At 67.4% G+C, this 57,671-nt stretch carries 46 protein-coding genes and 1 pseudogene (1 of these 47 running past the window's edge); 26 read left to right on the forward strand and 21 right to left on the reverse strand.

The window, feature by feature from the left end; translation table 11 throughout:
* Positions 1 to 1,079 precede the first annotated feature (1,079 nt).
* Complete coding sequence (locus ACTWPT_RS48835) at positions 1,080 to 2,255, forward strand: helix-turn-helix domain-containing protein (protein ID WP_443184394.1); 1,176 nt, start codon at positions 1,080 to 1,082, stop codon at positions 2,253 to 2,255.
* A 205-nt stretch (positions 2,256 to 2,460) separates the two neighbouring features.
* Here the strand turns inward: ACTWPT_RS48835 and ACTWPT_RS48840 are convergent, their stop codons facing one another.
* Positions 2,461 to 2,910, reverse strand: a complete 450-nt coding sequence (locus ACTWPT_RS48840; RefSeq protein ID WP_443184395.1) for a PP2C family protein-serine/threonine phosphatase — start codon at positions 2,908 to 2,910, stop codon at positions 2,461 to 2,463.
* A gap of 156 nt (positions 2,911 to 3,066) precedes the next feature.
* On the opposite strand from ACTWPT_RS48840, the gene ACTWPT_RS48845 reads away from it, so the two are divergent.
* The 8 genes from ACTWPT_RS48845 (at position 3,067) to ACTWPT_RS48880 (ending at position 13,235) form a co-directional block, all read left to right on the forward strand.
* Entirely contained in the window at positions 3,067 to 3,330 is a 264-nt protein-coding gene (locus tag ACTWPT_RS48845; RefSeq protein ID WP_443184396.1) for a hypothetical protein, read from the forward strand.
* Positions 3,331 to 4,239: 909 nt separating this feature from the next.
* Complete coding sequence (locus ACTWPT_RS48850) at positions 4,240 to 4,953, forward strand: TetR/AcrR family transcriptional regulator C-terminal domain-containing protein (RefSeq protein ID WP_443184397.1); 714 nt, start codon at positions 4,240 to 4,242, stop codon at positions 4,951 to 4,953.
* 165 nt (positions 4,954 to 5,118) lie between these two features.
* Positions 5,119 to 7,104 carry an acetoacetate--CoA ligase gene (locus ACTWPT_RS48855; RefSeq protein WP_443184398.1) on the forward strand — a complete coding sequence of 662 codons (1,986 nt, stop codon included), beginning with the start codon at positions 5,119 to 5,121 and terminating at the stop codon, positions 7,102 to 7,104.
* An 88-nt stretch (positions 7,105 to 7,192) separates the two neighbouring features.
* Entirely contained in the window at positions 7,193 to 8,539 is a 1,347-nt protein-coding gene (locus ACTWPT_RS48860) for an MFS transporter (protein ID WP_443184399.1), read from the forward strand.
* Between the two features lie 26 nt (positions 8,540 to 8,565).
* Positions 8,566 to 9,576 carry a phosphotriesterase family protein gene (locus ACTWPT_RS48865; RefSeq protein ID WP_171075289.1) on the forward strand — a complete coding sequence of 337 codons (1,011 nt, stop codon included), beginning with the start codon at positions 8,566 to 8,568 and terminating at the stop codon, positions 9,574 to 9,576.
* A 7-nt stretch (positions 9,577 to 9,583) separates the two neighbouring features.
* Positions 9,584 to 10,555, forward strand: coding sequence for a phosphotriesterase family protein (locus tag ACTWPT_RS48870; RefSeq protein ID WP_443184400.1), 972 nt, complete (start codon positions 9,584 to 9,586; stop codon positions 10,553 to 10,555).
* A 28-nt stretch (positions 10,556 to 10,583) separates the two neighbouring features.
* Positions 10,584 to 11,945, forward strand: a complete 1,362-nt coding sequence (locus tag ACTWPT_RS48875) for an aminotransferase class III-fold pyridoxal phosphate-dependent enzyme (protein ID WP_443184401.1) — start codon at positions 10,584 to 10,586, stop codon at positions 11,943 to 11,945.
* 36 nt (positions 11,946 to 11,981) lie between these two features.
* Positions 11,982 to 13,235 (forward strand): aspartate aminotransferase family protein, encoded by a 1,254-nt coding sequence (locus ACTWPT_RS48880; protein ID WP_443184402.1) that lies wholly within the window; start codon positions 11,982 to 11,984, stop codon positions 13,233 to 13,235.
* A gap of 495 nt (positions 13,236 to 13,730) precedes the next feature.
* Here ACTWPT_RS48880 and ACTWPT_RS48885 read toward each other — a convergent pair whose 3' ends face one another.
* The 3 genes from ACTWPT_RS48885 to ACTWPT_RS48895 form a co-directional block, all read right to left on the reverse strand.
* Positions 13,731 to 13,895, reverse strand: coding sequence for a hypothetical protein (locus ACTWPT_RS48885; RefSeq protein WP_443184403.1), 165 nt, complete (start codon positions 13,893 to 13,895; stop codon positions 13,731 to 13,733).
* A 105-nt stretch (positions 13,896 to 14,000) separates the two neighbouring features.
* Complete coding sequence (locus tag ACTWPT_RS48890; RefSeq protein ID WP_443184404.1) at positions 14,001 to 14,309, reverse strand: hypothetical protein; 309 nt, start codon at positions 14,307 to 14,309, stop codon at positions 14,001 to 14,003.
* An 896-nt stretch (positions 14,310 to 15,205) separates the two neighbouring features.
* Positions 15,206 to 16,696, reverse strand: coding sequence for a helix-turn-helix domain-containing protein (locus tag ACTWPT_RS48895; protein ID WP_443184405.1), 1,491 nt, complete (start codon positions 16,694 to 16,696; stop codon positions 15,206 to 15,208).
* 182 nt (positions 16,697 to 16,878) lie between these two features.
* Between ACTWPT_RS48895 and ACTWPT_RS48900 the strand changes: the two are divergent.
* From ACTWPT_RS48900 to ACTWPT_RS48945, 10 genes and pseudogenes are all read left to right on the forward strand, one after another.
* A pseudogene (locus ACTWPT_RS48900) lies at positions 16,879 to 17,514 on the forward strand (IS1634 family transposase); the annotation flags it as partial.
* A gap of 156 nt (positions 17,515 to 17,670) precedes the next feature.
* On the forward strand, positions 17,671 to 18,012 hold the full coding sequence (locus ACTWPT_RS48905; RefSeq protein WP_443184406.1) for a hypothetical protein: 342 nt from the start codon (positions 17,671 to 17,673) through the stop codon (positions 18,010 to 18,012).
* A gap of 523 nt (positions 18,013 to 18,535) precedes the next feature.
* Positions 18,536 to 18,625, forward strand: coding sequence for a K(+)-transporting ATPase subunit F (kdpF, locus tag ACTWPT_RS48910; protein ID WP_397119452.1), 90 nt, complete (start codon positions 18,536 to 18,538; stop codon positions 18,623 to 18,625).
* Positions 18,625 to 20,286, forward strand: coding sequence for a potassium-transporting ATPase subunit KdpA (gene kdpA / locus ACTWPT_RS48915; protein ID WP_443184407.1), 1,662 nt, complete (start codon positions 18,625 to 18,627; stop codon positions 20,284 to 20,286). The genes kdpF and kdpA overlap by 1 nt, the downstream gene beginning before the upstream one ends.
* 2 nt (positions 20,287 to 20,288) lie before the next feature.
* Positions 20,289 to 22,415, forward strand: coding sequence for a potassium-transporting ATPase subunit KdpB (kdpB, locus tag ACTWPT_RS48920; protein WP_443184408.1), 2,127 nt, complete (start codon positions 20,289 to 20,291; stop codon positions 22,413 to 22,415).
* Positions 22,416 to 23,234 (forward strand): potassium-transporting ATPase subunit C, encoded by an 819-nt coding sequence (locus ACTWPT_RS48925; protein ID WP_443184409.1) that lies wholly within the window; start codon positions 22,416 to 22,418, stop codon positions 23,232 to 23,234.
* The gene (locus tag ACTWPT_RS48930; protein ID WP_443184410.1) at positions 23,231 to 25,771 is read left to right on the forward strand and encodes an ATP-binding protein; all 2,541 of its coding nucleotides are present in this window, start codon (positions 23,231 to 23,233) and stop codon (positions 25,769 to 25,771) included. The genes ACTWPT_RS48925 and ACTWPT_RS48930 overlap by 4 nt, the downstream gene beginning before the upstream one ends.
* Complete coding sequence (locus ACTWPT_RS48935; RefSeq protein ID WP_443184411.1) at positions 25,768 to 26,436, forward strand: response regulator; 669 nt, start codon at positions 25,768 to 25,770, stop codon at positions 26,434 to 26,436. Before ACTWPT_RS48930 ends, ACTWPT_RS48935 begins: the two co-directional genes overlap by 4 nt.
* Before the next feature lie 285 nt (positions 26,437 to 26,721).
* Positions 26,722 to 28,623, forward strand: coding sequence for an amino acid transporter (locus ACTWPT_RS48940; protein ID WP_443184412.1), 1,902 nt, complete (start codon positions 26,722 to 26,724; stop codon positions 28,621 to 28,623).
* 724 nt (positions 28,624 to 29,347) lie between these two features.
* Positions 29,348 to 29,755: a hypothetical protein gene (locus ACTWPT_RS48945; RefSeq protein WP_443184413.1), complete on the forward strand. Its 408-nt coding sequence runs from the start codon at positions 29,348 to 29,350 to the stop codon at positions 29,753 to 29,755.
* Between the two features lie 405 nt (positions 29,756 to 30,160).
* Here the strand turns inward: ACTWPT_RS48945 and ACTWPT_RS48950 are convergent, their stop codons facing one another.
* Complete coding sequence (locus tag ACTWPT_RS48950) at positions 30,161 to 30,715, reverse strand: hypothetical protein (RefSeq protein WP_443184414.1); 555 nt, start codon at positions 30,713 to 30,715, stop codon at positions 30,161 to 30,163.
* A 153-nt stretch (positions 30,716 to 30,868) separates the two neighbouring features.
* Between ACTWPT_RS48950 and ACTWPT_RS48955 the strand changes: the two genes are divergently transcribed.
* The 3 genes from ACTWPT_RS48955 (at position 30,869) to ACTWPT_RS48965 (ending at position 33,017) form a co-directional block, all read left to right on the forward strand.
* Entirely contained in the window at positions 30,869 to 31,249 is a 381-nt protein-coding gene (locus ACTWPT_RS48955; protein WP_443184415.1) for a hypothetical protein, read from the forward strand.
* A 232-nt stretch (positions 31,250 to 31,481) separates the two neighbouring features.
* The gene (locus ACTWPT_RS48960; RefSeq protein ID WP_443184416.1) at positions 31,482 to 32,081 is read left to right on the forward strand and encodes a hypothetical protein; all 600 of its coding nucleotides are present in this window, start codon (positions 31,482 to 31,484) and stop codon (positions 32,079 to 32,081) included.
* Positions 32,082 to 32,714: 633 nt separating this feature from the next.
* Complete coding sequence (locus ACTWPT_RS48965) at positions 32,715 to 33,017, forward strand: hypothetical protein (RefSeq protein WP_443184417.1); 303 nt, start codon at positions 32,715 to 32,717, stop codon at positions 33,015 to 33,017.
* A 346-nt stretch (positions 33,018 to 33,363) separates the two neighbouring features.
* Here the strand turns inward: ACTWPT_RS48965 and ACTWPT_RS48970 are convergent, their stop codons facing one another.
* The 13 genes from ACTWPT_RS48970 to ACTWPT_RS49030 form a co-directional block, all read right to left on the reverse strand.
* Positions 33,364 to 34,383 carry an IS630 family transposase gene (locus ACTWPT_RS48970; protein ID WP_443184418.1) on the reverse strand — a complete coding sequence of 340 codons (1,020 nt, stop codon included), beginning with the start codon at positions 34,381 to 34,383 and terminating at the stop codon, positions 33,364 to 33,366.
* A gap of 304 nt (positions 34,384 to 34,687) precedes the next feature.
* Positions 34,688 to 35,296, reverse strand: a complete 609-nt coding sequence (locus ACTWPT_RS48975) for a hypothetical protein (protein WP_443184419.1) — start codon at positions 35,294 to 35,296, stop codon at positions 34,688 to 34,690.
* Between the two features lie 372 nt (positions 35,297 to 35,668).
* On the reverse strand, positions 35,669 to 36,517 hold the full coding sequence (locus ACTWPT_RS48980) for a carbohydrate ABC transporter permease (protein WP_443184420.1): 849 nt from the start codon (positions 36,515 to 36,517) through the stop codon (positions 35,669 to 35,671).
* A 2-nt stretch (positions 36,518 to 36,519) separates the two neighbouring features.
* Positions 36,520 to 37,488 (reverse strand): carbohydrate ABC transporter permease, encoded by a 969-nt coding sequence (locus ACTWPT_RS48985; protein ID WP_443184421.1) that lies wholly within the window; start codon positions 37,486 to 37,488, stop codon positions 36,520 to 36,522.
* A gap of 159 nt (positions 37,489 to 37,647) precedes the next feature.
* Complete coding sequence (locus ACTWPT_RS48990) at positions 37,648 to 38,928, reverse strand: sugar ABC transporter substrate-binding protein (protein ID WP_443184422.1); 1,281 nt, start codon at positions 38,926 to 38,928, stop codon at positions 37,648 to 37,650.
* A gap of 93 nt (positions 38,929 to 39,021) precedes the next feature.
* Positions 39,022 to 40,044: a LacI family DNA-binding transcriptional regulator gene (locus ACTWPT_RS48995; RefSeq protein ID WP_443184423.1), complete on the reverse strand. Its 1,023-nt coding sequence runs from the start codon at positions 40,042 to 40,044 to the stop codon at positions 39,022 to 39,024.
* 168 nt (positions 40,045 to 40,212) lie between these two features.
* Positions 40,213 to 41,541, reverse strand: a complete 1,329-nt coding sequence (locus tag ACTWPT_RS49000) for a NosD domain-containing protein (RefSeq protein WP_443184424.1) — start codon at positions 41,539 to 41,541, stop codon at positions 40,213 to 40,215.
* A gap of 208 nt (positions 41,542 to 41,749) precedes the next feature.
* Entirely contained in the window at positions 41,750 to 42,709 is a 960-nt protein-coding gene (locus ACTWPT_RS49005) for a hypothetical protein (RefSeq protein WP_443184425.1), read from the reverse strand.
* A 34-nt stretch (positions 42,710 to 42,743) separates the two neighbouring features.
* On the reverse strand, positions 42,744 to 43,781 hold the full coding sequence (locus tag ACTWPT_RS49010; RefSeq protein ID WP_443184426.1) for a LacI family DNA-binding transcriptional regulator: 1,038 nt from the start codon (positions 43,779 to 43,781) through the stop codon (positions 42,744 to 42,746).
* Positions 43,782 to 43,841: 60 nt separating this feature from the next.
* Positions 43,842 to 44,963, reverse strand: a complete 1,122-nt coding sequence (locus ACTWPT_RS49015) for a glycoside hydrolase family 172 protein (RefSeq protein ID WP_443184427.1) — start codon at positions 44,961 to 44,963, stop codon at positions 43,842 to 43,844.
* 25 nt (positions 44,964 to 44,988) lie between these two features.
* On the reverse strand, positions 44,989 to 45,816 hold the full coding sequence (locus ACTWPT_RS49020) for a carbohydrate ABC transporter permease (RefSeq protein WP_443184428.1): 828 nt from the start codon (positions 45,814 to 45,816) through the stop codon (positions 44,989 to 44,991).
* Positions 45,813 to 46,811 (reverse strand): carbohydrate ABC transporter permease, encoded by a 999-nt coding sequence (locus tag ACTWPT_RS49025; protein ID WP_443184429.1) that lies wholly within the window; start codon positions 46,809 to 46,811, stop codon positions 45,813 to 45,815. The genes ACTWPT_RS49020 and ACTWPT_RS49025 overlap by 4 nt, the downstream gene beginning before the upstream one ends.
* Positions 46,801 to 48,105, reverse strand: coding sequence for an extracellular solute-binding protein (locus tag ACTWPT_RS49030; RefSeq protein ID WP_443184430.1), 1,305 nt, complete (start codon positions 48,103 to 48,105; stop codon positions 46,801 to 46,803). The genes ACTWPT_RS49025 and ACTWPT_RS49030 overlap by 11 nt, the downstream gene beginning before the upstream one ends.
* Before the next feature lie 206 nt (positions 48,106 to 48,311).
* Here ACTWPT_RS49030 and ACTWPT_RS49035 point away from each other — a divergent pair, with 206 nt between their 5' ends.
* A complete protein-coding gene (locus ACTWPT_RS49035; RefSeq protein WP_443184431.1) occupies positions 48,312 to 49,220 on the forward strand; it encodes a carbohydrate kinase family protein in 909 nt (302 codons plus the stop codon).
* A gap of 91 nt (positions 49,221 to 49,311) precedes the next feature.
* Here ACTWPT_RS49035 and ACTWPT_RS49040 read toward each other — a convergent pair whose 3' ends face one another.
* The 3 genes from ACTWPT_RS49040 to ACTWPT_RS49050 all read right to left on the reverse strand — a co-directional run bounded on the left by ACTWPT_RS49040 (position 49,312) and on the right by ACTWPT_RS49050 (position 54,058).
* Positions 49,312 to 52,092: a GH32 C-terminal domain-containing protein gene (locus ACTWPT_RS49040; RefSeq protein WP_443184432.1), complete on the reverse strand. Its 2,781-nt coding sequence runs from the start codon at positions 52,090 to 52,092 to the stop codon at positions 49,312 to 49,314.
* A gap of 441 nt (positions 52,093 to 52,533) precedes the next feature.
* Complete coding sequence (locus ACTWPT_RS49045) at positions 52,534 to 52,875, reverse strand: hypothetical protein (RefSeq protein WP_443184433.1); 342 nt, start codon at positions 52,873 to 52,875, stop codon at positions 52,534 to 52,536.
* A 181-nt stretch (positions 52,876 to 53,056) separates the two neighbouring features.
* Positions 53,057 to 54,058 (reverse strand): LacI family DNA-binding transcriptional regulator, encoded by a 1,002-nt coding sequence (locus ACTWPT_RS49050; protein ID WP_443184434.1) that lies wholly within the window; start codon positions 54,056 to 54,058, stop codon positions 53,057 to 53,059.
* A gap of 35 nt (positions 54,059 to 54,093) precedes the next feature.
* Here ACTWPT_RS49050 and ACTWPT_RS49055 point away from each other — a divergent pair, with 35 nt between their 5' ends.
* From ACTWPT_RS49055 to ACTWPT_RS49065, 3 genes are all read left to right on the forward strand, one after another.
* Entirely contained in the window at positions 54,094 to 54,240 is a 147-nt protein-coding gene (locus ACTWPT_RS49055; protein ID WP_443184435.1) for a hypothetical protein, read from the forward strand.
* A 332-nt stretch (positions 54,241 to 54,572) separates the two neighbouring features.
* The gene (locus ACTWPT_RS49060; RefSeq protein ID WP_443184436.1) at positions 54,573 to 56,063 is read left to right on the forward strand and encodes a class I adenylate-forming enzyme family protein; all 1,491 of its coding nucleotides are present in this window, start codon (positions 54,573 to 54,575) and stop codon (positions 56,061 to 56,063) included.
* Positions 56,064 to 56,099: 36 nt separating this feature from the next.
* On the forward strand, positions 56,100 to 57,671 hold the 5' end (the start) of the coding sequence (locus ACTWPT_RS49065) for an amino acid adenylation domain-containing protein (RefSeq protein ID WP_443184437.1). 4,758 nt of this gene lie beyond the right edge of the window; 1,572 of the gene's 6,330 nt are visible here — the first part of the coding sequence; it begins with the start codon at positions 56,100 to 56,102; its stop codon lies off the right edge, out of view.

Raw genomic sequence — 57,671 nt, forward strand, 5'->3', positions numbered from 1 at the left:
GTAGACGGCGGGATGCCCGGGGGCCTCGGTCGGGAACCGAACATTCTGACCGGCGTGCTCGAAGGCAACAGTGCGTGACCCATCAGGGTCGGGCCCCGGCGCCAGACTGTTAGACGGGCTCATGCGGGCCCAGAAGAAGCTCCGGCGTCGGCGGGCAACCCACCCCCATTTTCACGCCTGTGTGGCGTCACCGGAAGGGAGAGGGGGACTGTTAGCGAGTGGGGCACCACCTCCTCCAGCGCAGAGGCTCGTACTCGGCGCATGAATGCTGTGAGGCCAGGACCTCCCATACATGGGCGGCACGTCCGAACCGGCCTCTGGCGGTCTCCTCGTGGCCGTCCCCGGCCGGACGCAGGACGAAGTACTCGCCACCCTCAGAACACAGCTCGTACTCGCCGCAGCAGGACGTGGCAACGACCCGCATGCGCGGGCTGCGTTGGATGTATGGACCCCATTGATCCAGGTCAGGGCCGCGCGACCAGCCTCGGGATTGTGGAACCCTTGGCCCGCCGCCTGCCGCACCTGCAACCGGCGGGCCGGGGGAGTTCGTGCGGTTCATGTGGAGTCCCTGACGCTGTGGAGTAGGGCCGATTGCCAGGCCAGGGTGGACGCGAGCGCGATCGCGTCCTCACGCCGAATGGGGCTCATGACCCGGGCTGCCACCAAGGCCGCGGTGAGGGGCGTTAGCAACTTGGCAGTCCACCACAGCCACTCGGAGGCATCGCGCTCATTGGTGATGTCCCATGCGGGCTAGGTGTTACGCAGTACGGAAAGCTGACGACCCCGCACGTCCTGCAAGACCGCCGCCTGCGCTACGACTTGGCGAACGCTCTGGTCGGTGGCCTGTAGGAGCGTATGCAACTCCGGGTCCGCCATGGTTACCTTGTTCGCCGCACCTGGACGTCTCAGGGAGCTCAATGGGGCCACACCTCCGACGTGAGTCTGAAGACTCCACGGGTCTGTGTTTCGTCACCTGTCGCTGGCTGCGGTTGTGCAGCTACCGTGAAGCATGTTCCTCCGACGTCCTGGCAGACGAGAGGTTGCCTGGACGGGGCAACAGGCAACCGGGAGAGGCAACCGTGGGTTTTGGTGAGCAACTGCGACACTGGCGCGAGCGACGCCAGGTGTCACTGACGGGGCTCGCCCAAGCAACTCACTACTCCAAGAGCTATCTCAGCCGCGTTGAGCGGCGGCAACGCAGTCCCGAACGACTCCTTGCCGAGCTGGCTGACGACGCCCTCAGCGCTGACGGGCGCCTCGTCGAGGCGTGGGTGAGGGAATACGGCTCCGAGCCTATGCTTGGGACTAGCGCAGGAGGTGAGGCAACGAAACGGCGCACGTTCCTCAAGAGCGCGAGCACGGCACTCGTCACTCCCGCCCTGGGCATGCCAGATGGGAACGCCGATGCGGTCGCGCGGCTGCGCGATGCCCTCGTTCCGGACACACCAGCGCAGTCCAGCGACATGCCATTGCAGATGTTCAGCCGCGCCGTCACCCGAGCCCGCCGCGACTTCACCGCGGCTCGCTACGTCGGCCTGGCCGACGACCTGGCCGAACTGATCCCCGTTGCCCGCTCCACCTCCAGCGCAGCCGGCCAGTCGTTCGCCGCGCAGGTTTATCACCTGACCGCGCGAACACTGATCAAGCTGTCCGCTCCGCCGTACGCCTGGGTGGCGGCACATCAGGGCGAGCAGGCGGCCACCGCGAGCGGCGACCTGCGCGCGCTGGCCGAGGCCCGCCGCGACCTGGTCTCGCTGTTCCACCGAGCCGCCGACTACGGCAAGGCGCGTGATCTGACCGCCCGCGCTGCCGACCTGATGCGCCCGCAGCTGCCCGGCGCGGCGCCGGCCGTGTGGGGCGCGTACGGGGCGCTCATGTCCACCGGCGCGATCGCCGCCGCTCGGATGGAGGATCGGCACAGCGCGCTGGCCATGCTGGAGGAGGCCGCCGAGGCATCTCAGCAAGCGCCCAAACTGGTCTTCTCTGCTGGGCATGTGGTGACGTACCGGATCGGCGTGTCCATCATCCTGGGCGACGCGGGTACAGCCATAGAGCACGCTCGTGGGGATCTCTCCCGACGACATCCCCACGGTCGAGCGGCGGGCCAGCTACTACACGGGCATCGCCGAGGTGTACACACTCTGGGGGAAGACCGATCGGGCGATCCGCGCGCTGCTCATCGCGGAGAAGCTCGCGCCCGCCGAGGTACGCCGGTCGAACTCGCGGCGCGTCATCGAGGATCTGTTGCATCGTGATCCGCACAGCACTCTGTCGGGACTACGGGCGCTCGCACGACGCGTATCCGTGACGCTGTAGGTCAGTAGCGGCAAGTATCCACACTTCGAGGTAGAGCGCATGGCCTCTTTCTGCGGAATATTGCGGTGATCCGCGGTAACGGCCGACGATGAGCAGAGCGTGATGCTATAGGCCGGTGACCTGCGGCTACCCTGCTCGCCTCCATTATGCGGATTGTGCGGCTTTGGCGGCAGATCCGCCGCGGATCACCACGGGCGGGAGATGGCCGCGGTTGACCCAGCTGAGCTCGCCGGTGGTCAGGTCCAGGTCGGCCAGGATGGCGGTGACGAAGCGGGTGGCCCGGCCGAACTCCTCGATCAGCACCCGTTCGATCATCGTGCTGTTGGTGATCAGGTCGGCGCCCTGGCGGCGGTGGTTGCGGCAGGCGGCCATCGCGAGGTTGGCCGTCAGCCCCGCGGAGACGTCGTGGCCCATGGCGTCGAAGATGGCCAGGTGCGCGACGTCGTCGGCCACGGAGTAGTCGAAGGCGTCCCCGCCGATCTCGTAAGCCGGCTCGAGCACCGCGCCGATCACGATCTGTGGTGTGGCGCAGGCCAGCGGCGGCATCAGGTTCCACTGCATCTCCGCGGCCACGTTCATCGGCCGGGTGCGCACCAGCCGGGGATAGGAGTCGTCGCATGGTGATCTACTGGGGCCTGGGCGGCACCGTCACGCGGGCGCCGTGCAGGCGTTCCAGCGCGCGGCAGGTCTCCAGCACGGCCGAGTGGCCGGTGGCCTGGATGATCATGTGGGCGCGGACGGCCGGAAGCGATGACCGCGCCGCGCACGGCGAGCAGGTCGGCCTCCCAGCCGGAGGGGGTGAAGACGATCTTGGAGGGCGCCGATCAGGGCGGCGACCTGACGCCGGGCATACGCGAGGGTGAAGACGACGTCGAGCTTCGGTTCGTACGCCTCGGGTTGGATGCCAAGTTCGTGGGCGGAGTATTCGCCAGCCGGTTGATGTGCTCGGTCAGGTACGGCGAGACGTGGGTCAGCTGCTCCGGGACGATCTACCACCCCTCCTCCAACAGCTGACGGACGACTCCGAATACGACCGAAGCCGCACCATCCGGTGACTCTTTCACCGGGATGGCCGGACTTGGACATGGCGCTCCTCAGACACCGACGGCGGTAGGACGACAGATACCCTTCGGGAAGCGCAGAAACCCTGATCGTTCTCAGTGCGTTCCCTGGTGGGGCGCCAAAGCCTTGGCCTGGCGCCTGGGCCCCGGACTGGCTCACCGGCTGGTAGTGACCACCGCCGACCCGGCCACACTCCCGGACAAGGCCACCTGATAGGCCACAGCATTGATCGACGCCGTCTACGTAGGTCATGGAGTGTGTCCCTATCAACCACCTTGATTTAATGAACTACCGCTAACGCCTGATGCCGAAAGTCGGCGTGTTGAGCCGCTGATAATAAGAATGGCGAGGCAGGCCGCCAGTCGAGTACGCACAGGTTCGGCGAGGACACAGGCGATCGGCGACCCGAAGGCGGCGCTGTTCCAACCTCTGGCGGCCACTACGAATAGAGCGTGGCTGGGCAGCCAACGAGGCTGTGAGGAGTGAACGGGTCGGGTCGCGCCAAACCCTATGTGGTGCGCGGCTTCTAGTCCGCAGCACCTACTGGAGGGATTTCCTCAACTGCCGCTGATCGCTGAGCGACCAGCAGAGCACACCGTCTCAGACAGTCCGAAGCCGGACGAACATGTGGGCCATGATCGACGCCTTATCAGGTGCCGGCGTCGTGAGCGCAACCGGGTAGCTGGCGCGAGCATCGCCAGGACCAGGCCGTATGCGGTGGGGCGATCACCTCGCACACCGAGATTCTGACCATCAAGATCGCGAAGGTGCGGTCAAAGCGGTCCGGGGTGGCCGTCTGCGACAGTCCACACGGGCTAACGTTTGGTTCGTCTTGACTGGTCGTCTGCGGAAGGAATTCGGATGAGCGAGGGCAGTGGTCCGCGGAGCCGTGCTCGGCGGGGGACCAGCGCGCCGTTGTCGCGTGAGGACGTGGTGGACGCTGCTTTGCGCTATGTGGACGAGCACGGGCTGGAAGCGCTGACCATGCGCGCGCTGGCCAAGGGTATGGGGGTCTACCCCACGGCGTTGTACTGGCACATCGGCACGAAGGCGCAATTGGTGGCAGCGGTCTCGGCACGGGTGCTGGAGGAGATCGTCCTGCCGTCCGAGCAGGGCATGGGTTGGGACGATTGGCTGGTGGCGATGGCCCGGCTGTGCCGGGAGGCGATGCACCGGCATCCGAATCTCGCGCCGATCATCGGCTCCCAGTTGGTGGTGACCACGACGGCGGTTCCCTTCGTGGAGCGCGTGGTAGGCGCGCTGCAACGGGCCGGATTCGCCGGGGAGGAGCTCGTCCACGTCTACAACGCGGTGATCGGGTTCGTGCTCGGATGGATCACCCTGGAGCTGTCCGCGGGCCCCGCGGACGCCGAGGACGGCTGGCAGAAGGGCTTCGCGGCGGAGCTGCGAGCGGTCAACCCCAACGCGTTCCCGGTGTTGACGCGCAACCTGCCGCTGCTGGAGAACAACGCCTTCTTGACCAGATGGGACTCCGGGCGGGACAAGCCCATGGACGGCAGCTTCACCGTGGCTTTGGAGTTGCTGGTCAGCGGACTGCGCTCCAGGATCTCCTGACCCGGCTGAAGGGCGGCTGCCCTCGCTGAGCTTCGAGGCGGGAAACACAAGGTTTACGCACGCCACTTGCTCTTGTCCCGCGTACAAGACATCCTGTACCTCGTACAAAAGATGAGTTTCCTCTCAGCGGTCGCTCATGTGCTCGGACTCCAGGAGCCACCACCCATGAACCACCAACTGCTCCCGCAGCGCCCGGAGATGCTGCGCGAACCGGCTCCCGACGCGCGTCGGGCAACGGCGATCGGCGGCTACCTCACCTGGCTGGAGCGCACCCGGGATCTCGCTTTCACCGGCTACCACGACCTGCACCGCTGGTCGGTCGCGGACCTCGAAGGCTTCTGGTCGTCGATCTGGGACTACTTCGACGTCCGCGCGCGCACCCCCTATGACCGGGTGCTCGGCCGGCGGGACATGCCCGGTGCCGAGTGGTTCCCCGGCGCGACCCTCAACTACGCAGAGCATGTCCTGCGTCCGGCGGGAGCCGCGCCCAGCGGGATGGCCGTGCTGGCGCGTTCGCAGACCCGCGGACCGCTGGAGCTGTCCTGGGGGGACCTGGCCGACCAGGTCGCCCGCGCGCGGGCCGGTTTGCGCGCCCTCGGCGTCGGCCGGGGCGACCGGGTCGTGGCCTACCTGCCGAACATCCCGGAAACCCTCGTGGCGTTCCTGGCGACCGCGAGCCTGGGGGCGATCTGGTCAAGCTGCGCCCCGGAGTTCCGCGCCCGTGGCGTCATCGATCGGTTCTCCCAGATCGAGCCCACCGTCCTTCTCGCCATAGCCGGGTACCGCTATGGCGAGAAGGACATCGACCGGCGCGACGAAGTCGCGGCGATCCGCACCGGCCTGCCGACCCTTCGTCACACCGTCCACGTACCGTACGGCCCGGGGGACCTCGCCGACACGGTCGCCTGGGTGGACCTGCTCACCGGACCCGCCGAGCCCGGCTTCGACGCCGTCCCGTTCGCCCACCCGCTGTGCGTGCTGTTCTCCTCCGGCACCACGGGCAAACCCAAAGCGATCATCCATGGCCACGGCGGAATCCTGCTGGAACACCTGAAGAACCACTCCCTGAGCTGGGACCTGGGCCCCGGCGACCGCATGTTGTGGTTCACCACCACCGCGTGGATGATGTGGAACTCACTGGTCTCCGGGCTGCTCGTGGGCGCCTCGATCGTGATGGTCGACGGCAACCCGCTGCACCCCGGCCTGGACTGGCAGTGGCGACTGGCCGAGGAGACCGGCGCCACCCTCATGGGCGCCAGCCCCGGATTCCTGATGGCCTGCCGCAAAGAAGGCCTCATCCCGGCCAAGGACCACGATCTGTCCCGGCTGCGGCAAATCGGCGCCGCGGGAAGCCCGCTGCCGGCCGAGGGATTCCGCTGGGTGCAAGAGCAGTTCGGCCCCGGTGTGCTGCTCAACGTGGGCAGCGGTGGCACCGACGTGTGCACCGGGATCCTGCAGGGCAACCCACTGCGGCCGGTCTGGGCCGGCGAGATCTCCGGCCCCTGCCTGGGCGTCGCCGCCACCGCCTACGACGAGCGGGGCAACGAGGTGACCGACGTGCTCGGCGAGCTGGTCATCACCCAGCCCATGCCCTCGATGCCGATCGGCTTCTGGGGAGATACCGACGGCTCCCGCTACCGGGACGCCTACTTCGACACCTACCCGGGCGTGTGGCGGCACGGCGACTGGGTGCGCTTCACCGCGGCGACGGGCAGCTGCACGGTGGCCGGACGCTCGGACGCGACCCTCAACCGTGGCGGGGTGCGCCTGGGCACCGGGGAGTTCTACCGCATCGTCGAAGAACTGCCCGAAATCGACGACAGCCTGGTCGTGCACCTGGACGACACCGCCGGCGGCCCCGGCCGGCTGCTCCTGTTCGTCGCCCTGCACGACGGCGTCGAGCTGGACGATGCCCTGCGCCGGCGGATCACCACCGCGCTGCGAGACGCCCTCTCCCCGCGCCACGTGCCCGACGGCATCACCGCCATGCCCGTCATCCCGAGAAACCGCACCGGCAAGAAACTCGAACTGCCGGTGAAGAAGATCCTTCTGGGCGCCGCGCCATCCGAGGTCGTGAGCCCCGACACCCTGGCCGAACCGACATCCTTGGCCGCATTCGCCGCCCTGGCGAGCCAGCGCTCCGCCCACTGACGGGAAGTTAACCCTGCACCCTTGCTCTTGTCCGCTGTACAAGAGGGTTTCTTGTACAGCGGACAAGAGGTGCCCCTTGGAGGCATACATGACAACGACCGACAACTCCGATTCCAACCGCAGCGACGACCCTCAGGCCGAAAGGGCGGTCAAACGACGCGTCCTCATCTCCAGCTACGTGGGCAGCGTGGTGGAGTGGTACGACTTCCTGCTCTACGGCACCGCGTCGGCCCTGGTCTTCAACAAGATCTTCTTTCCCGCGGTCGATCCGAGCGTCGGCCTCATCGCCTCGTTCGGCACGCTCGCCGTGGGGTACGCCGCGCGACCGCTCGGCGGCATCCTGTTCGGCCACTTCGGGGACCGCCTCGGGCGCAAGCGGATGCTGGTGTCGAGCATCCTGCTGATGGGCGCGGCCACCCTGCTCATCGCGATACTGCCGACCTACGATCAGATCGGGATCTGGGCCCCCGTCCTCCTCATTGTGCTGCGACTGCTGCAAGGAGTCGCGGTCGGCGGCGAGTGGGGCGGCGCGGTGCTCATGACACTGGAACACGCGAAGGGGAACCGCCGCGGCTTGTGGAGCAGCGTCGCCCAGATGGGCGCACCCTCGGGCCTGCTGCTGTCCACCTGGGCGTTCTCCCTCGTCTCAGCACTGCCGGAGGACCAGTTCCTGTCATGGGGCTGGCGGCTCCCCTTCGCCGCCACGGTGATCCTCATCGCGGTGGGGCTGTGGATCAGACTCGGCGTGACGGAGAGCCCCGTCTTCGAGCAGGCGCGCCGCGCCGGTGCCGCCCGGCCCGCCCGGCCGCCCATCGTCGAGGTGCTACGGACCCGCCCGCGCGCGGTCGTGCTGGCGGCCCTCATCGGGTTCGGTCCGTTCGCCGCAAACTCGGTGCTCATCGCCTTCGTCATTGCGTATGCGACCCAGATCGGCTACGAGCGCTCCACGGCGCTGAACGGGCTGATGGCCGCCTCCGTGGTCTCGATGGTGTGCCTCCCTCTGTTCGCCGCGCTGTCCGACCGGTACGGCCGGCGCCCCGTCTACATCACCGGCGCCATCCTGCTGGCGATCAACTCGTTCCTGCTGTTTCAGCTGATCAACACCGGTTCCGTGCCCCTGTTCCTGCTCGGGTACGTCCTTTCGCTGGCCGTGCACGCGCTGATGTACGGACCGATGGGCGCCTTCGTGGCCGAACTGTTCGGCACGAACACCCGCTACACCGGCGCCTCGCTCGGTTACCAGATCGCCTCGGTGCTCGGCGGCGGGCTCGCCCCCCTGATCGCCACCAGCCTCCTCGCGGCGGGTGGCGGTGCGCCACACACCATCTACGTCTCGGTCTTCATGGCCGTGTCCTGTCTGATCACCGCCGTGGCCGCCTACCTCGCGCATGAGACCAACAAGGTCAGCCTCGCCGATCAGCCCGCGGACGCCTAGTGGGCGAGAGCGGCGTCGTTTCGACCGTGCTCGGACCGGTTCCCACGGATCGGCTCGGGCACGTTCAGACCCACGAACACCTCCTGTGCGACCTCACCCGCTATCTCGGCGAAGGCGAGGCGCGCGACGATGAGATCACGCTGGACAATCTCTACGAGATACGGGTGGATCGCCGTAACAGGCTCGACATGCGCCTCGACGACGTGCCGACCGCGGCCGCCGAGCTCGCCGAGTTCCGCGCGGCCGGTGGCGGGACGATCGTGGAGGCCACCTCCGGAGGGCTCGGCCGCGATCCCTCGGCGCTGCGCGAGATCGCTGAGCGGACCGGTGTCCACATCGTCATGGGCAGCGGCTACTACACCGCGGCCTTCCATCCGCCGGCGGTCGCGACCATGACCGAGCAGGACATCACCGAGGAGATCGTCGGCGACATCCTCGACGGCGCGGGCGAGACCGGGGTGCGCGCGGGCGTCATCGGCGAGATCGGGCTTTCCTGGCCGCCCCACCCCGACGAGGTCAAGGTGCTGAGGGCCGCCGCCGTCGCGCAGTCCGAGACCGGAGCCGCCCTGCTGATCCACCCCGGCCGCCACGCGGATGCCCCCAGGGAGCACCTGAAGGTCGTCCTCGAGGCGGGCGGCGATCCGGCCCGGACCGTCATGTCGCACATCGACCGGACGCTGACCGAGCAGGACGACATGCGCGAACTCGCGGAGACCGGCTGCGTGCTGGAATTCGACCTGTTCGGCACCGAATCCGCCTACTACCCACAGGATCCCGGCTTCGACATGCCCAACGACGGCACCCGCGTCCGCCACATCAGGGAGTTGATCGCCTCGGGGTACGGCGACCGCGTCGTCATCGCCCAGGACATCTGCCGCAAGACCCAGCTGAGACGCCACGGCGGCGAGGGATACACCCACATCCTGCGGCGGGTCCTGCCGTTGATGCTGGCACGTGGCCTCGACCCGGACGACATCCGGCGGCTCACCCGGACCACCCCGGCCCGCCTGCTCACGCTGACCCGGCAAGACCGTTAGGAGCCGCATGTCATCAGTGACGACCGTTCTCGGCCGGATCGACCAGAACGACCTGGGGTTCGTCCTGCCGCACGAGCATCTGTTCATCAACCTGATGCGGGAGCGCCGCGCCGACGGTCTGCTGATCGACGAAGACCTCGTCGCCGAGGAGGTCCGGGCCTTCCGTGACCTCGGCGGCGCCACGGTGTTCGACCTCACCAGCGCCGAGCTCACTCATGGGGCGGCGATGGACGCCGGGGCGCGGCCGTACCCGCCGGGAGCCACCCGCGATCCGGCGAACGTCGACGCGGTCCGCCGGGTCGCCAAGGCCACCGGCGTCCAGGTCGTCCTGGGCACCGGCCACTATCGTGACCCGTACCTCGATCTGGAGTGGATCGACCGGCACAGCGTCGAGGAGATAGCGGAGGAGATCGTCCGCGATCTCACCGAGGGGTTCCCGGGCACCGACGTCCGCGCCGGTCTGATCGGCGAGGTCGGGGCGGACAAGTGGTACATCTCCGCGGCGGAGGAACGTTCCCTCCGCGCCGCCGCCCGAGCCCAGCGACAGACCGGCGCCGCGATCTACACGCACGCCGCGCGATGGCCGGTCGGCCTGCCCCAGCTCGACCTGCTGATCTCCGCGGGCGCGGACCCGGAGCGGATCGCCATCGGGCACTGTGACCTGGTGCTCACGCCCGGCTACGCCGGGCAGATCGCCGCGAGGGGCGCCTACGTCGGTGTCGACACCATCAACACCGACAGCGCGGTGGAGGTCGAGCGCCGGGTCCGCATGGTGTTGAGCCTGGTGCGGGCCGGCCACATCGACCGGGTGCTGCTGTCTCACGACGTCTGCCTGGTCTCCCAGCTCCGCGCCTACGGCGGCGGCGGTTACGTGTTCGTTCCCGGTGTCTTCCGGGAACGGCTGCTCCGGGCCGGCCTGGACCCGGAGGAGTACAACCACATCACCCGGGCAAACCCCGCGCGGCTCGTGTGCCGCTGACGCATTGTCGCGACTTCGAAGAAGGATCATGACATCGCTTTCGCATCCCGGGACCGATTCCACCCGGATGCAGCCTCCGGGCAGCCATTTGATCAAGTTTTCGTTCGACCAGGTGCTGCCCGTCGTCAGCCATGGCGCCGGCGTCTTCGTCTACGACACCGACGGCCGCCGGTACCTGGACGGCTGCTCGGGCGCGGTCAACGCCAACCTCGGGCACGCCGACCCGGATGTGCTGCGGGCGATGGCGGACCAGGCGGCCAGGATCACCTTCGCCCACCGTGGCACCTTCCACAGTGAGCACGCGGAGCGACTGGCCGATCGGCTGAGCGAGCTCACTGGTTATCCGTACGTCTTCCTCTGCAACAGTGGTTCGGAGGCCGTTGAGGCGGCACTGAAACTGGTGACCCAGTACTGGCGGGAACGGGGGGAGCCGGACCGCGGCCGGTTCCTGTCCCACCGGATCGGCTACCACGGCAGCACCGTCGGCGCGCTGTCGCTGTCGGGCCATCCGCTACGGCGCTGGGCGGCGGATCCGCTGCTGCACGATTTCAACACGCTCACGCCGCCCTACTCCTACCGATACGCCGACGGGCGCGACGACACCGCCTTCACCGAGTTCCTGCTGGACGACGCGGCGGCGAGGCTGGACGATCGGAGCGGCACGCTGGCCGGGGTCGTCGTCGAGCCCGTGGGCGGTGCGGCCGGCGGGGCGATCACCCCGCCGGACGGCTACCTCGCGGGCCTGGCCCGGCTCTGCCGGGAGAGGGGCGTCCCGCTGGTCACCGACGAGGTCATGACCGGGCTGGGGCGTACCGGAAGGGTCCTCGCGGCCGAACACTGGGATATCAGGCCCGACCTCGTGGTGCTGGGCAAAGGGCTCGGCGCGGGATATGTGCCCACCTCGGCGGTTCTGGCGAGCCGGGAGATCGTCGAGGCGATCGGGGCGGGGACCCGGGCCGTCACCAACGGCCACACCCACGGCGGCTATCCGCTGTCCTGCGTCACCTCGCTCGCCGTACTCGACGTCATCGAATCCCGGGGCCTGGTGGCCGCGGCGGCGCGTCTCGGCGTTCGGCTGCGGGCCGGGCTGGAGGAGCTCGCCGGACGTCACGAGATCATCGGCGAGGTCCGTGGCAAGGGCCTGCTGCAGGGGTTGGAGCTCGTCCGCGACCGCGACTCCCGTGCACCGGGCGACCCTCTCGGCTCGCTCACCCGTGCCCTGGTCACGAGCGCGCAGGAGCACGGCCTGCTGATCTATCCGGCCACCGGCGGAGTCAACGACGCGGTGCTGGTCGCGCCTCCGCTCATCAGCTCGCCCGGGGAGATCGACCTCCTGCTGGAGCTGCTCGACGCCTCACTGACCTCGATGAAGGCATGTTCCTCGACCTGAGGACCGTGCTCGATCTACATGGACACAAGGAGGATCATGACGGCCGTTGGAGCCGACCGCATGGCCGATCTCGTCGCCGAATACCGCGCCCGGACGCCCCGATCGGCCGCGGCCCACGAACGCGCCGCCCGGGTGCTGCCCGGCGGGGAGACCCGATCGGTCACCACCTATCCGCCCCACCCGGTGGCCCTGGCCGAGGGGCACGGCGCCCACCTGCGCGACGTCGACGGTCACACCTACCTCGACCTGGTCAACAACTACACCTCGCTGGTTCACGGCAACGCGTTCCCGCCGGTCACCGAGGCCGTCGCCGCGATGCTCGCCGACGGCCTGGCGTTCGCCAGCGCGCACCAGCGGCAGGTCGAGCTGGCCGAACTCCTGGTGGACCGGGTGCCGTCGGTCGAACGCGTGCGGTTCACCAACTCCGGCACCGAGGCGTCCATCCTCGCCTCCCGCCTTGCCCGCCGGGCCACCGGGCGCAAGGCGCTGCTGATATTCGACGGGAGCTACCACGGCAGCATGCCGCCACTGCTGCCGGGCGAGCCCGACGTGGTCACCGTGCCCTACAACGATCTCCACGCCATCCGCGAGGCGTTGACCGACGATGTCGCCGCCGTCTTCGCCGAGCCGTTCCTGGGCGCGGGCGGAGTCGTCCCCGCGGCACCCGGATTCCTCGCCGGGGTCCAGGACCTGGCTCGATCGCGCGGGGCGTTGTTCGTCCTGGACGAGATCCAGGCACTCCGCAATGGCGTCGCCGGCGAACAGGGCAGGCAGGGGCTGTCGCCCGACCTCACGCTCCTGGGAAAGATCATCGGTGGCGGGATGCCGATCGGCGCCGTCGGCGGTCGTGCGGACGTCATGCTGCTCGCCGCCTCCACCACCCCCGGATCCATCGCCCACTCGGGAACGTTCAACGGCCACCTCGCCGCGGCGGTCGCCGGCGCGGTGACACTCCGCCATCTCGACGCACCGGCCATCACCACGCTCGAAGGCCGTGCCGTACAACTCGCCGAGGCTGTCGCCGCCGCCGGACGGGACGCGGGGCTGCCGCTGAGCGTGACCCGTGCGGGCTCCATCCTCAACATCCACTTCGCCACCGAGCCGCCGTCCGACGCCGCTCGCGTACGCGCCGCCGCGTCCCCGCTGCTCGGCGCACTGCACCTGGCGCTGCTGCTGGAAGGCATCTACACCGCGCCGCGCGGCCTGATCAACATGTCGACCGCCCTCACCGACGACGACATCGACCGCGCGGCGGACGCCTACTCCACAGCACTTCGGCGTATCGCCTGATGAGCGTTGTGTCCCCGATACGCTGAGCACGCGCCCAACGACCAAGGATCGTCGGTGGGTTGTGCCCGGGGCCGATGGCAGAAACAGCCGCATGTCTCAGGTCGTACGGGCGTTTGGCCAGTGGAGAGGCGACCTGGCCGGGTGTTAAGGCCAGGAGACGGGCGTCCTGCCAGACCTCGGTGGAGGCGGTGGAGGCGACGACCCCGCCCCTTTCACTGCGGAAGATGCGCCCATCCTTGGCTGTGCCGTACTCGGCGATGTGCTCGCGGAGGATCTTGACCAGCTCTGGCGGGATGGGCACCGGGCGGACGTCTTGTCTGCCCCGTTCTTCGTGAGCGTCCCCGGTGTCGGTCCACTGGGTGTTGACCTCCGGTCGAGACACGTCGATCGTGAGCCGTCCCCAGCCTGACGCGGGCAGGTGGCAGTCCTGGAGTCGAAGGCCGACCGCTTCGGCCGGGCGCAGGGCGGCGTAGTACATGCAGGCGAAGAGAGCCATCAGCCGCCGGCCACGGCCCGCCGTCCCACGTACGTCACCGCGGTCAACAACTCCTGCGCCTGGCGCGGATTCACCACCACGCGCGGGTCTACCGTCTCTGTCGTCTTGGGTGGCTTCCACTTGATCTTGTGCAGCGGATTTGCCGAAAGTTCCTCCAGCTCCACCGCGTACTCCAGGAGGGCGTGGAAGACAGCGCGTGACGTGAACGCAGTGGATGCGGCCTGGTTTCTGCGGTGAGAGCGGCTGCGATACCCGGCGGCACTCTTGCGTCAGCAGTAGTAGGCGTCCCTGATCTTCCCGCCCAGGTGGGTGTAGGCCGCGATCTTTTTCTTCTTGCGGCGGTCGATGTATTCGCACGGGGGGTCAGGCGTAAGGCTCACGTCGAGGGACACTTTTCGCCTCGGACCGCAGTTCAAAACCTCCGCCCAGATGTAGTTGCCGTCGTTGTCCTTCTCGGTGATGAATAGGCCGTTCGTGTTGCCGTAGCAGGGCGGACAGCAGGGGTCCGCCGAGGCGGCGGGGGTGAACACGCCAACTCCGGCGAGTACGAGCGCCACGACGAGAAAAATGTTCCTCATTTGGCCTGCCTTTCATTTGCGAGTTGTTGGGAATGGAGGGTCTTGGCGACAAGGTGCGTTCCGTCATTGCACCTTAAACTTGATACGCATGGTTGCCTTCCCGGCAAAAATGCTCATTGCCGTACTGCTTGCCAAGCGACTGATTTGGTGGATTTCAGTGGAACCTATGAGTTTTCGAGGTCAGGACGCAAGAGAAAGGCTGCGACGAACTCCGACTGGCGTGGGCGCTCCCGGCTTGACTACCTTGGCCAAACCAGTGCAGGCGATCCCGGTATAGACAGTGACCGGCACGTCGGTCTCGTTGTCGACCGTTGCGAACGGCGTCGCGATCCGGTGGCAGTCGACGCCGGGATCCTGCAGTACCGTGACCGTCTCTGAACCGCGAAGCACCACTCGGCCTGTCGGCGCCTCAGCCAGAGCGGCGGCTGCGAATACTCCCGCAGTCGCGAGCACTGCGACCAGGAATCGTCTCGCTATTACTGGCGCTCCTCTCTGTAGCTACTTGCCAGGCATGCTGGTAGTCGTGGGACATGGCAGGGAATGCGGCAAACCGATCTGGTGTGCCACCGTAGACCGGCACCTTTAGCGGGCAGAGGGTCACCGCTACCACCGAGCGATGGAGTTAACGTCCGTTTACCGCCAGGTGTCGCCCGCCCCGGGAACCGGTGTCGCCGGCTCCGAGCGTTACCACGCGGCGACGATGCTCGCTCTTGCCTTACCCTGCATGGCTTACTCCGCTTCGATTGCACCGTTTGTTTGCTTGACAGACCCGCTCGTCGGACGGGCGTCATCGTCTCCCGCGCGGCAAATGGACCGTCACCAAGACCGTAGAAGGCGTCGCACCTTCGGGCCAATGTGCATGGTGCTCAATTCCGGGTGCTGGTTGTGCACGGTGCTTAGGCACTCCGGGCGGCTGTGATGCGCAGGGCGTGGACGACGTCGTGAACACCGACGCCGGTGGTCAGCAGGTCGCGGCCCAGCAGGGCTTCGGCGGTGCGCAGGTGGGTGCGGACGGTGTTGCGGCTGAGGTCGAGGCTACGGGCGGCCTGCTGGGCGTCGGCGTTGGCGTCGATCCATGCCTGCAGGGTGCGGCGGTGCGTGGCCTGCAGGGGACGAAGGAAGCTCTGAGCCCAGGCGGCGGCGGGTTCGGTGCGCAGCAGGTCGTCCAGCGTGAGGGGCGGGTGATGGTCACCGGGTTCGGAGGCGGCGCATGCGCTGGTGAGCGCGAGCGCCAGGTGGACCTCGGCGCGGGAGCGGACATCGTCGAGGTCGAGGCCGAGGGCTCCCTCCGCGCGTCTGATGTGCGCGGTGACGGTGTTGCGGCTGAGGTCGAGCAGTCGCGCCACGGCGGATCGGGGCATGCTCATGAGGAAGCGGGTGATGTCGACGGTGACCTTCGGGAGGGAATCCAGGGGGCGCAGTAAGGCGCGGGCCCAGGTGAGGGAGGGACGGCGGGGCAGGACGCCGCCCAGCGGGGTCTGGCCGTGGTAGAGGGCCACCCGGCCGGGGACGGTGCGGGCGGCGGCCAGGGCGTGGGCGGCCTGGCTGTAGGCCGCGGCCGTCGCGCTGAGAGGGTGCGGGCCGCTGATGCCCAGCGCGTAGCGCGGGTTGTCGCGTACCATGCGACGCAGGGCCTCGCCCCGCCCGCGGGCCTGGCCGCCGGAGCCATCCTCGTTGGCGTCGGCGATGAGACAGATCAGGTGCTCCTTGAATGCGGGGCACTGCACCATCAGGTCCGGGCCGTGGTAGCCGGAGGAATCCTGGTGGGCCCGCGTGATCCGATCGCGGTCGCCCGTGGGGCAGTGCAGGAGGTGGACCCGCAGCCGGTCGGCCTCCAGCAGCGGCGGGACGGCACCGGTCGTCATACGCCGGGCCAGTGCCGGCTCCCCCGCCAACAGCGCCTGGAGCACGGCGAACCGCACCTGGCGTGCCTTGTGCTGGTAGCCACGCCAGGCCAGGTCCGCGTCCTGGACGCGGCGCAGGAGCGTGATCACGCTGCCGGTGTGCGAGGCCAGCGCGACCGCCTCATGGGTCGGTGCCGAACGACCGGCCGCCACCAGCACCGGGCGCGGACCTTTCGCCCCGAGGGCTTCACAGTGTACGTACAGGCTGTCGGTCTGGGTGGCAGCCGCGGCCAACTCCCCGCCGGACAACCGCGCGAGCAGCGGAGCCAGCGTGCGCAGAATCTCGCGGGGAAAATCCGCGGTGGCCAACTCCACCGTGCCCGCGTCATCCCCGACCAGCGCCACGTCCACGCCGGCCTGCCGGTGCAGCCAGTCGAGAACCTCCCGCGCGTCCAACTCGGCCCCGCGGAAGGCATGATGCCTTACCTGTCGCAACAGCCCGTCTAGTTGCCCGGCCTGCCACTGCGCTCCCGTGCCCCCCACGGCCCCATACTCCCTATGTCGCCAACCTCCGTTTGCCATACATGTTCACCCATCGCGACCTGCCCCGGCGCCCGACCGATTGATCGCCCGGCCCTTCGTGGGGTCGCGACGGACGGGGGTGATCGGGAGGCAGGGTGCGCGCGTCGCGCGGAAGCACCCAGGTAGCGGGCATGATCGTCGGCGAACGGTTCGTGATCTGCCACAACCCCGAAGCCGCCGACCGTGACAAGCACATGCGCGAGCAGCTCGTCGTCCAGCTCGGCGAGCTGGTCGACGGCACCGACCAGCTCAGCGACTTCAAAAGGGGCGAGCTGCGCGGGAAGATCGCCGCCAAGCCAGGCCTGAACCGGTATCTGCGCACCACTCCGGCAGGCAAGCTCCACATCGACACCGCCAAGATCAAGGCCCAGGAGAACCTCGACGGCAAGTATCTGCTGCGCTGCTCCGACCCGCACCTGCCCGCCGAGGACATCGCGCTCGGTTACAAGCAATTGCTGGAGGTCGAGCGAGGCTGGCGGGACATGAAACAGATCATCGACCTGCGGCCGGTCTACCACCGGCTCGAAGAACGCATCCGCGCCCACGTCATCCTCTGCTGGCTCGCCCTCCTGCTCATCCGGATCATCGAGACCAGCACTGGCAGCACCTGGCAGCACACCCGCCGCGAACTCGATCGACTCCACGCCGGCACCTTCACCGGCCCCGCCGGACTGTTCCGGCAGACCACCGCCCTCACCAAAGCCCAGATCGACCTACTCGCCAGGCTCGACATCCCCCAGCCGAAGCAGGTTATCGACCTCCAGCCCACACCGCGCTGACCAGTCGAAACACCGCCGCCCAGAGAAACGCCCTCCAGGTGGCCTCACTTATGTCCGCCCAGCTCAGGCCCCAGATTCGAGCCTCCAGCCCGCTGAATTATGTCGAACCCGGGACTCTGTGCGTCTTTATTGAGGTCGGCCTTGGCGGGGTCCGCGGTGGCGTTCTTACTGCTGCTCCTCCTCCACTGGCCGACTCGTGATTCGGATTCCGAGCTCAAGCTGGCAATGGCGTTCGCGCTGGCGCCCTTCCCGCTCAGCATGCTCGCCGCGCTACTGGCCCGCCTGCCTGTCTGGCCGGCCGTTGGGCTGGTGGCACCCTTCGCCATGCTGGCGGTCGCGTTCATCCAGCCGGATTATGACTCCTGGGTGTCCGACGAGAACCTCGCGCTCTACCTCTTCCTAGCGGTCCCTGCGGTGACCGGTTTCATGCTCACGGCCCTGCTATGTGCTCTGCTCTTCGGGAAGACCGCGGGCACACCAGGAGCCGACGCAGTGTAGGGGACACGTGGCAGATCGGCCGTCATGTTCCGTCGTCTGCCTGTGCTGTCTCAGCGGTCGCCGTGGTGTTCGGCAGCATATTGGCGGAACTAACGGTTCTTGGGCTGTTCATCGTTTTCCACGCTGTGGTGCCGACTGCCACGCCGGATCTGGACAAGCTGAACCAGTGCGAAACCGTAGCGGCAAAGATCGTCAACCGCCCCCAGAACCCGAATAGCCGCAAGCGGTGGCGAGGTCTCGGGCGGGGGCGCCGTTGACGAAGGCGATCAACGCGCCGCGGTGCCGTCACATGGCCCCCGTAGAAACGGCGTCAATATTCGGGACGCGGCCGTATGGAATCCGTCAAGAACGACAAAACGCCACAAAATCAGGGATTTGCTGGTCGTGTGGCCGCCTGGTTAGGCGCGGCCGTAACCAACATGTCTTGTACCTGAGGAGTGGGGATGACGGACGTCGTCTTCGTAGCCCTGACGATCGCGGTCTTCGTAGTCTTGGGGTTGGTCGTCAAGGCGGTGGAGCGGCTGTGAGTGCCGTCAACGCCGCAGGCCTTGTCGTGGTCGTCGGCCTGGTGGGCTTCATCGTCGTGGCCCTGCTGTTCCCGGAGCGTTTCTGATGTCCCTGACCCTGGCCGGGATCCTGTTCATCGCCTCCCTGCTGCTCGCCCTGGCTCTGTGCTACAAGCCACTGGGCGACTACATGTATCGCGTCTACACCGGCACCAGGCACAACGCCGCCGAGCGGGTGATCTACCGGCTGCTCGGCGTCCAGCCCGACGGCGAGCAGCGCTGGGGCGTCTACGCGCGCAGCGTGCTGGCGTTCTCGGTAGTTTCGATCCTGTTCCTGTACGCCCTGCAGCGCCTGCAGAGCCACCTGTTCCTGTCCCTCGGGATGAAGCCGGTGGAGCCCGCGCTGGCCTGGAACACCGCGGTCAGCTTCGTCACCAACACCAACTGGCAGGCCTACTCCGGCGAGTCGACCATGGGCCACCTGGTGCAGACCGCGGGTCTGGCCGTGCAGAACTTCGTCTCCGCGGCCGTCGGCATGGCGGTGGCGATCGCCCTGGTCCGCGGCTTCGCCCGCAAGAAGACCGACACGCTGGGCAACTTCTGGGTGGACCTGGTCCGCGGCACGATCCGCATCCTGCTGCCGATCGCGTTCGTCGCCGCCCTGGTGCTGGTCGCCGGCGGCGTGATCCAGACCTTCGCCGACCACAGCACGTGGACGACTCTGACGGGTGGCCATCAGACGTTCACCCCGGGCGCGGTCGCCTCGCAGGAGGCGATCAAGGATCTGGGCACGAACGGCGGTGGCTTTTTCAACGCCAACTCGGCCCACCCGTTCGAGAACCCCACGTCGTGGACGAACTGGTTCGAGATCTTCCTGCTGCTGGTGATCGCGTTCAGCTTGCCGCGCACGTTCGGCCGCATGGTCGGCGACAACCGGCAGGGCTACGCGATCGTCGCCGTCATGGGCGTCATCGCAATGATCAGCGTCGGTCTGACGAACTGGGCCGAGCTGAGCGCGGGTGGCACCGTTCCGCAGGCGATCGGCGCGGCGCTGGAGGGCCGCGAGGCGCGCTTCGGCACGTCCAACTCGGCCATGTTCGCCTCGGCGACCACGCTGACCAGCACCGGTGCGGTGGACTCGTTCCACGACTCCTACACTGCGCTGGGCGGCGGCATGCTGATCTTCAACATGCTGCTCGGCGAGGTGGCCCCCGGGGGGGTCGGCTCCGGCCTGTACGGCATGCTGATCCTGGCCGTGATCACGGTGTTCGTGGCGGGCCTGATGGTGGGCCGTACCCCTGAGTATCTGGGCAAGAAGATCGGCGCCCGCGAGATCAAGCTGGCCTCGCTGTACTTCCTGGTCACCCCGGTGCTGGTGCTGGTCGGCACGGCCGTGGCGATGGGCACCGAGGTCGGCCGGTCGGCGATGCTCAATTCCGGTCCGCACGGGTTGTCGGAGATCCTGTACGCCTATACGAGCGCGTCCAACAACAACGGCTCGGCGTTCGCAGGCGTCAGCGTGAACACCGTCTTCCACAACACCACGCTGGGCCTGTGCATGGCCTTCGGCCGGTTCGTGCCGATCGTACTGGCCCTGGCGCTGGCGGGCTCGCTGGCTCAGCAGGCACCGGTCCCGGCCTCGGTCGGCACGCTGCCGACCCATCGGCCGCAGTTCGTCGGCCTGGTGGTCGGCGTCACGATCATTCTGGTCGCCCTGACGTTCCTCCCGGCGCTTGCGCTCGGCCCGCTCGCAGAAGGAATCCGCTAGACATGTCAACGCACGTGCTCGAATCCCCGAGCCAGCCGCCGACGCCCAAGAAGAACGGCCGGGTCGGCGGCGGACTGCTCGAGCCCAAGCAGATGATCCGGTCGCTGCCGGATGCGCTGAAGAAGCTCAGCCCGGCGACCATGTGGCGCAATCCGGTGATGTTCATCGTCGAGATCGGCGCGGTCTTCACGACCGTCCTGGCGATGCTCGACCCGTCGTGGTTCGCCTGGGCCATCGTCGTATGGTTGTGGTTGACCGTGGTGTTCGCCAATCTGGCCGAGGCCGTGGCCGAGGGCCGCGGGAAGGCGCAGGCCGCGACGCTGCGTGCGGCCAAGCGCGACACGACCGCCCGCCGCCTCAAGAGCCGCGACGACCACACCCAGTGGGACGTGATCGGCGCGTCCGAGCTTCAGCAGGGCGACTACGTGATCGTCGAGGCCGGGGAGGTCATCCCCGGTGACGGCGACGTCGTCGAGGGCATCGCGTCGGTGGACGAGTCGGCCATCACCGGCGAGTCCGCGCCGGTGATCCGCGAGTCCGGTGGCGACCGCTCTGCGGTGACCGGCGGCACCAAGGTGCTGTCCGACCACATCATCGTCCAGATCACGCAAAAGCCTGGTGAGAGCTTCGTGGACCGTATGATCGCCCTGGTGGAGGGTGCGAACCGGCAGAAGACGCCGAACGAGATCGCGCTCAACATCCTGCTCGCCGCCCTGACCATCATCTTCCTGGTCGCCACCGCCACCATGCAGCCCCTGGCGATCTACTCCAAGGAGATCAACCCCGGCGTGCCGGACTCACTTGCGCTGACCGGCGACGGCGTGACCGGGATCGTGCTGGTGTCGCTGATCGTCTGCCTGATCCCGACCACGATCGGCGCGCTGCTGTCGGCCATCGGCATCGCCGGCATGGACCGGCTCGTCCAGCGCAACATCCTGGCGATGTCCGGCCGCGCGGTCGAAGCCGCCGGGGACGTCTCCACGCTGTTGCTGGACAAGACCGGCACGATCACGCTGGGAAACCGGCAGGCGAGAGAGTTCGTCCCCGTGGAAGGGGTGAGTGAGCGCAAGCTTGCCGAGACCGCCCAACTGTCCAGCCTGGCCGACGAAACTCCGGAGGGCCGCTCCATCGTGGTCTACGCGAAGCAGGCCTACGGGTTGCGCGAGCGGCAGCCGGGCGAGCTGTCCCACGCCGAATGGGTGCCCTTCACCGCCCAGACCCGCATGTCCGGAGTCAACCTGGACGGCAGGGAAGTGCGCAAGGGCGCCGCCACCGCCGTCATGAAGTGGGTACGCGATGCCGGTGGTCACCCGACCGACGAGGTCGGCCATCTTGTGGACGGCATTTCGGCCTCCGGCGGCACCCCGCTGGTCGTGGCCGAGGAGGGCCGCGTGCTCGGCGTGATCCATCTCAAGGACGTGGTCAAGGACGGCATGCGGGAGCGGTTCGACGAGATGCGCCGGATGGGCATCCGTACCGTGATGATCACCGGTGACAACCCGCTGACCGCCAAGGCCATCGCGGACGAGGCCGGGGTGGACGATTTCCTGGCCGAGGCGACCCCTGAGGACAAGCTCACACTGATCAGGAAGGAGCAGGAGGGCGGCCGCCTGGTGGCGATGACCGGCGACGGCACCAACGACGCCCCGGCCCTGGCCCAATCCGACGTCGGCGTCGCCATGAACACCGGCACCAGCGCCGCCAAAGAGGCCGGGAACATGGTGGACCTGGACTCCAACCCGACCAAGCTGATCGAAATCGTCGAGATCGGCAAGCAGCTGCTCATCACGCGGGGCGCGCTGACGACGTTCTCGATCGCCAACGACATCGCCAAGTACTTCGCGATCATCCCGGCCATGTTCGCGGCGGTCTACCCGGGTCTGGACGCGCTGAACATCATGCGTCTGGCCAGTCCGCAGTCGGCGATCCTGTCGGCGGTGATCTTCAACGCACTGGTCATCATCGCGCTGATCCCGCTGGCGCTGCGCGGGGTCAGGTATCGACCGTCCAGTGCGTCCAAGCTCCTGTCACGCAACCTCTACGTTTACGGCCTCGGCGGGATCGTCGTCCCGTTCCTCGGCATCAAGCTCATCGATCTACTGATCCAGTTCCTTCCGGGGATGTCATAAATGGACCGCATGCCCAGCTGGATCCGCCAGCACGTCGCCGCGCTACGCGCGCTGCTCGTGCTCACGGTGGTCACCGGCGTCATCTACCCGCTCCTGGCCACCGGAGTAGCCCAGGCGCTGTTCCACGACAAGGCCAACGGCTCTCTCGTCCATAAGGACGGCAAGGTCGTCGGCAGCGCGCTCATCGGCCAGTCCTTCACCGACGCCGACGGCAACCCGGTCAAGGAGTACTTCCAGTCGCGGCCCTCGGCGGCCGGTGACGGCTACGACCCAACCTCCACGGCGGCCAGCAACCTCGGCCCCGAAGACATCATCGACACGCCTGATGGAAAGTCGCTGCTCACCCAGGTATGCGCCCGGTCCAAAGCGGTCGGGGAGCTCGAAGGCGTCAGCGGCGCCCGCCCGTACTGCACCCCTGACGGGCTCGGCGCGGTGCTCAAGGTCCTCCCCGACCGGGCTGTCAGCGTCAACCAGGCCTGCCCCGCCACCCCCTTCATCGCTACTTACCAGGGACTGAAGGTCGAATGCGCCCAGCTCGGGGAGGACTACTCGGCCGGCAGGACCGTGCCGATCCGCGGGAACGCGACCACGGTGGCGGTGCCCCCCGACGCGGTTACGGCCAGCGGCTCTGGCCTCGACCCCGACATCTCCGTCGCCTACGCCGAGCTCCAGGCGCCGCGCGTGGCCAGGGAGCGCGGGCTGCCGCTCGATCGGGTGAAGGCACTGATCGCGGAGCACACCACCAGGCGGACCCTCGGCTTCATGGGCGAGCCGGCGGTGAACGTGCTCGAACTTAATCTGGCTTTGGATCGGTCATGAAGAGGGGTCGCTTGCGGGTCTACCTCGGGGCGGCCCCCGGGGTGGGCAAGACGTACGCGATGCTCGGCGAGGGCCGCCGCGGGCTCGAGCGCGGCCGGGACGTCGTCGTCGGTTTCGTCGAGACTCACGGCCGCGCCCGCACCGCCGCCCTGCTGGAAGGCATGGAGATCATCCCCCGCAGGACCCTCGTCTACCGCGGGGCCACGTTCACCGAACTCGACCCCGACGCCGTCATCGCGCGCAAGCCCAAGATCGCGCTGATCGACGAGCTGGCCCACACCAACGTGCCAGGCTCGAAGAACGCCAAGCGCTGGCAGGACATCGACGAGATCCTCGACGCCGGCATCGACGTCATTTCCACGGTCAACATCCAGCACCTGGAATCAGTCAACGACGTCGTCCACCAGATCACCGGCATCCCGCAGCGCGAGACCGTACCCGACGAGGTCGTCCGGCGAGCGAACCAGATCGAGCTCGTCGACATGTCCCCCGAGGCGCTGCGCCGCCGCATGGCCCACGGCAACATCTACGCGCCCGAGAAGGTGGACGCGGCGATGTCGAACTACTTCCGCGTCGGCAACCTCACCGCGCTGCGCGAGCTGGCGCTGCTGTGGGTCGCGGGAAAGGTCGACGAGCAGCTCGACCGCTACCGCGCCGACCACGGCATCGCCACAACCTGGGAAGCCCGCGAACGCGTCGTGGTCGCCCTGACCGGCGGGCCTGAAGGCGACACCCTGGTACGCCGGGCCGCCCGCATCGCCGCCCGCACCAAGGGTGCCGACCTGCTGGCCGTCCACGTCACCAGAGCCGACGGGCTTGCCGGCGGCGACCCGGCCAACCTGGCCCGCCAGCGTGCCCTGGTCGAGAACATGGGGGGCACCTACCACCAGGTCGTCGGCGACGACATTCCCCGTGCACTGCTCGACTTCGCCCGCGCCGTCAACGCCACCCAGCTCGTCCTCGGCGCCTCCCGCCGCGGCCGGTTCGCCCAGATCCTCTCGCGCGGCGTGGGGGTGGAGACCACAGCCTTGTCCGGCCCCATCGACGTCCACCTCGTCACCCACGAGGAGGCCAAGAGGGGCCGCAGGCGGCCCGAGCGCTCCCGAGCCGCTCTGACCAGGAAGCGCAGGCTCACCGGGTGGGTGGTTGCGGTGGCGGGCCTGCCGCTGCTGGCCGCCGCGCTCGCCCCGTTCCGTGACGCGGTGTCACTGACCAGCGAGATCCTGCTCTTCCTGTGCCTGGTCGTCGGCGTCGCACTGATCGGCGGTATGTGGCCGGCGATCACTGCCGCCGTCGGCGGATTCCTGCTGCTCAACTGGTTTTTCACGCCACCGCTCGGGCGGCTCGCCGTCGCCGAGCCCGAGAACCTCCTCGCGCTCGTCGTATTCGTGCTGGTCGCCGCAGCCGTCAGCACGATCGTCGACCTGGCCGCCCGCCGTACCAGGGAGGCCGCCCGCGCCCGCGCCGACGCCGAAGTGCTGTCCACGTTGGCCGGACATGTGCTGCGAGGCGAGGCCGCGCTGCCCTCACTACTTGGGCGGCTGCGGGAGACGTTCGCCCTGGACTCGGTCACCCTGCTCGAACGCCTCGGCGAGCCCACCCCCGACGACATTTCCGAGCCCGCCGCCTGGCGCATCATCGCCACCTCCGGCGCCGCCCCCTGCACCGCACCCTCCGAGGCCGACACCGACGTCGCGATCGACGACCGACTGGTCCTGGCCGCCCAGGGTCGACTATTGGACGCCAGCGACCGAGGAGTGCTGGAGGCCTTCGCCGCCGAGGCCGCCGTCGCGCTGCGCCAAGAACGCCTGCAGGAAGAAGCCGAGCTTGCCAAACCCCTGGCCGAGGCCGACAAGATGCGCACCGCGCTGCTCGCCGCAGTCAGCCACGACCTGCGGACCCCACTGGCGGCCGCCAAGGCCGCCGTCGAGAGCCTGCGCAGCCACGACGTCACCTGGACCACCGAGGACCGCAACGAACTGCTGGCCACCGCCGACGAGTCCCTGGACCGGCTGGACCGGCTCGTGGAGAACCTGCTCGACATGAGCCGCCTGCAGGCCGGCGTCCTCGGACTGGCACTCCAGCCCGTCGCCCTGGAGGAGATCGTCCCCCATGCCGTCGACGACCTCGGGGCGTTGCGCGACCGCGTCGAAGGCGACATCTCCTTCGACCTGCCCGAGATCATCGCCGACCCGGCGCTGCTGGAACGGGTCCTGGTCAACCTGATGACGAACGCCGTTCGCCACAGTCCCGCGGATCAGACGGTGCTGGTCACCGCCAGCACGCACGACGACGTGGTCGAAATCCGCGTCATCGACCGCGGTCCCGGCATTCCCGCTGAGGCCCACGAGCGGGTCTTCCAGCCTTTCCAGCGGCTCGGCGACCGTCACAACGGCACCGGCGTCGGGCTGGGCCTCGCGCTTTCACGAGGGCTCACGGAGGCCATGGGCGGCACCCTCGACCCCGAGGAGACACCCGGGGGCGGCCTCACCATGACCGTCCAGATGCCTATCTCGTCGAAGGCGGTGACACCATGACCAAGATCCTCGTCGTGGACGACGAGCCGCAGCTCCTCCGCGCACTGCGCATCAATCTGGTCGCCCGCCACTACGAGGTCGCGGTCGCCGGCGACGGCGCCTCCGCCCTGCGCCAGGCCGCCGAATGGCATCCCGACCTGGTCGTGCTCGACCTCGGCCTACCCGACATCGACGGCGTGGACGTCATCCACGGCTTGCGCGGCTGGACCCAGACACCCATCGTGGTTCTGTCCGGCCGGTCCGGGAGCCAGGACAAGATCGAGGCGCTGGATGCCGGTGCCGACGACTACGTCACGAAACCGTTCAGTATCGAGGAGTTCCTCGCCCGTATCCGCGCCGTCTCCCGGCGCTCCGCCGTCCAGGAGGCCGAGCTGGCCCGCATCCAGATTGGCGATCATACGGTGGACCTGACCAGCAAAACCATCTCGGGCGGCGTGCGGTTGACGCCTACCGAGTGGCACATGCTGGAGATCCTGGTGCGCAATCCCGGCAACCTCATCACCCAGCGTCACCTGCTGACCGAGGTGTGGGGCAGCGAGTACGTCAAGGAGACGCACTACCTGCGCCAGTACATGACGCAGCTGCGCAAAAAACTCGAACGCGACCCCGCCCACCCGGTACATCTGATCACCGAACCGGGCATGGGCTACCGGTTCGTCCCATGACCCCTGCTCCGTTTGGGCATCCGGCCTCGCCCTGCGGGAGGGATCGGCGCTGTTGGCGGCCATCGTGGCCGAGCCGCCCAGGAGCCCGCATCCTCACGTAAGGGCTGCTGATCAGCGCCTGTCCCAGAAATCTCGTTAAGCAGATGATCCACTGGCGCCGCCGAAATATTGACGTTTTCTTGACGCCATGATCACGCGAGCACGGCCCTTGACCTCATTAGGGTGCATTCGTCTTGACGATTTCTTGTGGAGGGCCCAGTGGCCGAGGTGGGGCAACGTTCGGCAATGCCGGGAACGGCACTGCGGCGGTGGCTGCTGAAGGGCTTGCAGCGCCCCGAGGGCCTCGTGAGCCATCCGCCGCAAGAGGAGACTCCAGGCCATCAGCACAAGTGGTGGCAGGTGATGTGCCTGACGGGCGTGGACTACTTTTCCACCCTCGGCTACCAGCCCGGTATCGCCGCCCTGGCCGCCGGCGCCCTGAGCCCCGTGGCCACGCTCCTGCTCGTCGCGCTGACGTTGTTCGGTGCGTTACCGACCTACCGGGCGGTGGCCGAGCAGAGCCCGCATGGACTGGGATCCCTGTCGATGCTGGAGCGGTTGCTGCCCGGCTGGCGGGGCAAGCTCCTGGTGCTGTTCCTGCTCGGTTTTGTGGCCACCGCCTTCATCGTCACCATCACCTTGTCGGCGGCCGACGCCACCGCGCACATCCTGCACAACCCGTTCGTCCCCCATGCTTGGGTGAGCTGGCAGGTGCCGGTCACCTTGGTGCTGATCGCTGCGCTGGGCGGGGTGTTCCTAGTCGGCTTCAGCGAAGCCATCTCCATCGCGGTCGTTCTGGTCGCCGTCTACCTCGTGCTGAATGTGGTCGTGGTGGCCACCGCAGTGCAGCGTGTGCTCACCCACCCCGAGCAGGTGACGAACTGGCAGAACACTCTCACCGCCGACTACTCAAGCCCGATTGCGATGGTGGCGGTCTCCCTGTATGTCATGCCGAAGCTCGCCCTGGGCCTGTCAGGCTTCGAAACCGGCGTGGCCGTCATGCCTCTGATCAAGGGCGAGTTGACCGAACGGATCCAAGGTGCCCGCAAGCTGCTGACCACTGCCGCGCTCATCATGAGCGTCTTTCTGATCACCTCCAGCTTCGCCACCACAGTGCTCATTCCTGCCGAGGAATTCGCCGAGGGTGGCTCGGCCAACGGTCGCGCCCTTGCCTATCTTGCCCACCTGTACCTGGGCGACTGGTTCGGCACCGCCTACGACCTGTCCACCATCGCCATCTTGTGGTTCGCCGGGGCCTCTGCTCTGGCCGGACTGCTCAACATCGTGCCGCGCTACCTACCCCGCTATGGCATGGCCCCGGACTGGACTCGCGCCATCCGCCCCATGGTGCTGGTCTTCACCGGTATCGCCTTCCTGATTACCCTGATCTTCGACGCTGAGGTGGAGGCCCAGGGCGGCGCCTACGCCACCGGTGTCCTGGCCCTGATCCTGTCGGCCGCCGTCGCGGTCACCCTGTCTGCCCGGACCAGGCGTCACACCAGAGCCGCCGTCTTCTTCGGGCTCATCACGCTGATCTTCGCCTACGCCACCGTCGCCAACATCATCGAACGGCCCGACGGGCTGGTGATCGCCTTGCTGTTCGTGCTGGCCATCGTGGTCATCTCGCTCATCTCCCGGGCCACTCGCTCCACGGAGTTGCGCGTCACCCACATTCACCTGGACGATCACGCCCGCCGTTTCATCAACGAAGCAGGCGAGATCTACCTCATCGCCAACGAACCGCACGCCCGCGATGCCAAGGAATACATCGACAAGGCCCGTGAAGCGTGGGAGCTACACCGCCTGCGTACCAGAGAAGGCCTGCTCTTCCTGGAGGTCACCATCCCGGACGCCTCCGAATTCGCCGGCGAACTTCGCATCATCGGCGAAGAACGTCACGGCTTTCGCGTGCTGCGCATGCAGAGCACCACCGTCGCCAACGCCATCGCCGCCCTGTTGTTGCATCTGCGAGATCAGACCGGCAAAACCCCGCACGTGTACTTCCACTGGGCCGCCGAAGGCAACCCCATCGGCGCGCTGCTGCGCTACCTGATCTTCGGCGGCGGCGACATCCCGCCCCTGACCCGGGAAGTCCTGCGCCAAGCCGAACCCGATCCCGACCGGCGTCCTATCGTTCATGTCGGCTGACAGGACGTGGTAGACGCCTTCTGGTCTAGCCGCTACGCCCTGCGAAACGGCCTCGCCGTGGAAGGCAAGAGTCGGACGTTGGTGCCCGGGCGCATTCCAAGCCGGTAGGAAAAGCGGTCTTGGAGAGGGTGCACGGAGCTTGATCGTTCCCAATGTGTTCCCATGAAGGGCATTCCCGTAGAAGAAGAGCAGGTCAAAGGCCTGTTGCGACGGGACTGTAAAACCGTCGGCTCAGCCTACGCAAGTTCGAACCTTGCACCTGCCACACGCAGTTAGCGCAGCTCAGAGGCCCTACGGGGCCTCTTCTGCATTTCAGGGGTGTGCAGCCAGATGCAGCCCTGAGCGGCCGTTTGTCGCTGGTCACGGGATATACGCGGGATGGATCACGGGGCGTTTCCCCAGGTAGACGCCCTGATCCGGAAGATGTGCGGGATGACGCGGCCCTGCAACGCCGAAAGGCCCCGGGGAAGCCGGAGCCCTTCGAGGAGTGCTGCTCGTGATCTCATGCCGTCAGTACGTCCGCTATCCGCTGGTTGACGATCTCCTCCTGACCGTCGATCAAGGGCGGCGCTCCGCGCGGCCCGAGCGCGGCCACACGCTGCACGTGCGGCCTGGGGGCCGTTCTCGCGCGCGCCCGCGCTCGGGGCGCGCGCGTTCACCGCGTCGTTCCTGATCGCAAAACCGGCTCCGCACACAAGGCAGTGATGCGGATAGGGTCCCGTTCATGACGGCCCCCCTGCAACGCGAAAGCAGTCCTCTCAGAGGCGTACGGCTCCGCTTGCCGGTGCTCGTCGGCCTAATCGTGATTGCCATGCTGACCGGAGCGGCGGTGGTGTACTTCACGCCTTTCGGCACCCAGCGTCCCACCATCGTCAAGGGCACCATCGTGGCCAGCAGCCATGACGCCACTCAAATCGGCCTACATGTCGATGGCACCCCAGAAGGGGTCGGTTACGAGATCGCCGGCGCCCAGTGGATCGACCGCAACGGCCAAGTCCACGGCGGATCACGTCCCGAATGCATCATTCCTGCCTCCACCGGCCAGCGAGTCGAGTTGGCATATGTCCGAGTCCGTGACATCGATGATGGCCCAGGTATCAGCACGCTGGTCGCATGGGTTCGCTGCCTGTAAGTAGACCCGCCTCCGGCGGGGGCCGGCCCGGCGCCGGGGTGATCACCGCACCGGGTACCAGGGCCGTTGGTGGCTGGGGGGGAAGCCTGATCATCCCGCCCGCCAGCGACCCGGGGCAAGCCGAGCAGACCAGGGCCACGGGGCCAAGGTCGTGAAGATGATGGCATGCGAGTCCGACGAAGAGTTGGCTCGACTTTGAGAGGCGGCACCGGGCTCCCTGCTCAGCTCAGCCCCGGCCCACCGGAATCTGTGGCTGGCGTGCCCGTTGCGTGCCCGATAGGGCGGAGAAGCAGGGGGAACAGCGGGGAGTCACGGAGAATGCCACCAGCATGCTGAGCTGCGTCTTCGCTGGTTGAGCAAGATCGGTATGCGTCTTTGCAAGCAGGATGTCAATTCCAATCGGGATTACGCTCCAGCAGCTCCGCGGCGCCTCTCGCTGAAGATCCCCATGTCCCGGAAGTTCGCCACGAACAGATTGATGTGGGGGAGGTCCTCTATCTCCTCCCGCGCGAGGTAGTCGGCTGCCGTGGCCCGAATGGATTCATCCGGCGCAGGCTGTAGCCCGAGATTTGCGCACACCTCCTCATAGTCCTGCCGCGACATCCCACGCGGGAACCGCCGCTCGAACTCCCAGCGCAGTTCCTTGCGTTCCTGACGAAGCTGAGCCATGATCCCCCACCTCCGATCATGGGCAAGCCGCAGGGAGACTGTCTCCACGAAGGTGTGATCAGGCGGGCCGGCACGGCGATCCTTGATCTCCCGGCTGAAGCACTCCTCGTCACTCAACGGGATCAACTCCAGCTCAGCACAGGCCCGCTCGTATTCCTCTCGAGTGAACTGACCGCTCGGCCCAGCCCCAGAGGCAATCCGCCCCTGTTCCAGCACCGACCAGACCTTCTGCCAGAACGGATCGTCCGGATTGTAGGGACCCACAGGCGGAGGAATCTCCTGCAATGGCATACCGGGCACGCTAGCCAGTGCCACATGCCACCGCAGCAAAACGGCGTTTCGGTTGTCGGCCCTACCTCGTCGCGAAGCCAGCGGCATCGTTTGGTCGGCACCGGCCGCTCGCTCCCATCGACCTGTCCCCCCACGATCCGTAACAATCACTCTGTGCGTCTCCTATTGAGGTCGGCCTTGGCGGGGTCCGCGGTGGCGTTCTTACTGCTGCTCCTCCTCCACTGGCCGACTCGTGATTCGGATTCCGAGCTCAAGCTGGCAATGGCGTTCGCGCTGGCGCCCTTCCCGCTCAGCATGCTCGCCGCGCTACTGGCCCGCCTGCCTGTCTGGCCGGCCGTTGGGCTGGTGGCACCCTTCGCCATGCTGGCGGTCGCGTTCATCCAGCCGGATTATGACTCCTGGGTGTCCGACGACAACCTCGCGCTCTACCTCTTCCTAGCGGTCCCTGCGGTGACCGGCTTCATGCTCACGGCCCTGCTATGTGCTCTGCTCTTCGGGAAGACCGCGGGCACACCAGGAGCCGACGCAGTGTAGGGGACACGTGGCAGATCGGCCGTCATGTTGTCGTCTGCCTGTGCTGTCTTAGCGGTCTTCGAGAGGCTACCTGTGCGTGCACAAGCAGGGCGGAGCCGAACGAGTGATGCGGGTCCTGGATGATCCCTGACCGCGGAAGAGGCGGCGGGGCCCGCGTGGCGACTGCCGCAAAGTTATACACATGATCGCCAGGCTATTCGCGCCATCAATCAGGGGACGAGGGGGCAACGCAATGATCAGTAAGGAAGGTCTCCGCCTCGGTGAGCAGGTCGCGCGTCGGCTGGCGCAGTTGGACTGCTGCGAAATCGAGGGAGGGCTCTCCGAGGCGGAGTTCGCGCGGATTGAGCAGGAGTACGGATTCGAGTTCGCCGACGATCATCGGGCTTTTCTGGCGGCAGGGCTGCCGGTGCGTCAGCCTTGGGAGGAAGGGCAGACGTGGGAGAACCCCTGGCCTGATTGGCGGAACGGTGATCCCGAGGCTCTGCGAGAGCACGTCGCCTGGCCGGTCGACTGTCTCCTGTGGGATGTCGAGCACGGCCACTGGCGATCGAGTTGGGGCGAGCGGCCGAGCGATGTGTTGGAAGCCGTCGAAACGGCCCGGCTCCGGCTGGCGGACGTCCCCAGAATGGTCCCGCTCTATGCACACCGGTTCCTGCCGGCCGGCCGTGGCACCCACGGGCATCCCGTCCTGTCCATGCGGGGCTGGGACATCATCTACTACGGCACGGACCTGGCCGACTACATCACCCAGGAGTTCCAGGAGCCGCGCCCCGAACGTGACGAGGAATGGCAGCCGTACGCCACGGTCCCGTTCTGGCGGGACTATCTGTGAGTGCAGGCCGCCAGTACGCGGGAGGAAGATCCGGGATATGCGCGGGATGATGCCGCAGGCAGAAACCACGGCCGAGGCTGTAATGCCAGCTCAGCGGCTACGCTGAATACCCGCTGAAGATCATCGGGCTTACTCGGGGGAGTCCGGCGGCTTCGGTGACGTGGGGGGAGTGCTGCCTCGATGCGCCGCATGGCCTCAGCCTGCCCGCCGGAGATGCACTTGGCGTAGACCCGTAGCAGCACCTCAACACTGTGCCGGCCCACTCTGCGACCTGAGGCGGGTTCATGCCGGCGTTGAGCCATGCCGAGACGCACGCGTGCCGGAAGTCGTACGGACGGCCAGAGATTCCCGATGCTCGTTCAGCGGGTGTGAGGGCGCGCTGACGCGCCGCGTGCGCCGAGATTGGCGAACGCAAACGGACTGGCGGGGCTCGCCTCCGCCGGTTTTCGGCTGCATCGACCGCTTCGGGAGGCGACATACCGCATGCTCTCAGATCCTGCACCACCGCAACGGTTCGATACCGCGACGCGACCTCCACAGGGCGGCCCTACGTGCGCACCACCCGCCCAGACTTCCGAGCCAAGGATCGACCTGGAATGATCAGGCCCGGATGAACCTACCCAAGGAGTACTTATGTCTACCAAGCTCCTCGCGTTCGTCGCCTTCTTGCTGATCGGCTCAGGCGTACTTGCTGGCCTGATGCCTGTTACTTCAGAAGGTGAGGCGTGTGGTTCTGCATTCATTACTGCCTCTCTCCCTGATTACTTAATGGATGAGACTCGTAACTTGGCAGTAGAAAAAATGGACTATGGGAACAGATGTAAGGATGTCCGAAACCTTGTTCAGATTCCCGCTACCGTCTTGATCGCCGCAGGGGCAACCACGTTGGTCGCTGCTTTCTTCTCGCGGAGAACAGTCTCTATAGCGAGAAAGTGACCGACACGCTGTCGCACTACTGTCATCACGAGCAGCAGCAAGGTGCAGCAGTCGCGCCACGCGACAACGGCTGTGAGCGACCGCCTCCGACTGGCTTAACCAAGCACCCCTGACCGAACGTTCGGGCCGGGGTTGCCGCGCTGCCCCGCAGATGCAGCCCTCACGATCGCCACTGCATGGCTGGCTGCCATACCTGCTTGGGGCGATCGACGATCCAGGGTTCGTTCCTCACCCTGGCTCACGAGGGAACGTGGCTGATCCGCAGGCTCCGGGGTGCGATCGTGGCTGGCTCCGCCTCGCGGGATATACGCGGGATGATCCAACCAGTTCGTGGGTTTCTGGACTATCAGAGGCTGGCGCCGATGTAGGCCAGATGAGGATCGGCGAAGAACGATCGCACCAGCGCAGGCATCTTCTGTAACCGCCGCAGCGCGCCCAGGGCGAGGGCTTTGAGCTCCTCGACGCCGCGAGCGGAGGCCCGTGCGATCCGGTCGTGCTTGACGTTCTTCCACACCCACTCGTCAGGGTTGAGCTCAGGCGAATACGGCGGCAGGAAGAACAGCGAGAGGGCACCCTGACTCGCCTCGACGAACGCCTTGACCTTCTTGGCCCGGTGGACGCGGGAGTTATCCACGATCAGGAACACCGGACGTCCGGCATCGGCGATCAGGCGCTTACAGAAACCGATGAACGCATCGGCGTCCAAACTCTGGTCAAACAGCTGGAACCGCAATTCGCCGCGCGAGCTGACGGCGGAGATCATCATCACCGAGCGGCGAGCTCCGGTGGTGGCCACGACCGGAGTGCGTCCCACGGGAGCCCAGGTGGTACCGGCGTGGTAGTCAGTGCGCACCGCCGCCTCATCAGCGAAGAACACCACTGCGCCCAGCCGTTTGGCCTCGGCCGCGATCGCGGGGAAGGTCTGCTGCTTCCACTCGGCAACCGCGGCCGCGTCCTGCTGGTAGGCCCGATACAGCGGCCGTTGCGGCGACATGCCCAGCTTGGCCAGCACCCGGCCAACGCTCACCAAGGACAGTTTCACCTTGAACTCGCGGCGGATCAGCTCGGCCACCATCGCCCGCGTCCACAACGCGAACCCGAAACTCAACTGACGCGGATCATTACCGGCGATGAGCTCATACAGCCGCCTCAGCTGTGTTTCGTCCAGTTTGGCCGCTGGCCCGCGGGTCTTCTTGGTGCGCAATCCTTCCGGGCCCAGCGCCCGATAATCCTGCAACCACCCGAACACCGTCGCTCGCCCGAACCCGAGAATCTCCGCGACCAGATCAGGTGATTTCCCGCTCTCGATCAGCTGACACGCCCGTAGACGCTCCTCAAAGCTGGCCCGCCGCCCCAACCTCGCCATGCATCAATCGTCCCACAGGCCATCCCAGAAAGTCCGAAAACCTATGAACGGATTAGATCATGGAGAGCGCGGCGTGCCTGCACGGCTCCGCCCCAGGTAGAAGGTCATGCAGTTGCCGTAACGGTCACGCGCTGTAAACCCGTCGGCTTCCCTCGCAAGTTCGAACCTTGCACCTGCCACACGGTAGGTGCAGTTTGTTTCTCCTCTCATACCGTGGAGACCTGCGGGCAAACCAGGTCAAGGCCCTGAGCTGCCTTCTGCCGTCGGCCTGCTAACGGCTCACCCAAGGTCTCCGCTCAAGGACTCAGCAGTCTGCGATGTCACAGATCTTGGCCGCCATGGCTCTGGCGTCCCTGAGGAGTGGCTTGACGCTCGTCCTGGTCGGCGGGCGGAGGTAGACGTACACCGCGTTCGCGGTGCGCGCGATGATCGCGTCGTCGTCCTCGTACCCGCCGTCCCTCGTGGTGAAGGTCCGCCAGCCCTCCTCACCCACGCTCACTGTGGTCAGCGTCCGGGTGAACCCCCTGCGGTGGCCGCAGCGCTTCCACGCTGCCTTGAACTCCCGCAGGGCGCGCTTGGCCATGGCGGGCGTGGAGTAGAGAATGACCTGCTCCTTCAGCCCCGTGGTCTCCTGCCAGCTACGCTCGACCGTCCTAGCGGCCGCCCGGCCCGTCCTGCCTACTTTCGGGTCGCCGCGCACGCCGTCCACACGACTGCCCCTGCACGGGCTGACGGCGAACCACTGCGCGCGCTCGACGTCGACCCACCAGTAGTCCTCAGGGTCCTGTTCACCGATGGTCTTGTGCTCGTAGAGCAGGAAGCCTCGGGGGATCTCGCCGCTTGCGGCCAGAACGGGGGTGGCTGTGGCGGTGAGCGCCAGTAGTGAGGCCACGATGGTGATCGTCTTGAGCATGATGTTATGACGCCGCTGCTCGTAGGATGGTTCGGCCTTCGGGCGAGATTGTCGCGCGAGCCGCTGCGGAGCTAACGGACCTAAACCGGCTCAGGCCTCGGGAGACAGGCTCCTTCATGGGCCACGATCTCGAAGATTGAAGCGGCTTTCCCAGCATCGCCTTTGCCCGCGGCAGTGTGTCCACACTACGGATCGCCCCAGATGCAGGTCCACGGGATATACGCGGGATGGATCTCCAGGTGGATCCTGAGACGATAGCCGTATGGCCAAGTCAGAGGCATGACGCAGGCGAGAACATCGGTCCGCTGTAAAACCGTCGGCTCAGCCTACGCAAGTTCGAACCTTGCACCTGCCACATGCAGTTAGCGCAGGTCACCCCTTCAGACCGGTGTCAGCGATGCTGGCGATGAAGGCCCGCTGAAACACGAAGAACAGGATCAGAACAGGGATGGTGATCAAGGACGAGTACGCCATGATCTGTCCCCAGGCGATGTCGAGCTGGAAGAAGTACTGGACGCCGATCAGCACTGGCCGTAGATCCTCGTCCTGAACGGTCATCAGAGGCCACAGGTAGGAGTTCCACGCCGGCATCGCGGTGAGCAACCCGACGGTCGCGAAGGCGGGACCGGACAGCGGCACGACGACGCGCCGGTAGATGCTCAGCCAGCCGCAGCCGTCGATGCGGGCCGCCTCGTCCAGCTCGGTGGGGATGGTTTTGAAATGCTGGTGGAACAGGAAGATCGAGAAGCCGTTGGCCACGAAGGGCAGGATCTGCACCCGGTAGGTGTTGAGCCAGCCGAGCTCGAACCCTTCGGAGGTGATCCACGGCAGCTTGGACACCCAATAGACCAGCGGCACGGCGATCGTCTCGAACGGCAGGACCAGCGTGGCGATGACCAAGGTGAGCAGGATTGGTGCGAAACGCCACCTGATCCGTGCCAGAGCGAACGCCGCCATGCTGTTGACCAGCAGGCCGAGTAGCACGATCGCCGCGGTCACGATGATGGAGTTGAGCAGGAATCGACCGGCGGGCACGGTCTCGAAGACCGCCGTGTAGTTGTCGAGGGAGACCTGCCCGACCGGGAGGAACGCCTTGGCCGAGCCGAGGTCGGCGAAGATCTGTTCGTCCGGCTTGAGCGAGGAGACCAGCATGAACACGACGGGGAAGGCGAAGACCACCGCCAGCAGTGTCAACGGCAGGTACGTCAGCCATCGGCGCATGGTCAGGCCCTCTCTCTGGTGAGACGCCGCTGGATCAGGGAGACCGCCAGGACGAGCGCGAAGAACACCAGGCTGATGGCCGCGCCGTACCCGATCTGTTGCTCGCGGAAGCCCTTGCGCACGGCGTGGTAGACCACGGTGGTGGTGGCGTCCAGTGGCCCGCCCTGGGTCATCACATCGATCTGCACGAACAGCCCGAGCGCCGCCAGCGTGATGGTGACCAGGACGAACACGAGCGTGGGTCGCAGTCCAGGCCAGGTGACGTGGCGGAAGCGCTGCCTGGCCGTGGCGCCGTCCATGAGGGCCGCCTCATACAGGGAAGGCGGAATCGTCTGCAACCCGGCCAGCCAGATCACCATGTGGAAGCCGACTCCCTGCCACACCGACATGATCATGATGGCCGGCAGCGCCGTGCCGGGATTCCCGAGCCAGGCGACGGCGTCCCACGCGCCGAAGGTCAACGTGCCGAGCATCGAGTTGATCAGCCCATGCTCCTCGTACATGAAGCGCCACAGGATCGAGACGACCACCATCGAGGTGACCACCGGCATGAAGTACACGGTCCGGAAGATCTGGATCCCGCGCAGCTTCTGGTTCACCAGTAACGCGAGCAGCAGTCCGAGTCCTCCCTGTACGGGCACGATGACCAGGGCGAAGATGAACGTGTTACGCAGCGACTTCCAGAAAGTGGGATCTCCCGCGAGCACCACGGTGTCGTCGTCCACGGCGAACAGGACCGACTTGCCCTCGTACTCCGGATGCCCGGATCCCCTGCGGGTGTAGTCCCGCACCTGGGCGCCCTCCGGCAGTTCGAGCACGTCGAGGTCCAGCAGTCGGCTGAAGTTCTCGGTGCCGACGAAGCGGGCGGGCTCCGGAGAGACCAGCCGCGAGTTGGTGAATCCGAGGACGAAGGCCAGCACGACGGGCACGGCGATGAACAACGTCAGGAGCACCACGGCTGGAGCGGTCATGGCCAGCGCGGTGAGAGAGTCCCGTCGTCCCCGCCTCAGGACCCTACGATGGCCCCGCCGCTCGTGAAGCTCCGGAACGGTTGCCCGGCGAGTACGGGTTTTCACGACCAATGTCGACTCCTTCATCGCCGGGGGCCCATAGGGCCCCCGGCTGGATCGTCAGAACCCGTAGTTGCCGTTCGAAGCGACGTTGGCATCGATCTCGTCGACCGCCGCGTCCAGGCGGGCCTTGACCGCGGAGCCGTTCATGATGTCCTGCGTGGCCTTCTCGAAGACGCTGGAGATCACGGGATAGGCGGGCGTGGGTGGGCGAACCGTGGCGAATTTGCGCGAGTAGTCAGCGAACATTCTCAACTGGCCACCCTGCTTGTACTTGTCGGTCAGGGCGGCGGCCTCCTCCGTAGCCGGGATCAAGCCGATCTTGTTGGAGAACTGCGCGATGTACTTGGGGTTCAGGGAGAATTCCAGGTACTTGCGGGCCCCGTCCTGCTCCTTGCAAGAGGAGGTGATGGCCCACTGCCAGGACGCACCACCGATCTTCGGCCCGGCGCCGAGGTCGGGCGGGGGAAGGAACAGCAAGTCGTCGCCGTACTTCTTGATGGCGTCCGGGGCCCCCCAGTTGCCGTTCCAGGCCAGCGCGGCCTTGCCGTTCAAGAACGCGACGCGGTCGGTGGCCTCGCGCGGGTTGGCGAGCTTGCGCTGGAACAGGCTCTGCCACCATTCCCCCCACTTGACGGCTGCGGGGCCGTTGAGCGCGCCCTCGGCCGTGGTCATCGAGGACCGTTCGATGAGATCCCCGCCGAAGCTCTGCAGCAGGGGTGAGAAGGCGTACGGCCACCACTCGCCGCCGCCGCCGGTACCCAGATCAAGGGCGTAGTCGAACTTCCCCTCGTTCTTGAGCTTGACCAGCGCCGCGTCGAACTCCTGCAGGGTCCAAGGCATGTCGGTGGTGGGGATGCGAATGCCGTACTTCTTCAAGACGGACTTGCGGCCGTAAACGCCGACGGCGGCATCGAAGTGACCGATCGCGTAGATCGTGTCCCGGTACTTCCCGACCGTACTGGGCAGGAATTTGTCCGTGGTGGACTGCGGAAGGTTCAGCGGCGTCAGATACTTGGCCCAGGCCCAGTTGGGCACGACGGGTCCGTCCGCGTCGAGCAGGCAGGGCAGCTTGCCCGCTGTGGCGGCTCCCGTGACGGCGTCGTTGTAGGCGCCCTGGGGGAACGCCTCGTGGACGATCTGATACTCCTTCTGTGAGGCATTGAAGTCCTTGATGATCTGCAGGACCGTTGCCAACTCCTCGGGGTTGCCGGCCGCGTGCGTCCACAGCTTGATGGCCTTCGGGCCTGACGGGCTTCCTTGGCCGGACGATCCACACCCGGCGATCAGCGTCGCCGAGGCCGCAACGGCTAGGATGCTGTTAAAGAGAGGGCGTCTCACCGCTTCTCCTTCTTTATGCCCCGGCTGGCCGGCCGGGGTGAGGCTTGCGGCCGTGTCCCGGCCGCGGGTTGTGAACTGGGTCGCCGTCGCGTCTCACCGCGGCGGCGGCCCGACCGAGTCCCGCCTGACCAGCGGGCACGGCATGAGATATCCCTGGTCCCTTTGCTCAGGGTCGTCCTGGATGAGTCCCAGCAGCCGGTGGAACGCCCACAATCCCATCTCGTAGTGGGGGAGGGCGACGGTCGTCAGTGCCGGGGACAGCTCGGGTGCGATCAGGTCCTGATCGTCGTACCCAACGACGGACAGGTCGTGGGGGATGCGCAGGCCGCGTTCGGCCGCGGCACGGTAGCACCCCATCGCCATCCGGTCGTTGTAACAGAAGATCGCGGTCGGCCGTTCGTCGAGATCGAGAAGGCGGCCCGCCGCTCGGTAGCCTCCCGTTGTGGTGCCGTGCTCGGCTGCTACAAGCTCTGGGTCGGCGGGGATCCCCGCCGCGGCCAACGTTTCGTGGTAGCCGGCCAGGCGCCCGGACGCCGCCGGAACCTCCAGCGCCTCGGTGGCGAACCCGATCCGCCGGTGACCCGCGCGGAGGAGTTCGCCCACCGCCGCAGCCGCGCCTCCGCGTTCGTCCGGCACGATGTACGGCATGGAGCCGTCGGTGGGGCAGGCATCGAGTACGACGGTGCTCACGTCGCCCAGCAGCTCGGGGATCTCGACGTGCCGGTGGTACATGGTGGCGTAGATGACACCGTCGACCCTCCGGTCGAGCAGCGCCCGAACGGCGTGGCGCTCGAGCGCGTGCTCTCCCCCGGTGTTCACCAGGAACAACAGGTAGCCGGCCTGCCAGGCCGCGTCCTGAGCTCCCTGGATCATCCGCCCGGCGAACGGGGTGGTCGCTATGTCATCGCCGACGAAGCCGATCGTTTGAGTCCTACGTGTGCGAAGGCTGCGGGCGATCGGGTTGGAGGTGTAGCCGAGGTCGCGGGCGGCGGACAGGATCCGCTCCCGGGTCTCGGGGCCGACGCGCGCGCCCTCGACGTTGTTCAGGACCACGGACACCGTGGAGACGCCTACGCCCGCTCGGGCTGCGACGTCCTTGATCCGCGGTTTGCCCATGATTCTCCTTGAAGAAACGATTCAGCAGATCGATTCTTCATCCTTGTCCTTGATGCGGATATTTGGCAAGGGTTCGTTTCCGACGCGTTACACGCCGTGGAACCGGCCCGGGGTCTCGGGGCCGTCCCTGGCGCATCCGGCGGGAGCGCCACCCCTGCTTCCTTCGGCTCAGGGGGTGGCGCGGAAGGTGTAGTCCGAGGTGTAGGCGACGAACTGCGAGGAGGTGGCGCTGTCGATCACCTTCGTGCCGAGTGTGCTTCCATCGAGCACCACCGCGTTCGCAGCGACGTTGCTGACCAGGCCGTTGTTGGACAGGTGGTTGTTGTGCCCTGAGGCGACCAAGATGATCGTGGGTTTGGCGCCGGAGGGGGTGATTTTGGCGGGAGGGACGTCATAGGCGAAGAGATTGCCGGTGACCATGTTGCCGTCACCGCGCAGGTGGATCACCCCGTACAGGTCGTCCTTGCCGTTGTTGTACGGCTGCATCGGTCCCCAGGGTTCGGGCTCCCTCCGGAAGTGGTTGCCGCTGATGAGGTTCTCCTTGTTGGCCCCGTCCGAATCGAGCATTCCGGGATAGAAGCCATGCAGCCGGTTCCCGGTGATCGACGACCGGTTGGTGTTGCGGAGGTGGATCAAGCTCTTGCCGCGCGGGAAGATGTTGTTCCCGGCGATCAGCAGCCCCTGGTGCTGTTCGGCGAAGATCGAGTAACCGATGTAGCCTGCGCCGATGTGGTTGTCGGTGACCTTCGACGCCTGCCCGGAGCCGATCAGTTCCACGCAGCTGCCGCATTCGGCGATGAAGTTGCCGTGCACGCTCAGCGCGTCCGCGTCGCGTATGACCAGCCCGCGCTCGAGGTAGACGAACCCCATTCGTTCGATGCGGAAGGCGTCGTTGGCCGTGTCGACCCGGATGCCGACCTTGCCATTGGCATAGGAATTCTGGTTCGGCGTGAAGGAGAGCCCGTCAAGGCAGAAGTTGTCGAAGACGACCGAGCTCAGCCGCGGCTCCCCGCTGCGGGAGACGAGGAAGCCCTCGCTGTGGCCGTCGGTGTTCTCGACCCGGATCCGGCTGCCGCCCGGCCAGATCTCGTGCCAGGCCGAGGTGTCCCCGGCGTTGTAGCGGATGCTGGAGGAGGCGAAGCCGTGACCGTCGCCCCTGATGGTGAGGTAGCTGACGTCGACCGTGACCCTCGTCTTGAGGGGGTAGTCGCCGGGAGGGATGTAGATCACCGCGCCGGGCTTCGATGACTGGTTGGGCTGGAGCTTCTTGATGTCGGCGATGATGTCGTTGATCAGCGCGCCGATGTCGGTGTAGCAGGTGATGGCCGGATTGGTGGAGTGGGTCCAGGTCGTGACGTCGTACACCGTGGGCGGCTTGGCAGCCTTGGCGGATGCGGCGCGCTGGCCCGACAGCACGGCTAAGCCGGCCGCCGCAGCGCCGACTGCCGGCACTCTGAGCAGCATGCGGCGGGCGATGCCGGAGTCTTTCTCGGTCATGCGGTTCCTCCTGAGGGTTGGGGGGTGCGATATCTGGGTTGAGGGACAGGTGGAGTTCGCTGGGCTGAGGTGCGTGCCGTGCTCCAGCCCGGGAGCACGGCGGTACCTGTGGGCATGCCTGTCGGCGGTGCCGCTGTTGCGCTGGCACCGATGACGAGTCAGCCGGCTGTGTCGAAGGCCGTCCGATGGTCTTTTGAGTGGGCGAGTGTCACATCGGGAGTGGCTGGGTGCTCTGCAGGCCGTGAGCCGGGTCGAGGCGCACGGGGATCGGGTCGGTGATCTCCCCGGTGAAGCCGTCGTCGTCGGTGTGGCGGAAGGCGAGCAGGACCCAGGCGCCCCCGCGATCCCGGATGATGCGGCCGCTGTAGAGGGACTCCTCGGTGAGGCGCCGTGCCTTACTCGGGTCGTACGGTCCGAGCAGGTCGCCGGGTTCGAGAACCCAGACGCCGCCGCGTTCCCCGGTCAAGCGCCGTTCCTGCGACAGCTCTGTGCGCAGACACGAGAACAGCAGCACGTGGCTGCCGTCGACAATCTCCACCTGGGGGACCTCCAGGTGGCCGAAGCCGGTGCCGGGTGCGCTGAGCGGGGGTTGTGCCTCCCAGGTGAGTAGGTCGTGGGAGCGGGCGTGGCCGATCACGCCGCGCTGGTCGGGGTCGCCGACCCGGGAGCGGGCGGTGATGAGCATGTGCCAGCCGTCCCCGCCGGGGTCGCGGAAGACCCAGGGGTCGCGCCATGCCTCGTCGGGCCACTGAGCGGTCCGGAGCTGCTCGTACCAGCGCGGATCGCTTTCCAGGATCGCTGCCGTGCCGTGCTTGTGCCAGGTGTGCAGGTCGTCCGAGGTGGCCAGGCCGATGCGTTGTTTGAGGCCGCGTTCGGCGTGGCTGGTGCCGGTGTAGAACATGTGCCAGGTGCCGTTGTCGGCCCGGACGATCGAGCCGGTCCAGGTGGTGTAGTCGTCGAAGGCAGGTTGGGTGCTGGGGGCCAGGGCGTCCGGCAGTACGGTCCAGTCGGTGAGGTCGGCGGATACGGCGTGGCCGATCGAGACGTTCCAGTGGCGCTGGTCGGGGTCGCCGATTGCCTTGGGCGCCTTGAGGAAGTACAGATGGTAGGTCTCGCCGTCGTCGGCGAGCCAGAAGTCCCAGACCCAGTGGTCGTCGAGACGCAGCACGAAAAGACCCTTCCGGTGATGACGCCGGTAGGCCTCAGGCGGACGGTGCCGCGACCGAGGACCGGCGAATGAGGGGGCAGGGCAGTGTCCTCACGGGGACGTCGCCCGCGTTCCGGGCCGGGTCGTCGATCAGCTCCATGAGGCGATTGACGGCCCAGGCACCCATTTCGTAGTGGGGCAGTTGCAGCGTGGTGAGGCCGGGGTACAGGCCGTCGGCGATGTACTCCTGGTTGTCGAAGCCGACGACGGACACGTCCGCGGGGATGCGCAGACCGAGTTCGGCGGCCGCGCGGTAGGCCCCCATGGCCATGCGGTCGTTGTAACAGAAGATCGCGGTGGGCCGGGGCGTGAGCTCCAGCAGCCGGCGGCAGGCCAGGTACCCGCCGGTGGACTCGGACTCCTCCTGCACGACGAGTTCCGGGTCGTAGGCGATGCCCGCCTCCTCCAGCGCCTGGCGATAGCCGTGCAGGCGGCCGTGGGTGGCGGGAACGTCGTCGCAGTTGAGGGCGAGTCCCACGCGCCGGTGGCCGTGCTCGACCAGTTCCCGGGTGGCGTCGTACCCTCCCCGGATCTCGTCCGGGACCACGGCGGGTGGCCCGTCGCCTCCGGTCCTGGCGTCGGCGAGGACCAGCGGGAGACCGCGCAGCGCGGACGGGACCTCGATGATCCGGTGGTACATCGTGGCGTACAGCACCCCGTCGACCTGCTGCTGATGCAGCGCCTCGATGCCGCGTGCCTCGACCGCCGGGTCGCCTCCGGTGTTGATGAGCGTCAACGCCCACCCCCGGGTCATCGCCGCCTCCTGGGCGCCGAGGATGAGCCGGCCGGCGTGCGGGGTGGTCGCTATGTGATCGCTGATCAGCCCGAGCATATGGCTGCGCTGGGTGCGCAGGCCGCGGGCCATTTTGTTCGGGGCGTACCCCAGCCGCTCGGCCGTCTCCCGTACCCGGCGACGGGTGTCGTCGGGCAGCCGGGCGCCCTCGACGTCGTTGAGCGCGCGGGAGACGGTCGTGATGGACACGCCGGCCTCGCGCGCGACGTCACGGATGCTCGGCCTCGGCCGCCTGGTCACCGCGTCACTCCTATCCTTCGCTGTCCTTTGGGGGATCCCTTGATGGCACGATCGGCCGCATCACTCGTCCCAGAGTCCGTGCTCGGGCCAGCGGCGCGGCAGCCGCTCCTCGACCGGGGGGAGGTCGGCGTGGGGAGCATGCGGGTGAAGCTGGTACCAGTACGCGACGCTGGAGAAGTCGTTGCCCTGGTCGTTGGCGTGACCATGTTCAATGGTGACGCGGATGGACTCGGCAAAGCGAACCGGGTCCTCGATGTGGAAGCGATACATACTCCACAGGCCGAAGTGCTCCTGCGGGCTGCTGGCCAGCGAGATCCCATGGTAGGGCCCGGCGTACGCCCCGCTGGGGAATCCCCACGCCGCGTTGAAGTAGTCCTCGGTGCCGGTGCCGTGCAGGGACGGCGGCCACTGCTCGCCGTCGATGAAGATCATGTCGTCGCCCTCGCCCGGCCAGGTGAACTGCTGGTTGGAGGCGTCGAAGTTGTCGATGCTCAGCACGCAGCCGACGTAGTGCCCGGTGCCGGTGGCGTCCAGGATGACGTAGTTGTCGTCCCCGGTGAGGTTGACGCCCGGCAGCTCCCACGGCGGAGGGTTCTCCGCGCCGGCGGGGTGCACGACCTTCTGACAGGGCTTCTCCTGCCGGTAGTAGGCGTGGAAGCGGCCCATGTCGTCGGGGATCTCCTCCTTGGTGAGCTCGTAGTCGACGTAGTAGAAGAAGTTCTCCACCGGCATGTCGCTCTCGTTGCGCAGCACGATCTTGGCGTGCGAGCCGAACGGCATCGGGAAGTAGCAGTTCATCGCGGCCGCGAACGGGCCCTTGGGGCCGCGGCGCGGGCCGAAGACCATGCTCAGCGGCAGCGACACGTAGTGCGTGCAGGTGGCGTGACCCACGCCGAAGAAGTCGCCGAGCGGGCTGCGGACACTTGGGTTGTCCTCACCGTCCCAGTACATCTCTATGACGAGCTTGCGCAGGTACTTCTCCGAGTAGCACCGGGTGGTCAGCCAGATGTGCTCGATGATCCCGCTGCCGTCGATATCGGCCAGCACGTGGGTCTCGCCGGGGGCGACGACGGCGAAGTCGCGGTTGCCGCCGGTACGGTCCCAGCTCGACGATCGCAGCGATCGCCCGGACTTGACGCGCGGAAGTCCGCCCAGCGGGCTGGTCGGCTGCCAGAACTGCATTTCTAGATACCTTTCGTAGGGTGGGTCAGCCCTTGACGGCGCCGAGGGTCATGCCCGCGACGATCCGCCGCTGGAGCAGCAGGGTGAACAGGACGACGGGGACCGAGTAGAGGGTGGCCAGTGCGGTCATGGGCCCCCATTGAAGGCCGTACTGGGTCTGGAAGTTGGCGATGACGATCGGCGTCGTCTGTGCCCGCACCGCCGTGAGCAGCAGCGCGAACAGGAACTCGTTCCACGACGCGAGGAACGCGAAGATCGCCGTCACCGCGATGCCGCCGCCGACGACCGGCACCACGATCCGCACCAGCGCCTGCAGCCGGGTGCAGCCGTCGACCACGGCCGCCTCCTCCAGACTGGGCGGTACGGCCTCGAAGAAGCTGGCCATCAGCCAGATCGACAGCGGAAGCGAGATCGTCGTGTGGGCCAGCGCGAGCGCGGTCGGCGTGTCGGTGATGCCCGCCGTGCTCATCAGGTTGACCAGCGGGACCCCGACGGCGACCGGCGGCACCATCCGGGTGACCAGGGCGAGCATGATGAAGACCCGCCCGCTCACGGTCCCGTAGCGGGTGATCCCGTACGCGGCCGGGACCGCGAGCAGGACCGACAGCACTGTGCTGATCACGGCGGTGGAGGTGCTGTTGATGAACGAAGGGATCACGCCGGGCGTGGCCAGGGCGGTGCCGTAGTTCTCCAGGCTCCAGGCCTTGGGCAGCACCGTCGGCGGCACGGCGATGGCGTCGGTGGGCAGCTTGAGCGAGGTCAGGATGAGGTACGCGAACGGGAACGCGTACAGCACCACGATGCTGGCCAGCAGCGCCCACAGCAGCGTGCGGGTGCTCGTGCGCTGAGTCATCGCTGCGCCCCCTTCCCCGGCCGCCAGATGGTGGCGACCGCGATCAGTGCCACGCCCAGCATCGCGATCAGGTAGAGGGTGCCCATGGCGCTGGCGAGCCCGGGCTCGCCGAACCGCACCATCGTCCGGTAGATGAGCAGGCTGAGCGTCTCGGAGGCCGACTGCGGGCCGCCGTTGGTCTGGATGAGGATCACGTCGAAGGCCCGCGCCGCGTCGATGCCGCGTACGACGAGCGCGACGGCGATGACCGGCCGCAGCAGCGGCAGCGTCACCCGGGTGAGGGTGTGCCAGGGCCCGCTGCCGTCGAGGCGGGCGGCCTCCAGCACGTCGCCCGGGATGTTCTGCAGCCCGGCGAACAGCACCAGGGCCATGAACGACGTGGTCAGCCAGATGTCCGGCAGCGCCACCGAGAACAGCACGATGTCCGGGTCGCTCAGCCAGCCGATCGCGTCGGGCCCGCCGATGATCCCGAGGCGCGTGAGCAACTCGTTGACGATGCCGAAGTTGTCGATGAGCAGGAACCGCCACAGCAGGCCCGCGACGACCGGCGCGATCATCAGCGGGTACAGGAACAACGTCCGGATCCACCTCGCCCGCCTGCCCAGCGCGTTGAACAGCAGGGCCGCCGCCAGCCCGAGGGTGAACTCCAGCGTGACCACGAGCATCGTGTACAGGGCCGTACGGCCGGCGGCGCCGAGGAACTCGGGCGAGGTCAGCGCCTCGCCGTAGTTGCCCAGGCCGGTGAACTCGCGCATCCCGGCCAGCGGGGCGATGTCGTACAGGCTGTCCACGACCAGCTTGACCAGCGGCCAGCCGACGAACACCGCCAGGAAGACCGCCGCCGGGGCCATCAGCGCCAGCGCGAACCGGCCGTCGGTGAGCCCGCGGCCCGGCCGGCGCCGCCGGTGCCGGAGGCGATCATCACCGGCCCGGACGTCGCCGCCAGGGGGCCGGGGATCGGCCCGGCCCACGGTCGGGTGCGGACTACTGCGCAAGGCTCTGCACCTTGTCCTTGGCGGTGGCTAGCAGGGCCACGTAGTCGGCATTCGGGTTGAGCGACTGCTGCAGCGTCGGGATCAGCACGGTGTCCACGATCTGCTGCCACTTGGCCGTCGCCGGGCGTGGCTTGGTCGCCGTCGCGTTGAGGGTCTCCAGCAGCGGCTTGAAGTGCTCGTAGCCGGGCTTGTCGGCGTACTGCTCGAACGCCGACTTCCGCGCGGCCAGCCCGAGCGAGGATTCGATCGCCATCGCGTTGTTGTCGTAGGCGAACTTGACGAACTCGGTGGCCAGGTCGGCCTGCTTGGTGGCCTTGGGCACCGACAGGTACCAGGGGCCGGGGATGCCCGCCACGCCGGCCGAGCCGCCGATCATGGGGGCGACGCCGACCTTGCCGTACACCGGGGAGTCCTTCGGGATGAGCGGGAACGCGTGCGCCCAGAACCGCATCATCGCCGTCTTGCCCTGGTTGAACAGGTTCTGCGCGCCCGCCCAGTCGAGCTGCGCGGCGCCGGGCGGGCTCACCTTGAGCTTGTTGTTCAGGTCGCTGTAGAACGTCAGCGCCTTCAGGTGCTGCTCGTTGTCGATGATGACCTGGCCGGAGGCGTCCAGGACCACGCCCGGTGACCCGGCCTGCAGCACGTGTGCGAGAAATTCGGTTTCGACCGCGCCTTTGACGTCGGTGCCGTACAGCTTGCCGTCGCGGGTGAAGAACGCCGCCGCATCGTTGAACTGCTCCCACGTCGTGGGTGGGGTCAGCTCGTAGCCGTACTTCTTCTTGAAGGCGGCCTGCTCATCGGAATCCTCGAACAGGTCCTTGCGGTAGAAGAGGATCTCGGCGTTCGTCCACACCGGCATGCCGACGAACGCGCCGCCGACCTGCGCCTCGGTCACCAGGGCCGGGAACAGATCGGCCTTGACGTCGGCGGTGAACAGCTCGGTCAGGGGGCGTACGGCCCCGGCGAACGCGGTCAGCCAGATCGCGTCGAGCGCGGCCACGTCGAAGCTGACGGTGCCGGCGGAGAGCTCGCCGGACAGCCGGTTGAACAGGCCGTCGTACGGCAGCTCGATGAACGTCACCTTCGCGCCGGTCTTCTTCGTGAACGCCTCGGCGATCTTCGTCAGCTCCGCCTTGCCGCCCGCCTCGACCAGGACGCTGAGCGCCTTGGCGCCGCCCGTGCCCGATCCGCTCGTCGTCCCGCCGGCGCCGCACGCGGTCGCCAGTACCGCCAGGCCCGACACGCCCGTCCACTTCAACAGGTCGCGCCGGGACAGCCCTGAGTTGTGAGGCATGGTGCCCTCTCCCATCAGCCTGGGGCTCATGCGGTGCACCCCCGAACCGCTGCTGAGCAAAAACGTTTGCGCAAACGTAAGCCTCCATATCGAGGGAGGTCAAGAGGGTGCCGGAAACTTCGTCGTAATGCCCCTGGAACGCGCCCCCGTGCTTGCAGAATCGATTCATCACGTGTCACCATGTCGCCGACATGATGGGAGGGCACATGACGTTCCTGGTGATCGGCGAGAGCATCGTCGACCTCATCGGCTCGCCCGACGCATCGCGGTTCAGCGCTGTCGCGGGAGGCAGCCCGCTCAACGTCGCGGTCGCCCTGGCCACGCTCGGGCAATCGGTCAGACTCGCCAGCGAGATCGGCGACGACTTCTTCGGCGACCTGCTGCGGGGCCATCTCGGCAGGCACGGGGTCGGGCACGGCGAGCTCGTCCCCGGCGCCGCAACCAGCCTGGCCTTCGCCAGGATCGGCGACGACGGGTCGGCGTCCTACGACTTCCGGTTCGACTGGCGCTTCTCCGGCCTGGTCTCGCTCGACGGCGTCACCTGCCTGCACACCGGATCGCTGGCCACGCTCGTCGGGCCCGGCGCCGCACATGTCCGGGACGTGATGCGGGCCGCGGCCGACGCGGGGATCATCGTCTCCTACGACCCCAATATCCGCCCCTCGCTCATCGGTGACCGGGCATCTGCGCTCACGCTGGTCGAGGACTGTGTACGGCTCTCACGGCTGGTCAAGGTCAGCGCGGAGGACCTGGCCTGGTTGTATCCCGGCGAGCCGGACCTGGATGCGGCGAAACGCTGGGCGGCCTGGCCGGGAGAGCGCCTGGTCGTGGTGACCCGGGGCGGCGACGGCGCGTCGGCGATCCTGGGCGGCTCCATGATCACCTGCCCCGCGCCCGTCGTGGAACTCGTCGACACCGTCGGCGCGGGCGACACTTTCACCGCCTCCTATCTCACGGTTCTCGGCGACGGCGAGCTCACTGCGGAGCGGGTCCGCGACGCGTTGCGCTACGGATGCGCGGCGGCGGCCGTGGTGTGCACCCGGGAGGGCGCGGTGCCACCCAGCCCGCAGGAGATCGACGGGCTGCTTTCCTCAGCGTCGGCGACCCCGGTTTGACTGCGGTGGCGAGGGTGTCCTACTCGGTCGTCACAACCCGAGCATGGACACCCTCGCCCTATCTCCGCAGCTACGACTTGGACCCAATCATTCAGTCGGTGAAGGCTGACTTCATCGCCCAGACCTTGAGCGACTTGACCGTGGCGGCGCCGTCGGCGAACAGGGCCAGGCCGAGCGAGTCGTCACGGGCGGGATACACACGGGTGGTGATGGACTTGTGGCCCCCGACGTAGGCCTCGACCATGGATTTGTCGAGGAACAGGTCCAGGGTGAGGACGTCGTCCGCGAGAGTGACAGGACCGCACTGCACGCCCAGGTCGGCGAACAGGCTGGAGATGGCGCCCGAGCGGGTCCGGTCGACGCAGAAGGTCTTGTCGTTCTTGTTGTAGGACAGGAGTGTCTCCTCCTCTCCTGCGGGGCTGCGCCTGACCTTGATTCCGTAGCGGCTCGCGGCGGAGGCCGACATCTCCAGCTGGATGTGGAGCGTGTCGCCGCGGACGCCCGACAGTTGCTGGTTGGCCGCGCTGAGGTCGTTCTGATTGGTGAGGGTGACCAGCGGGGCGGCGGTGGTGTGGAGAGAGGCCATCTCGGGCAGCGGCTTGACGCCCAGGTCACCGTCGGGCCGGAGGCTGACCTGGAGGGGCAGTCCGGCGTTGTGAGCCCATCCGGAGTCGTGGTGGGCCTGCTCGGTGCGCTTGTCCTGGGCGATGCTGAAGATGACCGACCGTCCCTGGTCGTCGACGAACCCGCTGGGACCGGTGAAGTGCTCGCCGTAGTCGAACAGCTTCGGGACGGTGGAGTCGGGGACGAACTTACGCGTCGCGGCGTTCCAGTTTCCGATCCAGTACCAGACGTATTTGACGTTGTGAGGACTGCCGCCCGACCACATCGGGTTGATCATGAACACGTGCTTCCCGCTGTCGCCGAGGGGCAGGAAGACCGGCAGTTCCCAGACCTGGCCGGTCTTGGGGTACGTGTGGATGTCGCCGACCATGAGCGGGCCCTCGTAGGTCCAGTTCTTCTGGTCGGTGGAGCTGTAGAGCAGGGCGGTGCCGCCGACGTCGCCGCCGCCGGTGGTCTGGACGCCCGATGTGACGAGTTGGAACCAGGTGTTGCCCTCGCGCCAGACGAACGGGTCCCGGAATTCGCCGTACTTGACCTTCCGTCCCTCCCCGACATCGAGGGCCGGGGACTGGACCGTGACCGGTGCGGGATCCATCTTCCAGTCGACCAGATCCTGCTGACAGGGGAGGCTGGCGCAGCGAGCCACGCCGGTCCGCTGGTTGGGGAAGACACTGTCGTCTCCGGCGGTGATGAACAGCAGCGGGTTGCCGTCGGCGTCCTTGGTGGCGCTTCCGCTCCAGACCCCGTCGGGTGCGACCGATCCGGCGGTGGGGACGAGTGCGGGCGGCAGATCCCGCCAGGTCACCATGTCGGCGCTGACCGTGTGGCCCCAGCCGATGTTGTGCCAATAGGGACCGTGCTGGTTCTGCTGGTAGAACAGGTGGTACTGGCCGTTGTAGAAGATCGGCGCGTGGGGCTCGTTCATCCAGTGCTCGGGCGGCATGAAGTGATACTGCGGCCGGTACTTGTCTCCGGTGTAGCGCGCTCGGTTCATCGACAGATCGGGGGTCGGGACGGCGCCACCCGGATAGGAGGTGCGGACGGCTTCGTAGGAGGCGGTGACGTCGGTGGCGGTGAGCGCCTTGTCGTAGATCTTCACCTCGTCGATGAGGCCGGCGAAGGTGTTGACGGGGAACGTCCCGTTGATCATGACCGGGTGGTTGTTCCTGCCGATGACCAGGTCGCCGCCGTCGGGGGTGATCACCCCGGCCGGTGCGGTGCTGCTGCCGACCTGGCGGCCGTTGAGGTAGAGCTTCATTGAGTGGTCGGAGGCGTCGAAGGTCGCCGCGATGTGGGACCAGCGGCGGGCGGGGAGAGAGGCGTCGGCGCCGGCCCACACCGACTGCCAGGAGCCGTTCACCGACGCCTGGAACGACCATTTGCCGTGGCGTCCGACGCCGAGGATGAAGCCCCGGCCCGCGCCCTGGTTGTGCTGATTGACGATACCTTCGAGCTTGCCCTCGTCGCCCCACTCGAACGCGCGGGGCGCGACCCACGCTTCGACCGTCAGCGCGTCGGTGGGCGGGGCGAATCCCGGCCGGGTGACCCAGGTGGAGTAGCCGTCGAACAGCAGGGCGTTGGACAGTGCCTTACCGGCAGGGTCCTGCTGGTACCACAGCGGGTCGCTGGACGGCTTGTACTTGGCGTTGGTGAACACATAGTTGACCGGGTCGGCGCGGCCGCTTATGGCCTCCCGCACCGTGGTACCGGCGGTTTCGGTGAACGGCCAGTGCGTGACGAGGCCGTCGCCCGGAGCGCCGTCCAGCCGGATGTCGTCGAGGTTGATGTGGCCCCAGCCGCCGGTGGCCTGGTCGACGACGCGGATCTTGAGGTCCTGGCCGAGGTAGGCCGAGGCGTCCCAGGTCACCCGCCGGTAGACCTCGCTGTCGTTGCCGGTCTCCTTGCGCAGGACCGCGCCGTCGGACGCCCGGACGAGCGCCACGTACAGATCGTTCGCGTTGTTGCCGCCGCCGACGAGGAAGTCGATCTGTCCGGTGCCCGATAACGTGAACGTCGAGGAGGTCAGGGTGCCAGTGGCCGCGTCGCCATTCGCCTTGAACCCCCATACATGGGAGGCTCCCTGCTGGCCGAAGCAGCAGGCCCAGCCCCAGGAGGTGTCGGCGGTCACCGTGAAGGCGTTGCCGGTGGCCGTCCAGCCGGACAGGTCTCCGGTCTCGAAGTCCGGATTCGCCGGCTCGGCCGCGGCCCATGCCGAGACGGGGGTGGCGACCAACAGCGCAAGGATCATGACTAGTCCCGTGAGGACGGCTGTCGCCCTGGATTTTGTGCTTTGTGCTTTCACCGTTCTTCTCGCTTCCGGGGAGACGTCGCGGGGCCCCGATGTGTCGTACGCGTTAACGCTTGATTTCGAAAAATAGACCGTAGACCGATTGGTTGCATGCCTTTGCGCAAAAGCGTCGGCAAACGAAAAAGGGCATGGGCCATCGTCTAATGGCCGACACCCTTGCCGGGCCCCAGAATGCCCTTACATGCGTTCAGCGATAAACGTCTCCTGTGATAGTGGTGAAGATCAGCCCTGCACCGGGCGCGCAGGTGACCGGTATGGGGTCGCGCACTTCGCTCACGAGGGCGCCGTAGCCGTCGCGGTGACGGATGAGTCGTCCTTCGTATGACTGCCCGGCGTCCGCGAGCCAGATATCCCAAATCCAATGATCGGGAAGGCGAAGTGTCATTTCAACCTAGACCGGTGCCTGCAATGCTTGTCATGAACGCTCGTTGAGGCGCGAAGAAAGATGGGGTGCAGGCCCTCTGTCGGGTCCAGTTCGACCGGGATCGCCGTGAAGTGCCGATGGAACAGAAAGATCGAGAGCCCGTCGGCGATGAACGGCACGATCTTGACCCGGTAGGTGTTGAGCAGGGCAGTTCCAGCCGTCGGCGGTGACTGGGACTCACCCGAGCTCCGGCGACGTTGTGTCACCGCCACCGACACAGTGGTGGCTCCTGCACCGGCACGCGCGGCGACATCTTTGATCCGAGGCCGAGTCATCTCTTCCTTGAAGAATCGATTCACCAGATCGTTTCTTCATCATGATGACCCGGTTCGCTGTCTGCAAGCCCTCATTTCGTGACTGTTATGCGGAGGTGAACTTGAGCAGGCTGGCCAGGCCTGTCCCACGTGCGCGCAGGTGAGCCACACCCGCCCGAACTGATGCCGATGGGTTGGCTGATCCCGCGCAGCGTCTCCGGCTGCCTTAGCGGAGGCAGCCGCAGGAATCACGGTGCATGAAGCGGGGCTTCAGCCGGACTGTGCGGGGCGGTTGGTCCGGGGCGTCGATCCGATCGACCAGCATCTGAACGGAACGGGCCGCGATCTCCCGGATCGGCTGGGCGATCGCGGTCAGCCGGGGCCGGAAGATCGACGCCCACTCGAAGTCGTCGAAGACCGTGAGCGCGATGTCCTCCGGTACACGGACGCCACGCCGGTCCAGTGCCCGCATCACGCCAATGGTCATGTGGTTGTTTGCGACGAACAGCGCGGTCGGCGGCTCGGGCAACTCCATGAGCGCGTTTACGCTCACTTCGGCAGCTGTGGCGTTCGAGCCGCCCTGTGCGACCAGTCCCGGGTCGAAGGGCAGCCCGGCTCTGGTCAGGCCCACGTGGTAACCCTTGAGCCGCTCGGTTGAGGTCATCAGACCATCGCGGCCGGCGACGGTCCCGATCCTGCGGTGCCCGACTTGGGCGAGGTGCAGCACCATGCGGGCGCTGGACTCGACGTTCTCGGTACCGACCTGGTCGAATCTCGCCGAGGCGCACCGGTCGACGAGAACGGTTGGGATACCGAGTTCGTCGAGGTAGCGCAGTGACGACGAGCCGGTCCCGTGTGCTTCAGTGGCCAGCAGGATGCCGTCGACCCTCCGCTGGTGCAGGGCCTGCACCACCTTCAACTCCTCGTCCCGGTCGTCGTGGGTATCGGTGAGCAGCAGCGTGTATCCGGTGAGCCGGACCTGCGCCTCTAGCGCCGCCACAAAGTCCGCGAAGTAGTAGTTGGAGATCGCCGAGATCGCCAGCCCGATCGACTTGGTACTGGAGGCGACCAGGGATCGGGCGCCCCTGTGGATGTAGCCGGTCTCCTCCACGGCGGCCAGGACTCGTTGGCGGGTCTCCTCGGCAACGAAGCGAGTTCCGTTGATCACGTGGGACACCGTCGAGATCGAAACCCCGGCCTGACGTGCGACATCGGCCATCGCTGCCATGTCGGCCTCCTCGATCAAAGAGTTTGCGCCAACGTTTGCGCGAATGCAAGATGGCGCAGTCCCCGCCCGCGGGCGACGGCGGTGACCCGGACTCCTGGCTGGCCCGCGTCCGGCCGGAGACCTGGGACGGCCTGCGGTACGGCTTCACGAACTGGATGGGCGTGGTCTCCGCCGACCGGTGACGTGCTCAGGGAGTGCTCACCGAGCGGGTGACGCCCGAACTTGTAGATCGAGTACTGGCCGAACACAGCCGTGTGAGCAGCAGGCCAGGCGCGTTGGCGGTTGACGGTCTACCTTCATGGTCGCGCCGTGATCGGCTGGTGTGCGTGTCCCCGGCCCGGCCGGCGCTGTCGAAAGTTTCGGAAGAATACTTAAAGTTTCTCTGTTGTGAACCATCCCGCATTGCCTATTCTTCGGACCAGGTGGGTTTGAAGAGACCCAAATGGGCTCGATCCGACGAGACTGTTGATCGGAGGTAGGTCGTGCGCTCGAAACATTTCGGTTACGTATCGTGGTGAGCGGTGACGGTCGGCTCCTGCTTACCGACCTGCTCGCACATCGCGCCGAGGAGCAGCCCGAGAGCCCAGCCCTCGTGGTGGCCGATGTCGGGACGATCTCGTTCGGCGCATGGGACCGGCGGTCCAACGCGGTCGCCCGCGCTCTGATCGATCGCGGCGTGCCGTCCGGCCATCGGGTCGGGCTGCTGTTCGACGAGCGGGACTGGATTGACTTGGCCGTCGCCTGGTGCGCGGTCATGCGGGCGGGCTGCGTCGCCGTGCCGCTGTCCGGACGACTGGCCCCCGCCGAGGTACGCCACGCGCTGGCCGACTGCTCCGTGACCACCGTGCTGCACGGGCCCGGCACCGAGCCGCCGGACGTGGACGCATGGCGGGCGACGCCGGCGGAGCTGGATCAGGGCGAGGACGGCCCGGTACGGCGGGACGTCAACCCCGGCGGGCTGGCGCAGATCATCTACACCTCTGGCACCACGGGCCGGGCCAAAGGCGTCGGCGCCACCCACGCCAATCTCGCCTACGGCGTCTCCACCCATCCGCGACGCCGCAAACTGTCGCACTCCCGGCATTTCCTGCACGCGTTCCCCATCGGCAGCAACGCGGGACAGACCATGCTCGTCAACGCCCTGGACGCCCGCCCTGCCGCGCTGACCCTGCCGCGCTTCACGCCCGCCCGCTTCGCCCGGCTGATCGAGTCGTTCGGGGCGGGGACGGTGTTCGTGGTGCCCGCCATGGCCATCGAACTGCTCAACGCCCGGGTCCAGGAACGGTACGACCTGTCGAGCGTCCGGCTGCTTGGCTCCACCGCGGCCAGTCTGCCGCCCGCCGTGGCGGCCGGCCTGGCGAAGGCATTCCCGAAAGCGACGATCGTCAACTACTACACCTCGACCGAGGCGGCCCCGGCGCAGACCGTGATGATCGTGGACCCGGAGCGGCCCGCGTCGGTGGGACGGCCCTCGTCGGGCGGCGATCTCAAGATCGTCCGTGGGGACGGGCGGGCCGCGGGCATCGGGGAGCAGGGCGAGGTATGGCTGCGCTCGCCCGCCGGGACCCGTGCGTACTACCGGGACCGGCGGCTGACCGACGACATCTTCCGCGACGGCTGGGTGCGCATGGGCGACGTCGGCTACCTCGACCGGGACGGCTACCTCTACCTCGTCGACCGCGAGAGCGACGTCATCAAGTCCGGCGCGCACAAGGTGTCCACGCTCCAGGTGGAGGCCGCGCTGTACGAACATCCGTCGGTCGCCGAGGCCGCTGTGGTCGGCGTTCGCCACCCGGTGCTCGACCGGGTCACCGCGGCCGCCGTCGTCACCCGGTCTCCGGTCACCGCCGCCGACCTGCGGACGTTCCTGATGGACCGGCTCGCCAGGCACGAGCTGCCGAGCCGGTTGCTGTTCGTGCCCGAACTGCCGAAGAACCACCTCGGCAAGGTGATGAAGTCGCGGCTCCGTGACCTGCTCGAGCGACCGGCGGACGGCTCCACGTGAACACACAGAAAGTGTGAACGCACAGAAAGAACGCACATGACCCACCAGCAGGAAAGCACTCCGGCTTCGTTCACCCAGCAGAGCATGTGGATCGGCGAACGCATGGGCGCGGGGCTGACGTACCACATGCCGCTCGCCCTGTGGTTCGACGGCGACCTCGACGTGGCCGCGCTGCTCGCCGCGTGCGCCGATGTGGTCGCGCGGCATCCGGTGCTCGCCACCGCCGTCGCGGAGAGCGGCGACGGGCTTCGCGTGGTGCCCGCCGCCGAGCCGTCCGTGACGCTCGCCGACCTGCCCGATCCCTCGCCCGACGCCCTCGAACGGCTGATCAGGGAGGAGGTCACCCGCGGGTTCGACCTGGAGAAGGGGCCGCTGGCCAGGTTCACGATCGCGCCCGCGGGGCCGGGGCGGCATCTGCTGCTGTTCGTCGCCCACCATCTCGTCTTCGATGGCATGTCCAAGGACATCCTGGTACGTGACCTCGCCCGGTTCTACGAAGCCGGTTCGCGCGGAGCCGGTTCGCGCGGGGCGGTGGAGCCGCTGTCGTTCGCCGGGCACGAGCCGGGGACGGGCGTCCTGGCCGCGGCGCGGGAGTTCTGGGCCGGACGCTGGGCGGAGCCCGCCGAGATCGTGCTGCCGGGTCAGCGGCGCACCGGCAGACGGTACGGGCCGGGTGAGCAGATCGACGCCGGGCTCGATCACGAGCTGAGCCGCGACGCCGCGATGGTGGCCGGGGCGACCGGCGCGTCGACCTTCGAGGTGCTGCTCGCCGGGGTGCACGCGCTGCTGTTCAGGTACGGCACGGAGAACGTGGCGGTCGCGATCGACGTGACCACGCGCGGTCCCGGGACCCGTGACCATGTCGGTCCGTACGTCAGCGAGCTGCCCGTGTTCTCGCGGCCCGAGCCTGGTCAGGCGTTCCGCGAGTTCGTGCGGGATTTGCGTGGCGAGCTGCGTGAGGTGTACAGGTTCCGGGAGGTGCCGCCCGGACGGGCGCTGGGTATGGCGCCGCGTGGCGCCGCCGTACCCGTGTCGATCAGTTACCGCAGGCGGGAGGCCGATCCGGTCTTCCCCGGCCTGTACGTCACCGTGGACCGCATGATGTTCGGCGGTGGCGCGCGGAACCCGCTGCATCTGCAGGTCGTGGACGGTCCTGACGGGCTCGCGCTGTGCGTACGGTACGACCCGGCGGCCGTGGACCGGGACGTCGCGGCCCGGTTCGCCGAGGGCCTGCGTGCCCTGCTGCGTCATGCCGCCGAGGACCCCGATGTCCGCCTGGCCGACCTGGACGTCATGCCCGCGGCGGAGTCGCGGCGGATGCTCGTTGAGTGGAACGACACCGCGGTTGCGTATCCCGCGGGGGCGACGTTGCCCGGTCTGTTCGCCGAGCAGGTGCGGGCCCGTCCTGACGCGTGCGCCGTCACGTTCGAGGGGCGCTCGCTCACCTATGCGGAGCTGGACGCCGCGGCCGAGCGGCTGGCCCGCAGGGTGCGGCAGGCCGGTGCCGGGCGCGGGGAACTGGTCGCCGTGCACCTGCGGCGTTCCGACCTGCTGCTGGTCTGCCTGCTCGCCGTGCACAAGGCAGGGGCCGCCTACCTGCCGCTCGAT

Source organism: Nonomuraea sp. 3N208 (assembly GCF_052245935.1).
GTDB lineage: Bacteria > Actinomycetota > Actinomycetes > Streptosporangiales > Streptosporangiaceae > Nonomuraea.

Bases quoted from the DNA above. Each gene is read 5' to 3' on its own strand.
- ACTWPT_RS48845 (WP_443184396.1), top strand. From the start codon at position 3,067: ATGACCGCGCCGCGCACGGCGAGCAGGTCGGCCTCCCAGCCGGAGGGG.
- ACTWPT_RS48850 (WP_443184397.1), top strand. From the start codon at position 4,240: ATGAGCGAGGGCAGTGGTCCGCGGAGCCGTGCTCGGCGGGGGACCAGC.
- ACTWPT_RS48855 (WP_443184398.1), top strand. From the start codon at position 5,119: ATGAACCACCAACTGCTCCCGCAGCGCCCGGAGATGCTGCGCGAACCG.
- ACTWPT_RS48860 (WP_443184399.1), top strand. From the start codon at position 7,193: ATGACAACGACCGACAACTCCGATTCCAACCGCAGCGACGACCCTCAG.
- ACTWPT_RS48870 (WP_443184400.1), top strand. From the start codon at position 9,584: ATGTCATCAGTGACGACCGTTCTCGGCCGGATCGACCAGAACGACCTG.
- ACTWPT_RS48875 (WP_443184401.1), top strand. From the start codon at position 10,584: ATGACATCGCTTTCGCATCCCGGGACCGATTCCACCCGGATGCAGCCT.
- ACTWPT_RS48880 (WP_443184402.1), top strand. From the start codon at position 11,982: ATGACGGCCGTTGGAGCCGACCGCATGGCCGATCTCGTCGCCGAATAC.
- ACTWPT_RS48890 (WP_443184404.1), bottom strand. From the start codon at position 14,309: ATGAGGAACATTTTTCTCGTCGTGGCGCTCGTACTCGCCGGAGTTGGC.
- kdpA (WP_443184407.1), top strand. From the start codon at position 18,625: ATGTCCCTGACCCTGGCCGGGATCCTGTTCATCGCCTCCCTGCTGCTC.
- kdpB (WP_443184408.1), top strand. From the start codon at position 20,289: ATGTCAACGCACGTGCTCGAATCCCCGAGCCAGCCGCCGACGCCCAAG.
- ACTWPT_RS48925 (WP_443184409.1), top strand. From the start codon at position 22,416: ATGGACCGCATGCCCAGCTGGATCCGCCAGCACGTCGCCGCGCTACGC.
- ACTWPT_RS48930 (WP_443184410.1), top strand. From the start codon at position 23,231: ATGAAGAGGGGTCGCTTGCGGGTCTACCTCGGGGCGGCCCCCGGGGTG.
- ACTWPT_RS48935 (WP_443184411.1), top strand. From the start codon at position 25,768: ATGACCAAGATCCTCGTCGTGGACGACGAGCCGCAGCTCCTCCGCGCA.
- ACTWPT_RS48940 (WP_443184412.1), top strand. From the start codon at position 26,722: ATGCCGGGAACGGCACTGCGGCGGTGGCTGCTGAAGGGCTTGCAGCGC.
- ACTWPT_RS48945 (WP_443184413.1), top strand. From the start codon at position 29,348: ATGACGGCCCCCCTGCAACGCGAAAGCAGTCCTCTCAGAGGCGTACGG.
- ACTWPT_RS48950 (WP_443184414.1), bottom strand. From the start codon at position 30,715: ATGCCATTGCAGGAGATTCCTCCGCCTGTGGGTCCCTACAATCCGGAC.
- ACTWPT_RS48960 (WP_443184416.1), top strand. From the start codon at position 31,482: ATGATCAGTAAGGAAGGTCTCCGCCTCGGTGAGCAGGTCGCGCGTCGG.
- ACTWPT_RS48965 (WP_443184417.1), top strand. From the start codon at position 32,715: ATGTCTACCAAGCTCCTCGCGTTCGTCGCCTTCTTGCTGATCGGCTCA.
- ACTWPT_RS48970 (WP_443184418.1), bottom strand. From the start codon at position 34,383: ATGGCGAGGTTGGGGCGGCGGGCCAGCTTTGAGGAGCGTCTACGGGCG.
- ACTWPT_RS48975 (WP_443184419.1), bottom strand. From the start codon at position 35,296: ATGCTCAAGACGATCACCATCGTGGCCTCACTACTGGCGCTCACCGCC.
- ACTWPT_RS48980 (WP_443184420.1), bottom strand. From the start codon at position 36,517: ATGCGCCGATGGCTGACGTACCTGCCGTTGACACTGCTGGCGGTGGTC.
- ACTWPT_RS48985 (WP_443184421.1), bottom strand. From the start codon at position 37,488: ATGACCGCTCCAGCCGTGGTGCTCCTGACGTTGTTCATCGCCGTGCCC.
- ACTWPT_RS48995 (WP_443184423.1), bottom strand. From the start codon at position 40,044: ATGGGCAAACCGCGGATCAAGGACGTCGCAGCCCGAGCGGGCGTAGGC.
- ACTWPT_RS49000 (WP_443184424.1), bottom strand. From the start codon at position 41,541: ATGACCGAGAAAGACTCCGGCATCGCCCGCCGCATGCTGCTCAGAGTG.
- ACTWPT_RS49015 (WP_443184427.1), bottom strand. From the start codon at position 44,963: ATGCAGTTCTGGCAGCCGACCAGCCCGCTGGGCGGACTTCCGCGCGTC.
- ACTWPT_RS49020 (WP_443184428.1), bottom strand. From the start codon at position 45,816: ATGACTCAGCGCACGAGCACCCGCACGCTGCTGTGGGCGCTGCTGGCC.
- ACTWPT_RS49030 (WP_443184430.1), bottom strand. From the start codon at position 48,105: ATGCCTCACAACTCAGGGCTGTCCCGGCGCGACCTGTTGAAGTGGACG.
- ACTWPT_RS49035 (WP_443184431.1), top strand. From the start codon at position 48,312: ATGACGTTCCTGGTGATCGGCGAGAGCATCGTCGACCTCATCGGCTCG.
- ACTWPT_RS49040 (WP_443184432.1), bottom strand. From the start codon at position 52,092: ATGATCCTTGCGCTGTTGGTCGCCACCCCCGTCTCGGCATGGGCCGCG.
- ACTWPT_RS49050 (WP_443184434.1), bottom strand. From the start codon at position 54,058: ATGGCAGCGATGGCCGATGTCGCACGTCAGGCCGGGGTTTCGATCTCG.